This window comes from Methylosinus sp. LW3 (genome assembly GCF_000527115.1).
GTDB lineage: Bacteria > Pseudomonadota > Alphaproteobacteria > Rhizobiales > Beijerinckiaceae > Methylosinus.
Window position 1 is genome coordinate 2,246,556 of the sequence record NZ_AZUO01000001.1, and the last position, 55,353, is coordinate 2,301,908.

General features: G+C 65.9%; 57 protein-coding genes and 1 tRNA gene (2 of these 58 running past the window's edge). 41 read left to right on the top strand and 17 right to left on the bottom strand.

The features are described 5' to 3' along the window. Positions 1-499 carry the 5' portion of a glutathione S-transferase gene (locus METLW3_RS0111385; RefSeq protein ID WP_024880039.1) on the bottom strand. 95 nt of this gene lie to the left of the window's left edge, so the window shows 499 of its 594 coding nt (coding positions 1-499); its start codon is at positions 497-499; its stop codon lies beyond the left edge, outside the window. A 51-nt stretch (positions 500-550) separates the two neighbouring features. On the opposite strand from METLW3_RS0111385, the gene METLW3_RS0111390 reads away from it, so the two are divergent. Further along, positions 551-1,210, top strand: coding sequence for a class I SAM-dependent methyltransferase (locus tag METLW3_RS0111390; RefSeq protein WP_024880040.1), 660 nt, complete (start codon positions 551-553; stop codon positions 1,208-1,210). Between the two features lie 39 nt (positions 1,211-1,249). Here the strand turns inward: METLW3_RS0111390 and METLW3_RS0111395 are convergent, their stop codons facing one another. From METLW3_RS0111395 to METLW3_RS26845, 5 genes are all read right to left on the bottom strand, one after another. Beyond that, positions 1,250-1,585, bottom strand: a complete 336-nt coding sequence (locus tag METLW3_RS0111395; protein WP_024880041.1) for a hypothetical protein — start codon at positions 1,583-1,585, stop codon at positions 1,250-1,252. 107 nt (positions 1,586-1,692) lie between these two features. After that, positions 1,693-2,250 (bottom strand): Uma2 family endonuclease, encoded by a 558-nt coding sequence (locus METLW3_RS0111400; protein WP_024880042.1) that lies wholly within the window; start codon positions 2,248-2,250, stop codon positions 1,693-1,695. Between the two features lie 44 nt (positions 2,251-2,294). After that, the gene (locus METLW3_RS0111405; protein WP_024880043.1) at positions 2,295-2,930 is read right to left on the bottom strand and encodes a glutathione S-transferase; all 636 of its coding nucleotides are present in this window, start codon (positions 2,928-2,930) and stop codon (positions 2,295-2,297) included. 189 nt (positions 2,931-3,119) lie between these two features. Next, complete coding sequence (gene gyrA / locus METLW3_RS0111410; RefSeq protein WP_024880044.1) at positions 3,120-5,882, bottom strand: DNA gyrase subunit A; 2,763 nt, start codon at positions 5,880-5,882, stop codon at positions 3,120-3,122. Positions 5,883-6,255: 373 nt separating this feature from the next. Then, complete coding sequence (locus METLW3_RS26845) at positions 6,256-7,494, bottom strand: hypothetical protein (RefSeq protein ID WP_024880045.1); 1,239 nt, start codon at positions 7,492-7,494, stop codon at positions 6,256-6,258. Between the two features lie 174 nt (positions 7,495-7,668). Here METLW3_RS26845 and METLW3_RS0111420 point away from each other — a divergent pair, with 174 nt between their 5' ends. Then, positions 7,669-8,016: a hypothetical protein gene (locus tag METLW3_RS0111420; RefSeq protein ID WP_024880046.1), complete on the top strand. Its 348-nt coding sequence runs from the start codon at positions 7,669-7,671 to the stop codon at positions 8,014-8,016. Positions 8,017-8,175: 159 nt separating this feature from the next. Then, a tRNA-Cys gene (locus tag METLW3_RS0111425) sits at positions 8,176-8,249 on the top strand. A gap of 106 nt (positions 8,250-8,355) precedes the next feature. Here the strand turns inward: METLW3_RS0111425 and METLW3_RS0111430 are convergent. The 3 genes from METLW3_RS0111430 to nhaA form a co-directional block, all read right to left on the bottom strand. Further along, complete coding sequence (locus tag METLW3_RS0111430) at positions 8,356-8,718, bottom strand: hypothetical protein (RefSeq protein ID WP_024880047.1); 363 nt, start codon at positions 8,716-8,718, stop codon at positions 8,356-8,358. Positions 8,719-8,808: 90 nt separating this feature from the next. Next, positions 8,809-9,147 carry a hypothetical protein gene (locus METLW3_RS0111435; RefSeq protein ID WP_024880048.1) on the bottom strand — a complete coding sequence of 113 codons (339 nt, stop codon included), beginning with the start codon at positions 9,145-9,147 and terminating at the stop codon, positions 8,809-8,811. 49 nt (positions 9,148-9,196) lie between these two features. Continuing rightward, entirely contained in the window at positions 9,197-10,399 is a 1,203-nt protein-coding gene (gene nhaA / locus METLW3_RS0111440) for a Na+/H+ antiporter NhaA (RefSeq protein WP_024880049.1), read from the bottom strand. Between the two features lie 118 nt (positions 10,400-10,517). On the opposite strand from nhaA, the gene METLW3_RS0111445 reads away from it, so the two are divergent. The 3 genes from METLW3_RS0111445 to METLW3_RS0111455 all read left to right on the top strand — a co-directional run bounded on the left by METLW3_RS0111445 (position 10,518) and on the right by METLW3_RS0111455 (position 13,441). After that, positions 10,518-11,645, top strand: a complete 1,128-nt coding sequence (locus tag METLW3_RS0111445) for an anhydro-N-acetylmuramic acid kinase (RefSeq protein WP_024880050.1) — start codon at positions 10,518-10,520, stop codon at positions 11,643-11,645. An 87-nt stretch (positions 11,646-11,732) separates the two neighbouring features. After that, entirely contained in the window at positions 11,733-12,326 is a 594-nt protein-coding gene (locus METLW3_RS0111450) for a redoxin family protein (protein ID WP_024880051.1), read from the top strand. 275 nt (positions 12,327-12,601) lie between these two features. Further along, the gene (locus tag METLW3_RS0111455; RefSeq protein ID WP_024880052.1) at positions 12,602-13,441 is read left to right on the top strand and encodes an outer membrane beta-barrel protein; all 840 of its coding nucleotides are present in this window, start codon (positions 12,602-12,604) and stop codon (positions 13,439-13,441) included. 58 nt (positions 13,442-13,499) lie between these two features. On the opposite strand, the gene METLW3_RS0111460 is transcribed toward METLW3_RS0111455, so the two are convergent. Then, positions 13,500-14,174, bottom strand: coding sequence for an alpha/beta hydrolase (locus METLW3_RS0111460; protein WP_024880053.1), 675 nt, complete (start codon positions 14,172-14,174; stop codon positions 13,500-13,502). 272 nt (positions 14,175-14,446) lie between these two features. Here METLW3_RS0111460 and METLW3_RS0111465 point away from each other — a divergent pair, with 272 nt between their 5' ends. The 12 genes from METLW3_RS0111465 (at position 14,447) to METLW3_RS0111520 (ending at position 25,953) form a co-directional block, all read left to right on the top strand. Further along, entirely contained in the window at positions 14,447-15,544 is a 1,098-nt protein-coding gene (locus tag METLW3_RS0111465; RefSeq protein WP_198022765.1) for an acyltransferase family protein, read from the top strand. A gap of 9 nt (positions 15,545-15,553) precedes the next feature. Then, positions 15,554-16,714 carry a cysteine desulfurase family protein gene (locus METLW3_RS0111470; RefSeq protein ID WP_024880055.1) on the top strand — a complete coding sequence of 387 codons (1,161 nt, stop codon included), beginning with the start codon at positions 15,554-15,556 and terminating at the stop codon, positions 16,712-16,714. A 67-nt stretch (positions 16,715-16,781) separates the two neighbouring features. Continuing rightward, positions 16,782-18,251, top strand: a complete 1,470-nt coding sequence (gene sufB / locus METLW3_RS0111475; RefSeq protein ID WP_024880056.1) for a Fe-S cluster assembly protein SufB — start codon at positions 16,782-16,784, stop codon at positions 18,249-18,251. Between the two features lie 140 nt (positions 18,252-18,391). Next, positions 18,392-19,141 (top strand): Fe-S cluster assembly ATPase SufC, encoded by a 750-nt coding sequence (gene sufC / locus METLW3_RS0111480; protein WP_024880057.1) that lies wholly within the window; start codon positions 18,392-18,394, stop codon positions 19,139-19,141. A 10-nt stretch (positions 19,142-19,151) separates the two neighbouring features. Further along, the gene (sufD, locus tag METLW3_RS0111485; RefSeq protein WP_024880058.1) at positions 19,152-20,456 is read left to right on the top strand and encodes a Fe-S cluster assembly protein SufD; all 1,305 of its coding nucleotides are present in this window, start codon (positions 19,152-19,154) and stop codon (positions 20,454-20,456) included. Continuing rightward, a complete protein-coding gene (locus METLW3_RS0111490; RefSeq protein WP_024880059.1) occupies positions 20,453-21,703 on the top strand; it encodes a cysteine desulfurase in 1,251 nt (416 codons plus the stop codon). The genes sufD and METLW3_RS0111490 overlap by 4 nt, the downstream gene beginning before the upstream one ends. A 15-nt stretch (positions 21,704-21,718) precedes the next feature. Continuing rightward, on the top strand, positions 21,719-22,129 hold the full coding sequence (locus METLW3_RS0111495; protein WP_198022766.1) for an iron-sulfur cluster assembly protein: 411 nt from the start codon (positions 21,719-21,721) through the stop codon (positions 22,127-22,129). Between the two features lie 15 nt (positions 22,130-22,144). Beyond that, positions 22,145-22,570: a VOC family protein gene (locus METLW3_RS0111500; RefSeq protein ID WP_024880061.1), complete on the top strand. Its 426-nt coding sequence runs from the start codon at positions 22,145-22,147 to the stop codon at positions 22,568-22,570. Positions 22,571-22,627: 57 nt separating this feature from the next. Continuing rightward, positions 22,628-22,996 carry an iron-sulfur cluster assembly accessory protein gene (locus METLW3_RS0111505; RefSeq protein ID WP_024880062.1) on the top strand — a complete coding sequence of 123 codons (369 nt, stop codon included), beginning with the start codon at positions 22,628-22,630 and terminating at the stop codon, positions 22,994-22,996. A gap of 165 nt (positions 22,997-23,161) precedes the next feature. Next, positions 23,162-24,226 carry a phosphoribosylformylglycinamidine cyclo-ligase gene (gene purM / locus METLW3_RS0111510; RefSeq protein ID WP_157516555.1) on the top strand — a complete coding sequence of 355 codons (1,065 nt, stop codon included), beginning with the start codon at positions 23,162-23,164 and terminating at the stop codon, positions 24,224-24,226. Next, positions 24,223-24,876, top strand: a complete 654-nt coding sequence (gene purN / locus METLW3_RS0111515; RefSeq protein WP_024880064.1) for a phosphoribosylglycinamide formyltransferase — start codon at positions 24,223-24,225, stop codon at positions 24,874-24,876. Before purM ends, purN begins: the two co-directional genes overlap by 4 nt. Positions 24,877-25,242: 366 nt before the next feature. Further along, the gene (locus tag METLW3_RS0111520; RefSeq protein WP_024880065.1) at positions 25,243-25,953 is read left to right on the top strand and encodes a glutathione S-transferase family protein; all 711 of its coding nucleotides are present in this window, start codon (positions 25,243-25,245) and stop codon (positions 25,951-25,953) included. Between the two features lie 4 nt (positions 25,954-25,957). Here the strand turns inward: METLW3_RS0111520 and ndk are convergent, their stop codons facing one another. Next, positions 25,958-26,380: a nucleoside-diphosphate kinase gene (gene ndk, locus METLW3_RS0111525; protein ID WP_024880066.1), complete on the bottom strand. Its 423-nt coding sequence runs from the start codon at positions 26,378-26,380 to the stop codon at positions 25,958-25,960. A 210-nt stretch (positions 26,381-26,590) separates the two neighbouring features. On the opposite strand from ndk, the gene tpiA reads away from it, so the two are divergent. The 5 genes from tpiA (at position 26,591) to METLW3_RS0111555 (ending at position 29,689) form a co-directional block, all read left to right on the top strand. Beyond that, entirely contained in the window at positions 26,591-27,349 is a 759-nt protein-coding gene (gene tpiA / locus METLW3_RS0111535) for a triose-phosphate isomerase (RefSeq protein ID WP_024880067.1), read from the top strand. A 98-nt stretch (positions 27,350-27,447) separates the two neighbouring features. Further along, a complete protein-coding gene (locus METLW3_RS0111540; protein WP_018265265.1) occupies positions 27,448-27,678 on the top strand; it encodes a hypothetical protein in 231 nt (76 codons plus the stop codon). Positions 27,679-27,890: 212 nt separating this feature from the next. Continuing rightward, complete coding sequence (locus METLW3_RS0111545; protein WP_024880068.1) at positions 27,891-28,979, top strand: 3-deoxy-7-phosphoheptulonate synthase; 1,089 nt, start codon at positions 27,891-27,893, stop codon at positions 28,977-28,979. 107 nt (positions 28,980-29,086) lie between these two features. Next, positions 29,087-29,299, top strand: a complete 213-nt coding sequence (locus METLW3_RS0111550) for a hypothetical protein (protein WP_024880069.1) — start codon at positions 29,087-29,089, stop codon at positions 29,297-29,299. Between the two features lie 81 nt (positions 29,300-29,380). Then, positions 29,381-29,689, top strand: coding sequence for a hypothetical protein (locus tag METLW3_RS0111555; protein ID WP_024880070.1), 309 nt, complete (start codon positions 29,381-29,383; stop codon positions 29,687-29,689). 46 nt (positions 29,690-29,735) lie between these two features. On the opposite strand, the gene METLW3_RS0111560 is transcribed toward METLW3_RS0111555, so the two are convergent. Further along, the gene (locus METLW3_RS0111560; RefSeq protein WP_024880071.1) at positions 29,736-29,966 is read right to left on the bottom strand and encodes a hypothetical protein; all 231 of its coding nucleotides are present in this window, start codon (positions 29,964-29,966) and stop codon (positions 29,736-29,738) included. A gap of 175 nt (positions 29,967-30,141) precedes the next feature. Here METLW3_RS0111560 and METLW3_RS0111565 point away from each other — a divergent pair, with 175 nt between their 5' ends. Beyond that, positions 30,142-30,588 carry a four-helix bundle copper-binding protein gene (locus METLW3_RS0111565; protein ID WP_024880072.1) on the top strand — a complete coding sequence of 149 codons (447 nt, stop codon included), beginning with the start codon at positions 30,142-30,144 and terminating at the stop codon, positions 30,586-30,588. Positions 30,589-30,592: 4 nt separating this feature from the next. Here the strand turns inward: METLW3_RS0111565 and METLW3_RS0111570 are convergent, their stop codons facing one another. The 4 genes from METLW3_RS0111570 to METLW3_RS0111585 all read right to left on the bottom strand — a co-directional run bounded on the left by METLW3_RS0111570 (position 30,593) and on the right by METLW3_RS0111585 (position 34,655). Then, positions 30,593-31,984 (bottom strand): carbohydrate porin, encoded by a 1,392-nt coding sequence (locus METLW3_RS0111570; protein ID WP_024880073.1) that lies wholly within the window; start codon positions 31,982-31,984, stop codon positions 30,593-30,595. Positions 31,985-32,056: 72 nt separating this feature from the next. Continuing rightward, a complete protein-coding gene (locus METLW3_RS0111575; protein WP_024880074.1) occupies positions 32,057-33,493 on the bottom strand; it encodes a pilus assembly protein TadG-related protein in 1,437 nt (478 codons plus the stop codon). 20 nt (positions 33,494-33,513) lie between these two features. Continuing rightward, positions 33,514-33,999, bottom strand: a complete 486-nt coding sequence (locus METLW3_RS0111580) for a pilus assembly protein (protein ID WP_245267316.1) — start codon at positions 33,997-33,999, stop codon at positions 33,514-33,516. Between the two features lie 95 nt (positions 34,000-34,094). Next, positions 34,095-34,655, bottom strand: a complete 561-nt coding sequence (locus tag METLW3_RS0111585) for a TadE/TadG family type IV pilus assembly protein (protein ID WP_024880076.1) — start codon at positions 34,653-34,655, stop codon at positions 34,095-34,097. Between the two features lie 205 nt (positions 34,656-34,860). Here METLW3_RS0111585 and METLW3_RS0111590 point away from each other — a divergent pair, with 205 nt between their 5' ends. The 15 genes from METLW3_RS0111590 (at position 34,861) to METLW3_RS0111660 (ending at position 52,332) form a co-directional block, all read left to right on the top strand. Next, positions 34,861-35,448, top strand: a complete 588-nt coding sequence (locus METLW3_RS0111590) for a polysaccharide biosynthesis/export family protein (protein WP_024880077.1) — start codon at positions 34,861-34,863, stop codon at positions 35,446-35,448. Positions 35,449-35,545: 97 nt separating this feature from the next. Beyond that, a complete protein-coding gene (locus METLW3_RS0111595) occupies positions 35,546-36,904 on the top strand; it encodes an outer membrane beta-barrel protein (RefSeq protein WP_024880078.1) in 1,359 nt (452 codons plus the stop codon). Positions 36,905-37,039: 135 nt separating this feature from the next. Continuing rightward, a complete protein-coding gene (locus METLW3_RS0111600; RefSeq protein WP_024880079.1) occupies positions 37,040-38,530 on the top strand; it encodes an O-antigen ligase family protein in 1,491 nt (496 codons plus the stop codon). A 19-nt stretch (positions 38,531-38,549) separates the two neighbouring features. Further along, positions 38,550-40,787 (top strand): polysaccharide biosynthesis tyrosine autokinase, encoded by a 2,238-nt coding sequence (locus tag METLW3_RS0111605; RefSeq protein WP_024880080.1) that lies wholly within the window; start codon positions 38,550-38,552, stop codon positions 40,785-40,787. Continuing rightward, positions 40,784-41,410 (top strand): hypothetical protein, encoded by a 627-nt coding sequence (locus METLW3_RS0111610; RefSeq protein ID WP_024880081.1) that lies wholly within the window; start codon positions 40,784-40,786, stop codon positions 41,408-41,410. The genes METLW3_RS0111605 and METLW3_RS0111610 overlap by 4 nt, the downstream gene beginning before the upstream one ends. Next, complete coding sequence (locus METLW3_RS0111615; protein ID WP_036290925.1) at positions 41,407-42,273, top strand: ABC transporter permease; 867 nt, start codon at positions 41,407-41,409, stop codon at positions 42,271-42,273. Before METLW3_RS0111610 ends, METLW3_RS0111615 begins: the two co-directional genes overlap by 4 nt. Beyond that, positions 42,270-43,562, top strand: coding sequence for a polysaccharide ABC transporter ATP-binding protein (locus METLW3_RS26850; RefSeq protein WP_051465408.1), 1,293 nt, complete (start codon positions 42,270-42,272; stop codon positions 43,560-43,562). The genes METLW3_RS0111615 and METLW3_RS26850 overlap by 4 nt, the downstream gene beginning before the upstream one ends. After that, positions 43,559-44,728 carry a glycosyltransferase gene (locus tag METLW3_RS0111625; protein ID WP_024880084.1) on the top strand — a complete coding sequence of 390 codons (1,170 nt, stop codon included), beginning with the start codon at positions 43,559-43,561 and terminating at the stop codon, positions 44,726-44,728. The genes METLW3_RS26850 and METLW3_RS0111625 overlap by 4 nt, the downstream gene beginning before the upstream one ends. Beyond that, positions 44,722-45,681 (top strand): glycosyltransferase, encoded by a 960-nt coding sequence (locus METLW3_RS0111630; RefSeq protein ID WP_024880085.1) that lies wholly within the window; start codon positions 44,722-44,724, stop codon positions 45,679-45,681. The genes METLW3_RS0111625 and METLW3_RS0111630 overlap by 7 nt, the downstream gene beginning before the upstream one ends. Continuing rightward, complete coding sequence (locus METLW3_RS0111635) at positions 45,678-46,550, top strand: glycosyltransferase (protein ID WP_036309513.1); 873 nt, start codon at positions 45,678-45,680, stop codon at positions 46,548-46,550. Before METLW3_RS0111630 ends, METLW3_RS0111635 begins: the two co-directional genes overlap by 4 nt. A gap of 13 nt (positions 46,551-46,563) precedes the next feature. After that, the gene (locus METLW3_RS0111640) at positions 46,564-47,790 is read left to right on the top strand and encodes a glycosyltransferase family 4 protein (RefSeq protein ID WP_024880087.1); all 1,227 of its coding nucleotides are present in this window, start codon (positions 46,564-46,566) and stop codon (positions 47,788-47,790) included. 5 nt (positions 47,791-47,795) lie between these two features. After that, positions 47,796-49,250, top strand: coding sequence for an O-antigen polymerase (locus METLW3_RS0111645; protein WP_024880088.1), 1,455 nt, complete (start codon positions 47,796-47,798; stop codon positions 49,248-49,250). After that, a complete protein-coding gene (locus METLW3_RS26855; RefSeq protein ID WP_024880089.1) occupies positions 49,229-50,302 on the top strand; it encodes a glycosyltransferase family 4 protein in 1,074 nt (357 codons plus the stop codon). The genes METLW3_RS0111645 and METLW3_RS26855 overlap by 22 nt, the downstream gene beginning before the upstream one ends. Next, positions 50,211-51,500, top strand: coding sequence for a glycosyltransferase (locus METLW3_RS0111655; RefSeq protein WP_024880090.1), 1,290 nt, complete (start codon positions 50,211-50,213; stop codon positions 51,498-51,500). Before METLW3_RS26855 ends, METLW3_RS0111655 begins: the two co-directional genes overlap by 92 nt. A 1-nt stretch (position 51,501) precedes the next feature. Next, complete coding sequence (locus METLW3_RS0111660; protein WP_051465409.1) at positions 51,502-52,332, top strand: glycosyltransferase family 2 protein; 831 nt, start codon at positions 51,502-51,504, stop codon at positions 52,330-52,332. A 7-nt stretch (positions 52,333-52,339) separates the two neighbouring features. Here the strand turns inward: METLW3_RS0111660 and METLW3_RS0111665 are convergent, their stop codons facing one another. Next, a complete protein-coding gene (locus METLW3_RS0111665; protein ID WP_024880092.1) occupies positions 52,340-53,902 on the bottom strand; it encodes a sugar transferase in 1,563 nt (520 codons plus the stop codon). A gap of 240 nt (positions 53,903-54,142) precedes the next feature. Between METLW3_RS0111665 and METLW3_RS0111670 the strand changes: the two genes are divergently transcribed. Then, complete coding sequence (locus METLW3_RS0111670) at positions 54,143-54,892, top strand: metallophosphoesterase family protein (RefSeq protein WP_024880093.1); 750 nt, start codon at positions 54,143-54,145, stop codon at positions 54,890-54,892. A 14-nt stretch (positions 54,893-54,906) separates the two neighbouring features. After that, positions 54,907-55,353, top strand: partial view of a polysaccharide biosynthesis tyrosine autokinase gene (locus METLW3_RS0111675; RefSeq protein ID WP_024880094.1) — the start only. The gene runs 1,611 nt beyond the window's last position; only the first 447 of its 2,058 coding nucleotides appear in the window; its start codon is at positions 54,907-54,909; its stop codon lies beyond the right edge, outside the window.

A 55,353-nucleotide genomic window follows, 5' to 3' on the forward strand; every position in this document is an offset into this window, starting at 1 on the left:
CGAAGCGCAGATCGAGATAGCCGAGCGCGGCGGCGACGGCCACATGGCCGATCGTCACCGGGCCGGCCGGCGGCGCGGCGTCGAGCGCCGCGAGCGCGCAGTCGAGCTTGCCGGTCTGCAAGGCGATCCAATCGGCGGAGCGCAGAGCCTGCGGCCGCGTCGCCTCATAGCGAATGAGCAGCGCGGCGTCGTTCATGCCGTCGCCGAGCGATTGCAGCGTCAGCGCCGCGATCCGCTCGGCGGGATCATGCGGAATGAGCTTGCCGCCGGCGAGAAGATCGAAATATTCGCAGATCACGCGGCTGTCATAGATCGTCTCGCCGCTGTCGAGGATGAGCGTCGGCACCTTGCCGAGCGGATTTTGCGCGCGCAACGAATCGTCGGGATTTGTCGTGTCGGCGCCGACGAGCTCGACGCTCGCGCCGAGGCCGAGCAGCTCGGCGACGATGCGGCACTTGCGGGCGTAGGGCGAAGCCGCGGAATAGCGTAGAATGGGCATTGGCTCCCTCACGTCGAAAAAAGTGTCGTCGAGCAATAGGACGTAACGAAGATGACCGCCAGTCCCGAAGAGATCGCCGCCGGCCAAGCGGTCTACACGCCCGCGGTTCTGCGGCTCTACGATCTGCTGGTGCTCGGCCTCTCCAACCGCTTCATCTGGAAATGTCCGACGCCGCGCCTACGCGCGCTCTATGACGCGCATGTGTCGGGCAATCATCTCGATGTCGGCGTCGGCACGGGATATTACCTCGACCATTGCCGCTTTCCCGCCGCTGCGCCGCGCGTCGCGCTGATGGATTTGAACGCGGATGCGCTGCGCTTCGCGGCGGCCCGCATCGCGCGCTATTCGCCGGAGAGCTATCGCCGCAATGTGCTGGAGCCGATCACTTTCGACGCGCCGAAATTCGACTCGGTCGGCGTCAATTATCTGCTGCATTGCCTGCCGAGCGCGATAGCGGAAAAGGCGGTCGTTTTCGACCATCTGAAGCCGCTGACGAATGACGGCGCCGTCTTTTTTGGCTCGACCTTGCTGCAAGGCGGCGTCGAGCGTTCCGGCGCGGCGCGGCGGCTGATGGAATTCTACAATCGCAAGGGCGTGTTCTCGAATAGGAGCGATGATCTCGACGAATTGCGCAATGCGCTCGAGCGACGCTTCCGCAATGTCGCGATCGACATTGTCGGCTGCGCCGCCGTGTTCATCGCTCGCGATTGACGGATCGCGCGAGCCTTTCGGCTCGCGCCTCCGATGCGATCACTCGTAGATCGCGCTCAGCACCACATGGAATTTCGCGACCGAATTGCCGATATTCTTGACCTCGTAATGAATCTCGGTCTCGTTCTTGGTCTCGACCGTCTGCGACTGCGGGAACGGCTTGATCTCCGTCACCGTGAAGTGACGCCAAACGCGCGTCACCTCGAGCGAGGTGTCCTGCGCGAAGCCGCTCGTCGTGCTGCCGGTGGCGAAGGGAATGGCCTGCGCGTCCCACACCGCGTTGAAGGGCGAGGCGTTGTTCCACCAGCCATGAACGGTCGCGCCCGGCGCGAGGGTGAGCTCGGTCTTGGTGTCGACGAAAAGCACTTTGGACATTTTCAATCTCCTATCTGAAACCGTCGCCTGAAATCATTGCGATCGGATGCAGAGGAGATTAGGCGCGGCGCGCCTTCGTCGCCGTGCGCGCGAGCACAGAGCACGCTCTAACGCGCTTCGCCATAGAGCGCGGAGAGCGGAAAGACGAGGCCGGGCGGATCGAGCGTGATGTCGCCGTCATGAATGACGCGCGTCAGAATATCGCTCCCCTCCCCGCGACGATGATGAATCACCAGCGGCGAATCGGGATCGACGATGAGATAATGCGCGACGCTCGCGATACGAAAATATCCGACGAGCTTGCCGAGAGCGTCATTGCGTCCCGTGGAGGGTGACAGCACCTCGACGACGATGAGAGGCGCTTCGACGAAAAGCGTGTCCGGCGGAAGCTCGGGTCCGCAATAGAGCTGCGCATCGGGCTCGAAGACGGTCGTCGCATCGACACGCACGGCCATTCCGTCCGGCAGCACATGGCACGGCGCGCCGGCGCGGCGCACAGCGTCCTGCAGAGCGCGAGCGGCCGCGAGCTTCGCCTTCGCATGGGCCATTCGCTCCGCGGCCTGAGCGAAAACCTCGCCGTCGACGAGCTCGTGACGGCCGGGCTGTCCTTCGGCCCAGACCACGAACTCTTCGGCGGTCATTTTCATCTTCGGCAGAGCGCTCATGGGAGCATACTAGCGGAATAGCGCGTCTAGCGCCATTCGGGGCGTCACCCCTTTAGATCGTCGAAGGGCACCATCACATGCTGGCGATAGGCCGGCCGCTCGCAGAGCCGCGCATACCAAGTCTCGACATTGGGGAGCGACGGCCGCTCTATGTCGAGCGAGAAATAGCGATAGAGCGTCGTCCCGGCGGGAATATCGGCGAGCGTCGGCTCGTCGCCGGCGAGGAAAGGACGATCCGCCAGCCAGCTGTCGAGAAATCGATAATGTTGCGCGCAACGCGCGACGGCGGCATTGATCGCCGGCCAGTCGCGCTTTTCCTCCGGCGTGCGGTAGTAGCCCATGAACACGCCGTCGACGAAAGCCGGCTGCAGCGTCGTCTGCGCCCAATCCATCCAGCGATCGGGATAGGAACGGGTCGCCGCGTCCGCCGGCCAAAAAGCCTCGCCGCCATGGCGCGCGGCGAGATAGCGCAATATGGCGTGAGATTCCCACACCACCACGCCCTCGTCGTCGATGACCGGAATGCGGCCATGCGGATTTTTCGCGCGAAATTGTGGATCGTCCAGCCCGCCGAAAGCGCCGCCGAGCGGCACATGGGCGTGATCGAGCGCGAGCTCGCCGACGAGCCACATGACTTTCTGCACATTGAAGGAGTTGCGCCGTCCCCAGATCGTGAGCATGCGTTGGTCTCCTTCTTCGGCAATCTCGGCGTTGCGACAATCTAGCCCGAGGCGCAGGCGCGCGCCATTGACGTGGGGTTGCGTTTATCGAAGCGGCGCAGTTGCGCGCGACGAGAGCAATTCATGAAAACAAATTGCGTTTCGCCGAAAATCCCCCGGCGAAACGCGCTTTTCGGCCGCGACGAAGGCTCAGGCGGTCTCGCCGCCTGCGTCGCCGGACGCCACGTCGCCGGCCGCCTCGTCCTCGCCGGCGTCGGCCAAATGCTCGACCGAGACGACGCGCTCGCCCTCCGCCGTGTCGAAGACGATGACGCCCTGCGTGCCGCGACCCGCTATGCGTATGCCTTCCACCGGGCAGCGGATGAGCTGGCCGCCATCCGTCACCAGCATGATCTCGTCGCCGCGCCCCACGGGGAAGGAGGCGACGAGCTTGCCATTGCGGGCGTTTACCGCCATGGCGACAATGCCTTTGCCGCCGCGTCCGGTGATGCGATATTCGAAGGACGAAGAGCGCTTGCCATAGCCGTTCTCGGAGACGGTCAGGATGATCTGCTCGGCCTGCTCCATTTCGCGATAGCGCGCCTCGGTCAGCTCGATCGCGGTCGAGGCCTCCTCGGTCTCCGCCGCGCCCTCCTCCACGCCTTCCGCTCCCGCATTGCGGCGCTGCGCCGCGGCGCGCTTGAGATAGGCGGCGCGCTCGTCGCCGACGGCCTCGAAATGGCGCAGGATCGACATTGAGATCACGCGATCGTCGCCAGCGAGCGCTATGCCGCGCACGCCCATGGAGGTGCGGCCCTGGAACACGCGCACGTCGCTGACCGGGAAGCGAATGCACTGCCCCTCGCGCGTCGTGAGCAGAATATCCTCCTGCTCCGCCGCTGTGGCGACATCGACGATGGCCTCGCCTTCGTCGAGCTTCATGGCGATGATGCCGGAGCGGCGCACATCGGAGAAGTCCGAGAGCTTGTTGCGCCGCACCGTGCCGCCCGTCGTCGCGAATATGGCGTCGAGCGTCGCCCAGCTCGATTCGTCCTCGGGCAGCGGCATGATGGTGGTGATGCGCTCACCCTGCTCGAGCGGCAGAAGATTGACCAACGCCTTGCCGCGCGCCTGCGGCGCCGCCAGCGGCAGACGCCAGACCTTTTCCTTATAGGCGCGGCCGAGCGAGGAGAAGAACAGCACCGGCGTATGCGTCGAGGCGACGAAGAGGCGCTGAACGAAATCCTCCTCCTTCGTCTGCATTCCCGAGCGGCCCTTGCCGCCGCGCCGCTGCGCGCGATAGGTCGAGAGCGGCACGCGCTTGATGTAGCCGGCATGCGAGACGGTGACGACCATATCCTCTCTCGCGATGAGGTCCTCGTCCTCGACGTCACCGTCGCCATCGACGATCTGCGTGCGGCGAGGCGTCGCATAGGCCTCCTTGACCGCGATCATCTCGTCCTTGACGATCCCGAACAGCCTTTCGCGCGAGCGCAAAATCTCAAGATATTCGGCGATCTCGGCGGCGAGCTTATTCAGCGCCTCGGCGATCTCGTCGCGGCCGAGCGCGGTGAGGCGCTGCAGGCGCAATTCCAGAATGGCGCGCGCCTGCGCCTCGGAAAGGCGGATCGCGCCATCCTCGGTGAGCACATGGCGCGGATCGGCGATCAGCGCGACCAGCGGCGCCATGTCCTTGGCGGGCCACTCGCGCTCCATCAGCGCTTCGCGCGCGGCGGCGGCGTCGGCCGAGGTGCGGATGAGGCGGATCACCTCGTCGATATTGGCGACGGCGATGGCGAGGCCGACCTGCAAATGCGCCGCGTCGCGCGCCTTGGCGAGGCGGAATTTGGTGCGCCTGGTGACGACGCTCTCGCGGAAGTCGACGAAGGCGAGCAGCACGTCCTTCAGCGTCAGCAGCTCGGGCCGGCCGCCGTTCAGCGCGATCATATTGACGGGGAAGCTCGACTGTAGCGCGGTATGGCGCCAGAGCTGGTTGAGCACCACATCCGCCACCGCGTCGCGCTTCAGCTCGATGACGATGCGCATGCCGTCGCGGTCGGATTCGTCGCGCAGATCGGAGATGCCTTCGAGCTTCTTCTCGCGGACGAGGTCGGCGATGCGCTCGATCAGCGCCGCCTTGTTCACCTGATAGGGGATCTCGGTGAAGATGAGCGCCTCGCGCTCCTTGCGCAAAGTCTCGACCTCGGCCTTGGCGCGCATGATGATCGAGCCGCGCCCGGTCGTATAGGCGTTGCGTATTCCGCCCCGCCCTAGAATCGTCGCCGCCGTCGGGAAGTCCGGGCCGGGCACGATCTCCATCAGCTCGGCGACGGACATATCCGGCCGGTCGATTAGCGCTATGGCGGCGTCGATCACCTCGCCGAGATTATGCGGCGGAATATTCGTCGCCATGCCGACGGCGATGCCGCCGGCGCCATTGACGAGGAGATTGGGGAAGCGCGCCGGAAGGACGGTCGGCTCCATCTCCTTGTCGTCATAGTTCGGCTTGAAGTCGACTGTGCCTTCGTCGATATCCTCGAGCAGCGCCAGCGCCGGCTTGGCGAGCCGCGACTCGGTGTAGCGCATGGCCGCCGGCGGATCATTGTCGACGGAGCCGAAATTGCCCTGCCCGTCGATGAGCGGCAGCCGCATGGAAAAGGGCTGCGCCATGCGCACCAGCGCGTCATAGATCGCGGCGTCGCCATGCGGGTGATATTTACCCATGACGTCGCCGACGATGCGCGCCGATTTCACGTACGACTTATCGGGCGTATGGCCGTTCTCGTGCATGGAGAACATGATGCGCCGATGCACGGGTTTCAGACCGTCGCGAACATCCGGCAGCGCGCGGCTCACGATCACGCTCATCGCGTAATCGAGATAGCTGCGCTTCATCTCGTCGGCGATCGAAACCGGGCGAATGTCTGAGCCGGGCGTCGGAGGCTTTGTGTCGTCTGTGTCGTTCTCGGCCAATGGCTCGCCAATCCGCTTCGATCGTCCCGCGCTCCGCGGCGAAATCCTGCCGCGGCAATGTCGCGCCGGCTCTGGGAAAGAGCGCTTCTCGTCGTCGTCCCGTCTCGCCGACGAAGGCGAGGCGGCTGCAGAGTCCGCTGCTCGGGAGAGCGGCGGGACGTGGAGATCGCGCTCGCAGGACGTTTCGAGCGAAGCGCGCCGAGGCGAGCCTAGCGGCAGCCGTCGGCGACGCTCGAAACCGCCGTTTTTCTATAGGCGATTCTCGGCGGCGACGCCAGTTCGCCCCGGCGCGCCGCGCCGCAGTTCTGCTCGAAGAAACACAGGTTTAGAAAAGCTCTTCAAATCTCTTTCGATTCATTTTCGGATTCTGGCGTCAGCTCTGCGCCGAGCGCAGCCTGCGTCGCGCGTTCATGACGATCGTCCGCGCGCTGGCGTCGCCCGGCTCCAGCAGTTCCAGCCCGTCATCCTCGTTCGAGTCCCAGGAATCGGACGCCCGCCCCCGGCCCTCCGAATCGACCAGGGCGATCACGCGATTGGACTGCGCCGCAGTCGGCCCTCCTGCAGTCTTGCCGCCTCCGGCGAAACGAGCGCGCAGAGCGGCCGCGACCTCGGTCCAATCCATCGTCTTCGGCTTTTTGGGCGCTTCCTTCTTGGGTGCTTCCTGCGGTGCAGCTTCGGCCTGGGGCGCGGTTTCCGCAGCCTTCTTGCCGCGCAGCGCGGCGAATTTGGCGAGGATCGGCTCGAATTTCGCGCGCGCGGCTGCGAGCGCAATGGCCAAACGGCCCGCCGGCGCCGCTTCGCCCTCCTGCGGGGCGGCGGCTTTCGACGCGCCCGGCTCGGCCGCCTTGGCGACGGGGGGACCGCGCCGCAGATATTTCGTCACGAGCAGGCCGGCGAGCGCGGCAGCGGCGACCAGCGCCTGCCAGAGAGCCATCGGCGATTCGCTTTCCTCCTGGGCCGGCGGCATAGCCTCGGCGCTCGGAGCCGGAGCGGCTTCCGCCGCCGGCGCCTCGCCCTTCGGCGCGTCGGCTTCGGCCTCGGGCGTCGCGGTTCGCTCGACCGGGGCCTCCGCCTTCGCCTCGACAGCGGCGGCCTCTGGCGCGGCAGGCGACGCGATTTGGGCAGTCGGCGCGGCCGCCTGCGGAGCGCTCTCAGCCTGGGGCGGCGCGATCGGGGCCGGCTCGGCCGACGTTGCGACGACAGCCTGCTCCGGCGCCTTGGCGAGATCGGCGACTGGCGCATTCTCGAAGGCCGGAAGCGGCTCGCGCAGGAAGACCGGCAGTGCAGGCGTCGGCTTCACCGATTCGGCCGGGGGCGGAGCCGCGACGGCGACCTTGGGGGCCTCGGCGGCGAGCGCGGGAGCGGGAGGACGCTCGGCCGGACGCGCCTCCTTCTCCGGCTTCGCCGCGACGAGCGGCGCGAGCTTCACGATAATATCGTCATAGCCTTTGCCATTGGGAGAGCCGAGCTCCTCGATTCGCATGGCTCCGGCCACATGAAGCGCATGCGAGCGGCGCGGCTCGGCGGCGGCGCATCCGATATCGGCGGCTGCGGCCGCCAGCATCAGGCCGCCGGCCGAAAGGCGCGTGAACGGCGTGAAATTCGACCTCATCTGCGAGCTCCGCTGGAATGACGAGGCTCCAGCTTGCCTCGCGGAGTTGAACAAAGCCTTAGCATCGCGATGAACGAAGCGTTAATGCGCTCATTCTGTGATTCGTTCACGACTGGTTCACTGGCTTTAGCCAATGCTCGTGTCCCCGCTTCGCATTCCAATAGGAGGAAACAAATGAAGCTGAAGCTCGCTTTCGTCGCCATTCTGGCGTTCGCCGGCCTCACCGCGCCGGCCGCCATGGCCATGCCGCTCGCGCCGCTGCAGGAGGGCGCCGTCGCCCCGCTGACGCATGAAATCGGCGGCCGCTGCGGCCCCGGCTGGCACATAGATCCTTGGGGCCGTTGCGTGCCGCATCGTCGTCCGCCGCCGCCCGTCTATGGCCCGCGTCCCGGATACTATCCGCCAGCCTATGGTCCGCGTCCCGGATACCATCCCCCGGCCTATGGGCCGCGTCCGGGATTCCGATGCGGCCCCGGCGCGCATCCCAATCAATGGGGCCGCTGCGTTCCGAACCGCTGGTGATCCGCCGCGGCGCGCGGAGCTGAGGATAAATTCACCGAGCTCTTGCCGCGCGCCGCGCGAAGTCTTCCCGTCTCTCGCGCAAAGTCTTGCCGTCCGCCGGCAAGTCCTGTATGAGCGGCCTTCTCACGTCGACGTCGAGCTTTCGGCGCCGACGTTCGGGGCCTCGTGGCGGAGTGGCTACGCAGAGGACTGCAAATCCTTGTACGGGGGTTCGATTCCCTCCGAGGCCTCCAGCCCCCTTCCCCTCGCTCTTTTCGGCCGCTAGAGCATTTTCCGATCGAACGGTATCGATCGATCGGAATCGCTCCGACGTTAGAATGCCGTTGGATCGGATAGGCCCTAGAGACGCTCGACCATCAGCGATTTCTCGAGAGCGCCGAGCTTCTCCGGCAGATCGGCGACCGTGTCGGCGAGAGCGGCGGCCAGCAGGCTCTCCGCCACCTCATGCTTATATTCGTCGAACACCAATTCCAGCGCGTCATAGGAATCGTCCTGAATCGGCCGCACCAGCGCGATGCTGGCGTGATCGTCGACCGATTGCGCGAGGCGATCGAAACGCGCGCGCGTCGTCTCCGGCAGCATGGATAAGACGGCCCGCTCATAAGCGCCGTCGAACATATCGCGCAACGCGAGCAGCTCGCGCATCAGTCGATAGAGCTCGATGACCTCGGGGCTGTTGGATGTTCGGAAAAGTTGATCCATAGGAAATCCTACTCTCTCGAATTCAATAATTTCGAGTTCAACCCGGTTCGGAACGCTTGTCAAGGTTGCGTTTGGGCCGGCGCACGCGCATCACGGCGCCGTTACCGTCCGATGATGCCGACGCTTGATCGCATCGATCTCCTCCAGCATCGCCTTCAGCGCGTCGATCGCCTCGCGCTCCTGCGCGGTGAGCTCGCATTGCGGATGAAAATGCGCGAGCAGCACGGCCATTGCGTCGCCGATGCGGCCGAGCTGCTTGCCATAGCTGCCGACGTCGGCGAGCACGTCCTCTTCCACCTGCGGCGCGCTCGAGCGCCCGAGATTTATGTTGATGAGGCCGAATTGCCCGCCATAAGGGCTGAAAACGGCGGTCCAGGGGTTGATGGTCTGGGCGACATCGCCCGAAAGCGGAAGCTTGAAATTGGCCATGAGAACGGCGCCTCGTGAAAAGGAAACGAAGGCCGAGCTTAACCCTTTTTCACGAATCGGCCAGCGGATGCGCGAGCGGCTCGGCGCGCCGACGCGACGCGATCCACAGAACCAGCGAGCCCAGCAGAATAGAGGCGGCCGAGCCCGCCAACACGCCGATCTTGGTGGCGCGCATCGCCGCCTCGTCCGCCTCGAAGGCGATCTGGCCGATGAAGAGGCTCATGGTGAAGCCGACCCCGCAGAGCACGGACACGCCATAGAGCTGGACCCAGCCGGTCTTGGGCGGCCGCGAGGCGATTCGCGTCGCCAGCGCCAGGGCGACGGCCACGAAGACTCCGAGCTGCTTGCCGAGAAAAAGGCCGAGCGCGACGCCCAGAAGAATGGGCGCGCCGGCCGCCCCGAGATCGCCGCCGCCGAGCGCCACCCCCGCATTGGCGAAGCCGAACAGCGGCAGCACGATAAAGGCGACGAACGGCCCGAGCGCATTCTCGAGCCGGTGCAGCGGCGTATGCTCCTCCGGGTCCGGCCCGGAGAGGCGCAGCGGAATCATGGCCGCCAGCAGCACGCCGGCGAGCGTCGCATGGACGCCGCTGAGCTGCACGAAATGCCAGAGCGCCACGCCGAGCAGGAGATAAGGCGCGAGAATCGTGACCTCGAAGAGATTGAGGCCGAGCAGCAGGAACAAGGTCACGCCCGCGCCCAGCATGGCAGGAGCCGACGGATCGCCGGCGTAGAACACCGCTATGATGACGATGGCGCCGAGATCGTCGAGAATGGCGAGCGCAGTGAGAAAGACTTTCAACGCGCCGGGCACGCGGTCCCCCAGCAGCGCCAGCACGCCGAGCGCGAAGGCGATGTCGGTCGCCGAAGGAATCGCCCAGCCGCGCGCCGCCGGGGAGTCGGCGTTGAAATAGGCGTAGATCAGCGCCGGCGCGGCCATGCCTCCGAGCGCCCCCACGCCGGGCAGCACGCGGGCGGACCAATGGCGCAAATGGCCGTCGAGCAGCTCGCGCTTGATCTCGAGGCCGACCAGCAGGAAAAACACCGCCATCAGCCCGTCATTGATCCAATGCAGCAGCGAATGGCCGGAGATCGGAGTCTCCAGCAGGCTGTGATAGGATTCGGCAAAAGGCGAGTTGGCGAGCGCGAGCGCCACTGCAGCGCTCGCCATCAGCACGACGCCGCCCGCCGCCTCGCTCGCAAGGAAGCGACGGAGAGTCGACGGCGCGGCGTGATGCAGGCGTTGTTTCATGGCGGGCGCCGCCCAAGGTGAGAAAGACGCGCCACACTTGAGCGATTTGCATCGCTCTGGCAAGAAAATCCGGCTCGGCGCACGAGTCGCCCGAATATGCGCAGGCAGGAGACGCAACATGACCCTCTTTCGCGCCATCGGCCTCATGTCCGGCACTTCCATGGACGGCGTGGACGTCGCGCTGCTCGATACCGACGGCGAAGCACGGCTCGCCTTCGGCCCGACCGGCTTCTTCCCTTATTCGGATGCAGATCGCGAGCTGCTTCGCTCGGCCCTCGCCGAGGCGACGCGCCTCGCGGACCGCGCCGCTCGGCCCGGGGCGGTCGGGGCGGCCGAGCGCCTCATCACCGAGCGCCACGCTCAGGCGGTCGAAGCCTTTTTGCGCGCCGAGAGGCTCGATCCGGCGAGCGTCGACATTTTGGGGTTTCACGGGCAGACCGTGCTGCATCGGCCACAGAGCCGGCTCACCGTCCAGATCGGCGACGCGCCGGCGCTGGCCGAGCGGCTCGGCGTCGATGTCGCCTATGATTTTCGCGGCGCCGATGTCGCCGCCGGCGGCGAGGGCGCGCCGCTCGTGCCGGCCTATCATCGCGCTCTGGTTGCATCCAGCGGGATCGAGGGGCCGGTCGCCGTCATCAATATAGGCGGCGTCGGTAATGTCACTTTCGTCGATGGCGACGCCGAGCCCCTCGCCTTCGACACAGGTCCCGGCAATGCGCTGATCGACGATCTGATGCTCGCCCGCACCGGCTCGCCGGTCGACCGCGACGGCGCGACCGCCGCCGAGGGCCGCGTCGACGAGGCGATTCTGCAATCCATGCTGAGTCATCCATATTTTCAGAAACTGCCGCCGAAGTCTTTAGACCGAAATGATTTTTCATTTCGTGCGACAGATGAGCTTTCGCTGGAGGACGCGGCCGCGACGCTCACCGCCTTCACCGCGGCCTCCCTCGCCCTCGCCTTTTCGCAGACGCCCTCGGCGCCGCGCCGCGCGATCGTCTGCGGCGGCGGCGCGCATAATCCGACGCTGATGCGCGCGCTCGCCGACCGCCTCCCCTGCCCGGTCGCCACGGCGGCGGAGGTCGGCTGGATGGGCGACGCCATAGAGGCGCAGGCTTTCGCCTTTCTCGCTGTGCGTGTGCTGAAAGGCCTGCCGCTGACCTTCCCCGGAACCACCGGGGTGAGCGCGCCGACCAAGGGCGGCGAGATCACCGCCGCGCAGCGCGGCCGCCGCGCCATCGGCTGAGCGAAGAGATCGCTCTAGCTTTCGCCGCCTCTTTCATTCCGCATTGAGGGTTTCGTCTTCAAATGCGCGACGCGAGAAGGAGGAAGCGTGACCGAGACGATTCAGCGTGACGAGGACGCCCACGCTTGGCCGAGCCGGCGCAATCTTCTGCTCGGCGCGCTCGGGGCGGTCTCGGCCGGCGTCGGAGCGGCGGTCGTCGAGCAGGTCTGGAAGCGCAAGGACCTCTCCGCCCGCTTCTTCAACACAATGTCGATCGAGGCCTTCGATCTGCCGCCGACGCCGGGGCTGACCTTCGCGGACGGACGTCCCATGCCGGGCTTCGGCGCCGGCGATCTCGCAGGCAAGCGCTCGCTCCTCTATCTCTGGGCCTCCTATTGCCCCAGCTGCCGCGCCGAGCATCACCTCTTGATGGCGCTGGCGCAAAAGGGCGTCGCCATCTACGGCGCCGATGTGAAGGACGATCCGGCCCATGCCCGCAGCTTTCTGGCCGAGCATGGCAATCCTTTCGTCGCCGTCGGGCAGGACCAGCGCGCCTTTCTGCAGCGGGCGCTGGGCGCGCGCGGGGTTCCGGCGAGCTTCGTCGTCGCGCCCGGCCCCAAGATCGATGTCTCGATCCTCGGCCCCATAGACGAGACCGCGATCGCGACTCGAATTTTGCCGGCGCTGGCGAAAAGCGCCTGACTCGGAACCGGGCCTGCGCGAGTCGAGCGAAGGCTCTGAGCACATTACCAAAAATTTGTAATATTAAATTTTGTTAACAAGTAGATTCCCGCCTCGCCCCAAATATTGCGAAAAATTAACTTGAGATCGGACCGCATAGAGCAGAGCCTCAGCTCGCTCCCGCCGGTTTGCGGCTCGCGTTTTCGAGACCGCCCCCGCCATCCGGCCCGCCCCGGCCCCGTCTCAGCGGATCGTGGGGACGGCGGGAGCGCTATCGAAACCGAGGTCCTGTCCCCATGACGAAATCCATCGTCGTGGCGAGCGCGCTCGCGCTCGCCTGCACTCTTGGTCCGGCGCTGGCCGCCGACCTTCCCTCCACCAAATCCGCGCCCGCCTTCATCCCGCCGGTCGCGCCGCCACCGATCTGGACCGGCTTCTACGCCGGTCTCAACGCCGGCTATACATGGTCCAATAGCGACACTGTCGCCCAAACCTATTGGGATACAGACGCCGCCGGCCTCGGCGCCAGCGCGCTCATCGGCAATTTTCCCGCCTCGATCAACGCCAATGTCTCCGGCTTCATCGGCGGCGGCCAGATCGGCTATAATTCCCAGGTCTCGGACAAATTCCTCTGGGGCGTGGAGGCCGATATTCAGGGCCTCGCCTCGAGTGGCTCCGCCGCCACGCTCACCGGCGCCTCCGCCTACACCACGCTCTCGCGCGGGATCGATTATATCGGCACGGCGCGCGGGCGGCTCGGCTATCTCATCACGCCGACACTTCTCGCCTATGCGACGGGCGGTCTCGCCTATGGCCAGACCAATCTCTCCGCGAGCTATCTCGGCGCGCCGACGATCGTCGCATCCGACTCCTATTCCGATCTTCGAATCGGCTATGCGGTCGGCGGCGGCCTCGAATGGCTGTTCGCGCCGCGATGGAGCGCCAAGGTCGAATATCTCTATTACGACCTCGGAACCGCCTCGACGCCCGGCGCCGTCTACGCCTACACATCGGCGCTCGGCTCGCAAATCTCGGGCGCACAATCCTCGACGCGCTTCGACGGCCATATCGCCCGCGCCGGGCTGAACTATCATTTCGACTGGTTCAAACCGGCGCCGATCGCCGCCAAATTCTGAGCATAAAAAAAGCGCGGCGCCCGGCGCCGCGCTCCCCGCGCCTGAATTCTGCTCGAGCTCAATCGCCCCGCGCAGGAATGGCGATGCGCGGCGGATTGCCGAGACGCTTGTCGAGATAGGCGTCGACATGAGCGATCAGCGGCTCGATGCGGTTCTCGAAGAAGTGGTTGGCGCCCTGCACAACCGCATGCTCGATGACGATGCCCTTCTGCGTCTTCAGCTTCTCGATGAGGCCGGTCACTTCCTTCAGCGGCGCGACGCGATCGATGTCGCCATGAATGAAGAGGCCCGAGGACGGGCACGGCGCCAGAAACGAGAAATCGAAGCGATTGGCCGGCGGCGCGACCGAGACGAAGCCCTCGATCTCCGGCCGGCGCATCAGCAATTGCATGCCGATCCAGGAGCCGAATGAGACGCCGGCGATCCAGCAGGCGCGCGCCTCGGGATTGACGGCCTGCGCCCAATCGAGCGCCGCGGCCGCGTCGGAGAGCTCGCCCGCGCCATGATCGAAAGAGCCCTGGCTGCGGCCGACGCCGCGAAAATTGAAGCGCAGGACGGAAAAGCCGCGCTCGGCGAAAGCATAATAGAGGTTGTAGACGATCTGATTGTTCATCGTGCCGCCGAACTGTGGATGCGGATGCAGCACGATGGCGATCGGCGCGCCGCGCTGCGCCGATTGATGAAAGCGGCCTTCGAGCCGGCCGGCGGGGCCGGTGAAAATGACCTCGGGCATGAAGTTCCTCGTCTCCCCCGCGCGAAAAACGCGCTTTTTTCGGCGGGCGGTTTTCGCCAGCGCCGAAAATGCGTTATGCTCCAGCCGGAGCGCCCTTTGCCGGGCGTCCGCGCGTCCGGCGCGCACCGAACCCGCGGCTCGTTTTCGGCCGAGCGGGCCTTCTAGCATGTGTGACGGCGCTAGATGCAAGAGTTTTGAAGGGTCGTGGCGCATTCTCGGCCGCCGATCTTCAGCTCGGCGGCGGCAGACGTTTCGCGAAGGGACGAGTTTTCTTGGTCGATATCGTCCGGCGTCCTGCTCCGCTCGAGGCAACGGCTCCGCTGGAGACATCGCAGGCGGCGACCAAAGGCGGCCGAGATCTCGGTCTCGACTTCATCAAGGGAATTTTGATCCTCCTCGTCGTTTTCGGCCATTCGATCCAATGGATCGTCCATGCGCGAACGGAAGACTATTGGGAAAACGGGCTGTTCAGGGCCATTTATCTCTTTCATATGCCGGCCTTCATCGCTGTCTCCGGCTATCTCGCGGCGAGCAGGATCGACGCCGCGACGAGTCTTCGCGAATTCCTCTTCCGCCGCACGCTGCCTATGCTCCTCGCAATGGCGGTCTGGGCGGGAATTTTGGCCTGGCCGAACCTCGCGCGCGCCTACGTCGGCCTCGAGACCCATGTCCGTTCGGACGTGTGGAGGGACTTTCTCGGTTCCTTTTGGTTCTTATGGGCTGTCGTCGTCGGCTCCGCCGGAGCCTTCGCCGCGACGCGCTTCGGCGCCTATGAGCGAGCGGCGCTGCTGCTGATCGCGGCCGCGCTGCTGCTGGCGCCGCTGCCCGATTTTCCACGCTCGGTCATTCGCTACACGGCCGCCTTCTATCTCATCGCCTTTCTCGCCGGGCGCGCCGGCGTGACGATCCGCTCCATCCCGCCCCGCATCGCCGTCGCCGCCGGGGCGGCGGCCGCGGTCGGATGGCTATTCTGGACGCAGGACACTTATATCTACAACAATGGCTTCGCCTATTGGCGGCCAGGCGTCGCCAGCCAACTGGCGCTGATGCTGCCGGTCTCCGTCGCGGCGACGCTGGCCTTTCTGCGAGCGGCGGTCGCTCTACACGACAGGATCGCACATTCGGCGGCGGCGTGGACAATGGTCTCCCTCGGCGGAATGACGCTGGAAATCTATCTGACGCAAACATTGGCGTTTCGCGCGACCTCGCTGCTGCCGGAATTCGCCGCCGGCTATCTCGACGCGGCGACGGCGACCGCGGCGATCGTCGCGGGGACGACCGCGCTCGTCGCCCTCTCCCGCCGTCTGCCCGGCGGGGGATTGCTCTGGGGCCGGCTGCCGGCCCTCCCATTCCGCGCACGGAACGATTAGCTTCGCGATATGTCCGCTCCCCGCGCCTATCTCGACCATAACGCCACCACGCCTCTGCGGCCGCAGGCGCGCGACGCCATGCTCGCGGCGCTGGAGACGCTCGGCAATCCCTCATCCATCCATGCCGAAGGCCGCGCCGCCCGCGCGCTGATCGAGGCGGCGCGCTGTGAAATCGGCGCGGGACTTGGGACGAAATCACGCAATGTCGTCTTCACGTCCGGCTCGACCGAGGCCGCCAATCTGATTTTGACGCCTTTCTTACAACGAGACCAAACTACGGCGGAGATCGATCTGCTGCTCCTCGGCGCCGGCGAGCATCCGGCCGTTCTCGCCGGCCATCGCTTCCCCGCCGAGCGCGCCGAGACCATCGGGCTCGACCCGGAGGGCGGCCTGTCGCTCGATGCGCTGGCCGATACGCTGCAGCGCAACAAAGGTAAACGAATTCTGCTCGCCCTGCAGGCCGCCAACAATGAGACCGGCGCCATTCAGCCGGTCGCCGCGGCGGCCGATCTCGTCCATGCGGCAGGGGGTCTCCTCATCTGCGACGCCACCCAGGCGGTCGGCCGGCTGGAGACCACATTCGCGGCCCTGCGGGTCGATGCATTGTTCTTTTCCTCACATAAGATCGGGGGACCTATGGGCGCCGGGGCACTGGCGTTCGCGGAGGAGCGCATCCATATCAGAGAGGCGCTTTTGCGCGGCGGCGGACAGGAGAGCGGACGCCGCGCCGGCACCGAGAATGTGGCCGCCATCGCCGGTTTCGCCGCGGCTTTCGCAGTCGCAAAAAAAAGCATGGCTGCGGAGGCCGAGAGGCTCGGCGCGCTGCGCGATCGGCTGGAGGCGAAAGTCGCAGAAATCTGGCCGGAAGCCATGTTTCTCGGCGCGAAAGGCCCAAGGCTCGCCAATACCTCGGCGTTTCTGACGCCGGGGCAGAAGACGCAGACTCTGCTGATGGCGCTCGATGTCGAAGGCGTGGCTCTCTCGTCGGGATCGGCCTGCTCCTCGGGCAAGGTGAAAGCGTCCCATGTGCTCGCCGCAATGGGCCTCGAGGAAAAGGCCGCGCTCAGGGCGAGCTTGGGTTGGAGTTCGACCGAGGAGCATGTAGATTTGTTTGGTATCGCTTTTGCAGGGGTCGCAAAGAGGATCAGGGCGCGGCGGACGGCCGCCTGAAGGGCGGCTCCGGCGGCTCTAATTTCGGCCGGCGGGCCTTGAACCCGTCGAGACGAGGAGAGGACACATGGCGGCTCGCCAGGAGACGGTGGCGCGCGTCGAAGAGATCGACGTCGACGCATATAAATACGGCTTCACCACCGATATCGAATCCGAAAAGGCCCCAAAGGGTCTCAGCGAGGATATCGTCCGCTTCATTTCGGCAAAGAAGAACGAGCCCGAATGGCTGACCGAGTGGCGGCTCGAGGCCTATCGGCGCTGGCTGACGATGGAGGAGCCCAAATGGGCTCGCGTCGACTATCCCGCGATCGACTATCAGGACCTCTATTACTATTCCGCGCCGAAATCGACGCCCGGACCCAAGTCGCTGGACGAGGTCGATCCGGAGCTGCTGCGCACCTATGAGAAGCTCGGCATTCCGCTGCGCGAGCAGGAAGCGCTGGCCGGCGTCGAGCAGCGCAAGGTCGCTGTGGACGCGGTGTTCGACTCGGTCTCGGTGGCGACGACCTTCCGCGAGGAGCTGTCCAAGGTCGGCGTGATCTTCTGCCCGATCTCGGAAGCGGTGCGCGAGCATCCCGAGCTCGTCCGCAAATATCTCGGTTCTGTCGTGCCGGTGACGGATAATTTCTACGCCACGCTGAACTCCGCCGTCTTCTCGGACGGGTCCTTCGTCTACATCCCGCCGGGCGTACGCTGCCCGATGGAGTTGTCGACCTATTTCCGCATCAATGAGAAGAACACGGGACAGTTCGAGCGCACGCTGATCATCGCCGACGCCGGCTCCTATGTCAGCTATCTCGAAGGCTGCACGGCTCCCAAGCGCGACGAGAACCAGCTGCACGCCGCCGTGGTCGAGCTCGTCGCTCTCGACGACGCCGAGATCAAATATTCGACGGTGCAGAACTGGTATCCCGGCGACAGCGAGGGCAAGGGCGGCATCTACAACTTCGTGACGAAGCGCGGCGATTGCCGCGGCAAGAACTCGCATATCTCCTGGACGCAGGTGGAGACGGGCTCCGCGGTGACGTGGAAATATCCGTCCTGCATTCTGCGCGGCGACAATTCGCAAGGCGAGTTCTATTCGATCGCAGTGTCGAACGGCTATCAGCAGGTCGACAGCGGCACGAAGATGATCCATCTCGGCAAGAACACCAAGAGCCGCATCATCTCCAAGGGCATCTCCGCAGGCCATTCGCAGAACACCTATCGTGGACAGGTGTCGGCGCATCGCAAGGCGGAAGGCGCGCGCAATTTCACAAATTGCGACAGCCTGCTCATCGGCGACAAATGCGGCGCGCATACGGTGCCCTACCTCGAGTCGAAGAACGCCTCCGCCGTGTTCGAGCATGAGGCGACGACGTCGAAAATCTCCGAGGACCAGCTGTTCTACTGCATGCAGCGCGGCCTCTCCGAAGAAGAGGCGACGGCGCTCATCGTCAATGGTTTCGTGCGCGACGTTCTGCAGAAGCTGCCCATGGAATTCGCAGTGGAAGCGCAGAAACTGATCGCAGTGAGCCTCGAAGGCAGCGTCGGTTGACGTATCGATGAGCAAAGAGGCGCTCTGCGTTTATTGAGCGCCTCTTTACGAGGCAGGCGAGCGACGAAACGGCCCCAATAGAGCGGCCCCCGAATTGCAACGTCCCTCGCACGACAGCGAACAGCCAACAGGACGACACCATGATCGAAATCAAGAATCTCCACGTCTCCATCGGCGAGCGTAAAATTCTCGACGGGCTGAACCTCACGGTGAAGGACGGCGAAGTGGCGGCCATCATGGGGCCGAACGGCACCGGCAAATCCACGCTCTCCTATGTCATCTCCGGCCGCGACGGCTATGACGTCACCGAGGGCGAGGTGCTGCTCGACGGCGAGAATATTCTGGGCCTCGAGCCGCATGAGCGCGCCGCCAAGGGCGTGTTCCTCGCCTTCCAATATCCGGTCGAGATTCCGGGCGTCGCGACGATGACCTTCCTCAAGGCCGCCGTAAACGCGCAGCGCCGCTCGCGCGGCGAGGAAGAGCTGCAGACTCCGGACTTCATGAAGCTGATCCGCGAGGCTTCCACAAAGCTCGGCATCAATATGGACATGCTGAAGCGCGCGCTCAACGTCGGCTTCTCCGGCGGCGAGAAGAAGCGCATGGACATTCTGCAGATGAGCCTGCTGCAGCCGAAATTCGGCATTCTCGACGAGACCGACTCCGGCCTCGACATCGACGCGCTGCGCATCGTCTCCGAAGGCGTGAACGCGCTGCGCTCGCCGAACCGCAGCTTCCTCGTCATCACCCATTATCAGCGCCTGCTCGATTACATCAAGCCGGACACTGTGCATGTGATGGCCAAGGGCAAGATTCAGAAGACCGGCGGGCCGGAGCTCGCGCTCGAGCTCGAGAAGAGCGGCTATCGCGATTATGTCGGCGAAGCGGCGTGAGGATAAGATCATGACCGTGCAGGCGATCGACAAGAAGAGCGAGGCCGAGACGGCCTTCGCCGGCGCCTTCGAGGCGATGAAAGGCAAGGGCGCGTCGTCGTTGCGCCAGGCCTCGTGGGAGTTCTTCACGCGCAAAGGGCTTCCGACGCGTCGCGTCGAGGCGTGGCACTACACTGATCTGCGCGCCTCGCTGCGCACAGTGGCTCCGCTCGGCGCGCCGGGAGCGATCACGCTGCCGCCGACGACCCTCGGCCGTGTGCGTCTCGTCGTCGCCGACGGCGCCTTCCGGCCGGAGCTGTCCGATGTCGCGGCTCTGCCGGCCGGCGTCGAGCTCTCCTCTCTCGCCGATGTCCTCGCCAAGGAGGACGGCGCCGTCCTCACGGCGCTGGGCCTGCCGGAGAATGCGGGCGCCGACGCAGTCGTCGCTCTCAATGCGGCGCTGATGCAGGACGGCGTGGTTCTGCGCATCGCTCCGGCGACGGACGTCGCCAAGACGATCGAGATCCTGCTGCTCTCCACCGGCGGCGAGGCGCTCTCCTCCTTCACGCGCTCGCTCGTCATCGTCGGCGACGGCGCCAAGGCGAAGATCGTCGAGACGTCGCTCGCCCTCGCGCCCTCCGGCGCGCAGGAGAACCACGTTCTCGCTTTCGCGATCGGCGCGGGCGCCGAGGTCGAGCATATCGCCGACATCGGTCCGCAATCGGAATCCGCCATCCGCCTGTTCAGCCTGCTGATCACGGCGCAGGCGAAAGCCGCGTTCAAATCGCTCGGCTTCGTCGAAGGCGGCGGCCTCGTGCGTCGGCAAATCTTCGCGCGGCTCGCCGGCGAGGAGGCGAGCGTCTCGCTCGACGGAATCTCTCTGCTCGGCGGCAAGGATCACGCGGATACGACGCTCGTCGTCGAGCATGCCGCGCCGCATTGCAAGAGCCGCGAGCGCTTCCGCAACGTGCTCGATGGTCAATCGACGGGCGTGTTCCAAGGCAAGGTGGTGGTGCGCCCGGGCGCGCAGAAGACCGACGGCTCCATGCAGTCGCGTGCTCTGCTGCTCAGCGAGAACGCCACAATGAACAATAAGCCGGAGCTGGAGATTTTCGCCGACGACGTCGTTTGCGGCCATGGCGCCACTTGCGGACGTCTCGACGCCGACCAGCTCTTCTATCTGGTGGCGCGCGGCCTGCCCAAGCATGAGGCCGAGGCGCTGCTGATCGAAGGCTTCGCCGGCGAGATCGTCGAGGCGCTCGGCGAAGAAGCGGCGCGCGACGCCTATTTCGAGCGCATCCGCAGCTGGCTCGGCAAGCGAGGGGGAGCGAAGTGAACCAGCCGCTCTTGGCCGAGGCCACGCCAGCCTATGATGTCGAGGCGATCCGCCGCGACTTCCCGATCCTGGCGGAAAAGCCCTATGGCAAGGATCTCGTCTATCTCGACAACGCCGCCTCGGCGCAGAAGCCGCGGCAGGTGATCGAGCGCATCTCCCAGGTCTACGAGCACGAATACGCCAATGTGCATCGCGGCCTGCATTATCTCGCCAATGCGGCGACCGACGCCTATGAGGGCGCGCGCGAATCCTTGCGCCGCTTCCTCAACGCCGGCGATCGCGAGGAGATCATCTTCACGCGCGGCGCGACGGAGGCGATCAATCTCGTCGCCTCCTCCTTCGGCCTCGCCAATATCGGCGAGGGCGACGAGATCATCCTCTCGATCATGGAGCATCACTCCAATATCGTGCCCTGGCATTTCCTCCGCGAGCGCAAGGGCGCGGTGCTGAAATGGATCGAGACCGACGATAATGGCGTCTTCTCGCTCGAGGATTTCGAGAAACTGATCACGCCGAAGACGAAGATCGTCGCGCTGACGCATATGTCCAATGTGCTGGCGGCGCCGACGCCGATCGCCGACGTCGTGCGCATCGCCCACGCCCATGGCGTGCCGGTTCTCGTCGACGGCTCGCAAGGCGCGGTGCATCTCGATGTCGACGTGCGCGCGCTGGACGTCGATTTCTACATCATCACCGGCCATAAGCTCTATGGGCCGACCGGCATAGGCGCTCTCTATGGCAAGCGCGAGTGGCTCGAGAAGCTGCCGCCTTTCGCCGGCGGCGGCGAGATGATCGAGACCGTCACGCGCGACTATGTGACTTACAATACGCCGCCGCATCGCTTCGAGGCCGGCACCCCGCCCATCGTGCAGGCGGCGGGGCTCGGCGCGGCGCTCGAATATATGCAGAAGATCGGCCGCCCGGCGATCCGCGCCCATGAGGCCGATCTCACCGCCTATGCGCATGAACGCCTCTCCGTTATACCGGGGCTTCGAATCTTCGGTCACGCTAAAGACAAGGGACCGATCGTCGCTTTCGATATGCCGGAGGCCCATGCCCACGACATAGCGACCGTTATCGACCGCTCGGGCGTCGCCGTGCGCGCCGGAACCCATTGCGCCATGCCGCTATTGCAGCGCTTCAACGTCACCTCCACCTGTCGCGCCTCTTTCGCAATGTATAATACGCGCGACGAGGTCGATCGTTTGGCGGAAGCGCTACTGAAAGCGAAGGCGCTGTTTTCTTGATAAGGAGACAGAATCATGACCAAGACCGATGACGCGGCGGAGCCGCAGGAAGTCGTGACCGGTCGGGAGCTGACTCGGGATGAGCAGCAGTCCCTGCCCGCGGGCCGATCGAAGGAAGAAGTCGAACGGCTGACGCAAGGCATTGTCGCCGCGCTGAAGACCGTCCAGGATCCCGAGATTCCCGCCGATATTTTCGAGCTGGGCCTGATTTACAATATCGACATCACGCCCGAGGACGTCGTCTATATCGACATGACCTTGACCGCGCCGGGCTGTCCCGTCGCCGGCCAGATCGTCGAGCAGGTGCAGAGCTCGGTGAGCCTCGTGCCGGGCGTGATGGCTGTCATCGTCAAGCTCGTCTTCGAGCCGCCATGGGATCAGAGCCGCATGTCGGACGAAGCCCGCATGACGCTCGACATGTGGTGAGCGTGAGGAGAGCCGATGGACACGCCCGCGCCGAAAATCGACGGGTGTCTCGAGACGGCTCTCTATGTCGAGGATTTGACGCGCGCCTCGCGTTTCTATGAGGATGCGCTCGGCCTCGAGCCCATGTTCGCCGATCAGCGGCTCATAGCCTATGATTGCGGCCCGCGCAGCGTGCTTCTACTATTTGCGCGGGAAACAATGGGCGAAACGGTGGTTCTGCCGGGGGGCGAGATACCGCCGCACGAAGGCCGCGGGCGTCTGCATTTCGCGCTCGCGATCCGGCCCGAGGATCTCGGCCTGTGGGAGCGGCGGCTCGCGGAGAAGAATGTGCCGATCGAGGCGCGGATGGAGTGGCCGCGTGGCGGGCGGAGCCTCTATTTCCGCGATCCCGACGGCAATCTCGTCGAGCTGGCGACTCCGGGCATATGGAAGAATTATTGATCGCGACGTCTGGCCGCGCATCCACGCGGAAGACGAAGGGATGTAGGGAGCGAACAGATGAACGTCATGAGCCTCAGCGACTCCGCGGCGGAGCGCGTGCGCGGCCTGCTCGCCGGCGCCGAGAACGCCAATATCGGCCTGCGCATTTCGGTGGAGAAGAGCGGCTGCGCCGGCATGGCCTATAAGATGGAACTGGCCGAGCCCTCGCCCGGCGACGAGGTGATCGAGGAAAAAGGCGCGCGCGTGATCGTCGCCGGCCAGGCGGTCATCTATCTGCTCGGCACGCGCATGGATCTCGATGTGCAGCAATTCTCGTCGAGCTTCGTCTTCCAGAACCCGAACCAGACCTCGGCCTGCGGCTGCGGCGAGAGCGTCGAATTGAACCCTGTCGATCCGAGCGCGGTCGAGAAGCATGTGAGCGGCTGAGTCCGGGAGTAAAGATGCGAGCCTGAAGGCTCGCGGTCCAACGCACGCCCTGGACCGCGAGCCTTCAGGCTCGCTCTACCTGTTGGTCGGTCCATCGAAACGGGATTGCACCCGGCCGCGTAAGGCGCTAGGCCGCAGGCTCGAAACCGAGCGCGGGATATCGCAATGGCGGAAGGCAAAGGCCTTACTTATGCGCAGGCTGGCGTCGACATAGACGCGGGCAATCGATTGGTGGACATGATCCGCCCCGCCGTGCGCTCGACGCGCCGGCCGGGCGCGGATGGCGAGATCGGCGGCTTCGGCGGCCTCTTCGATCTCAAGGCGGCCGGCTTTTCCGATCCGGTTCTCGTCGCCGCCAATGACGGCGTCGGCACCAAGATCAAGATCGCGATCGAATCGGGCCTCCATGGCGCGATCGGCGTCGATCTCGTCGCAATGTGCGTCAACGATCTCGTCGTGCAGGGCGCCGAGCCTCTGTTTTTCCTAGACTATTACGCGAGCGGCAAGCTCGAGCCGGATGCGGCGGCCTCCGTCGTCTCGGGGATCGCCGCCGGCTGCGTCGAGGCCGGCTGCGCGCTGCTGGGCGGCGAGACCGCGGAAATGCCGGGCCTCTATTCCAAGGGCGATTATGATCTCGCGGGCTTCGCCGTCGGCGCGGCCGAGCGCTCCCGCCTGCTGCCGCGCGCCGAGGTGAGGGAAGGCGATCTTCTGTTCGGTCTGCCCTCCTCCGGCGCCCATTCCAACGGCTTTTCGCTCATTCGCCGCATCGTCGCCGAGTCGGGCCTCGCCTGGGACGCGCCCGCGCCCTTCGCCGCCGAGCGGACGCTGGCCGAGGCGCTGCTCACGCCGACGCGCATCTATGTGAAGCCGCTGCTCGCGGCGCTGAAGCGCAGCGAGAAAATTCTCGCCCTCGCCCATATCACCGGCGGCGGCTTTCCGGACAATCTGCCGCGCGTGTTGCCGAAGGGGCTGGGCGCGTCGCTCGATCTCGGCGCATTTCGCCCGCCGCCGGTCTTCTCCTGGCTCGCGCTGACGGGCGGCGTCGCGGAAGCCGAAATGCTGCGCACCTTCAACTGCGGAATCGGCATGGTCGTGGTCGTCGCCAAAGACGGCGCGGACGAAGCGGTGGCGGCGCTGCGCGAAGCGGGCGAGACGCCGATCGCCATAGGCGAGATTGCAGCGGCGGGCGACGGGCCGCGCGTCGTCACGCGCGGGACCCTGCCGCTGTGAGCCGGCGGCTGCGCACGGCGATCCTCATTTCCGGGCGCGGCTCCAATATGGACGCGCTGATCGAGGCGGCCCACGCGCCGGATTTTCCGGCCGAGATCGCGCTGGTCGTCTCCAATCGCCCGGAGGCCGCGGGCCTCGCCAAGGCCAAGACGGCCGGAATCGCCGTCGCCGCGGTCGATCACAAAATCTACGCCGGCCGGGAGGAGTTCGAGCGCTCGCTGCAGATCGTGCTGGAGACGCACCGAATCGACTTTCTCTGCCTCGCCGGCTTCATGCGGCTGCTGACGCCCTGGTTCATCGGCCAATGGCGCGGGCGCATGCTCAATATCCATCCGGCGCTGCTGCCCGCCTTTCGCGGCCTGCACACGCATGAGCGGGCGCTCGCCGATGGCGTGAAAATCCACGGCTGCACCGTCCATTTCGTGGTTCCGGAAATGGACGAAGGGCCGATCGTCGCCCAATCCGCCGTCGCCGTGCTCGATTCCGACACGCCGGACAGTCTCGCGGCGCGCGTGCTCGAGCAGGAGCATCTGCTCTATCCGCGGGCGTTGCGGCTCGTCGCTTCCGGCGCCGTCAGGGTGGATGGCAATCGCGTGCTCGGCGCGAGCCCGTCGCCGCTGCCGGCGCTCGCCGTCCCCTCCTCCGGCTGATCCTGCCGCGGGCATCCGGCGCCGTTGCGAAAGCCATGGCGGAAAGGATAGGACGCGCCGCCCTTGCACGGACTCGGTAGCGCGAAAACGCAGAGATAGACGCCGAACGCCAAAAGCTTTGCGAGGCCGAGCGCGCCGTCGAAGGGCGTCGCTATGAGCAGAATCGTGAGCGCCAGCAAACCTGTGGCCCTCACCCCCCAATAAACCCAGCGTTTCGTCATCATATCGCCCTTGCCGCCGTCGCGCGGACCGGCCCCAATGTTAACGCAAAGATACGAGACTTACTTAACTTTGTCGGCCACCAATATGATCTTTGTAGTTTCTCGATCATATTCTCGAAGCGGCTTCCGCAAAGAGGTTTTGATAATGATCAAATTATACTCGTTCGGTCCCTATTTCGGTCTTCCAGACGCAAGTCCCTTTGTACTCAAGACTATGACGCTGCTGAAATTCGCCGGCCTTCGCTATGTCGAGGATCATTCCGGCTTCTGCCGCGCACCCAAGGGCAAGCTGCCCTATATCGACGACGATGGAAAGATCGTCGCCGATTCGACCTTCATCCGCCTCTATCTCGAAAAAACCTATGGAATAGATTTCGACGCCGGCCTCACGGCGGAGCAACGCGCCGCCGGCTGGGCGATCGAGAAAATGCTGGAGGAGCATTATTATTGGCTGATGGTGCAGGCGCGCTGGATCGACGACGGCAATTTCGCGCGCGGCCCGGCGCAGTTTTTCGCGCGCGCTCCAGCTCTGATCCGCCCGCTCATAAAGGCGTTGATCCGGAAGAAGATCGCGCGCAGTCTTACGGCCCAGGGCCTCGGGCGGCATTCGAACGACGAGCTCGCCGTGCTGGCGCGGCGCGACATAGAGGCGCTCGCCGTGCTGCTCGGCGATAAGCCCTATCTATTCGGCGAGGCGCCCAGCGCCGCCGACGCCACGGCTTTCGCCATGGTGGCGGAATCGCTCATTGTCGAGCTTCGATCGCCCCTGAGCGAGGCAGTAGCGAGCAGACCCAATCTCGTGGCTTATCGAGACCGGGTGCTCGCCGCTTATTTTCCGAGCTATGTCGTCGCCTGAAAAATCAGCCGACGATCTCATTGCCCGAGAAGAACTGCGGGATCTCGATCGCCGCCGTCTCCGGGGCGTCGGAGCCATGCACGGAATTCTCGCCGATTGAGACGGCGAACTCCTTGCGGATCGTGCCCGGATCGGCGCTCGCCGGATTGGTCGCGCCCATGACGGTGCGATATTTGGCGATGGCGCCCTCGCCTTCCAGAACCTGGACTACAACCGGGCCGGAGGTGATCGATTCGATCAGCTCGCCGAAGAAGGGGCGTTCCTTATGGACGCCATAGAAGGTCTCGGCCTGCGCGCGCGTCAGTTGGATGCGCTTCTGCGCCACGATGCGGAGCCCAGCGTCCTCGATGAGGGCGTTGATCTTGCCGGTCAGATTACGCTTGGTGGCGTCCGGCTTGATGATGGAGAATGTGCGTTCGATCGCCATGGGCGCGTCGTCTCGTCGAGTTCGAGGATGGGATTTAAGATCGGGGCGCTTATAGCCGTCGGCCGGACGCCCGGCAACCCGGCCCGAGCGGCGACAATTTTCCTTTTGACCGCAACCGCGCGGCGTCGCGGCGAATTGCCCATGGCGGCGAGCGCTGATATGGCCAGAATTGCTCGCTTCATCGCTTGTATTTGAGAGGAACGCCCGGACATGTCTTTCACGCCGCGCCCGCTCGTCGCCGGAAATTGGAAAATGAACGGGCTTTCGGCGTCGCTCGGCGAGATCGAGACCATCGCCGCGCGCTATGACGCCGCCTTGCTGGAAAAGGTCGAGCTGGCGATCTGCCCGCCCGTCACTCTTCTGGAACGCGCGGCGCGCATTCTCGCCGGCGCGAAAATCGCGCTCGGCGGGCAGGACTGCCACGAAAAGCCGAGCGGCGCGCATACGGGCGATATTTCCGCCGAAATGCTGGCCGACGCCGGCGCGTCTTACGTGATCGTCGGCCATAGCGAGCGGCGCGCCGATCATGGCGAGAGCGATGCGATCATCCGCGCCAAAGCGGAGGCTGGCCTGCGCGCCGGGCTCACGCCCATCGTCTGCGTCGGCGAGACGCGCGCCGAGCGCGACGCCGGTCGCGCATCGGCGATCGTCGAAGCGCAGCTCGACGGCTCGCTGCCGCGCAGCGTCGCGCCGGATCATCTCGTCGTCGCCTATGAGCCCGTATGGGCGATCGGCACCGGCCTCACGCCGACGCCTCTCGACGTCGCGCAAATGCACGCCGCCATCCGCGCCCGGCTCGTCGCCCTCTTCGGCGCCGGCGCCGAGGCGACCCGCATTCTCTATGGCGGCTCGGTGAAGCCCGCCAACGCCGCCGAGCTGCTGCGCGTGAAAAATGTCAATGGCGCGCTCGTCGGCGGCGCCTCTTTGACCGCGAAGGAATTTCTGGAAATCGCCGAAATCTATCGCTGAGCAATGATATTCTCGCAATCGTTTCGCGATAGAGTCGCAGCGCGTAAGGGCGTCTTCGCCGTTTTCATTCGCTTTCATTGCTCGCGAGGAGATTTTCAATGTCCTACACGCTCATCGTCGCGACCTTTGTCGTCACCACCTCCCAGGCCGCCGGCGCAGTGGCGACCAACGCCATTCCCGGCTACGCCACCGAGGAGAAATGCGTCGAGGCGGCGCGCAAGCTGCAGCCGCGCGCCTCTCTCGGCATAGCCGCGGAAGGCAAGGAGAACGGCACGCCGCTGAACACGCGCATGACCGGATATTCGGGCCTCTGCGTGCCGGCGCCTTGACTCGCCTCCCCTGCTCCGCTTTAACTCTGCGGCCATGACCCTCGTCCGCTCCGCGCGCTACTATTGGTATTTTAGCTATCCTGCGCCGGCGGCGACGGGAGGCGAGCGCGTGTGAGCAAAAGACGCGAAGCCTGAAAACCCCGAGAGCCGCCAGTCCCGCTGGCGGCTTTTTTGTTCCGCGGCGCGACGCAAAATTGAAAAAGGAGCCCGCCGTGCCGACCGAGACCGACGACCTTCGCATCGTCAAGATCACCGAATTGAGCCCGCCCGCCGAGATCATGCGCGAGCTTCCGCGCAGCGAGAAGGCCAGCGCCACCGTGCTCGGCGCGCGCGCCGCCCTGCGCGAGATTTTGCGCGGGCGCGACGATCGCCTCGCCGTCGTCATCGGCCCCTGCTCGGTCCATGACCCAGACGCCGCGATCGAATACGCCCGCCTGCTCGCCGAGGCCAAGCGCGAGCTCGGCGACCGGCTCGAGATCATCATGCGCGTCTATTTCGAGAAGCCGCGCACCACGGTGGGCTGGAAGGGCCTCATCAATGATCCGCGCCTCGACGGCAGCTTCGACATAGAAGCCGGGCTGCGCCTCGCGCGGCGGCTGCTGCTCGAGGTCAATGAGCTCGGCCTGCCGGCCGGCTGCGAGTTCCTCGATATGACGACGCCGCAATATATCGCCGATCTCGTCGGCTGGGGCGCGATCGGCGCGCGCACCACGGAGAGCCAGGCGCATCGCGAGCTCGCCTCCGGCCTCTCCTGCCCGGTCGGCTTCAAGAACGGCACCGACGGCAATGTGCGCATCGCGCTCGACGCCGTGCTCTCCGCCTCGCAGCCGCATCATTTCCTCGCCGTCACCAAGGACGGCCGCTCGGCCATCGCCTCCACCAGCGGCAATGAGGATTGCCACATTATTCTGCGCGGCGGAAAGACGCCCAATTACGACGCCGCCAGCGTCGACGCCGCGGCCAAGGAAGCGGAGAAGTCCCGCGTCTCCCCCTTTCTGATGATCGACGCCTCGCACGCCAACAGCAGCAAGAAGCCCGAGAATCAGCCCGCCGTCGTCGAGGATGTGGCCCGGCAGATCGAGGCCGGCGAGCGACGCATCATCGGCCTGATGATCGAGAGCCATCTCGTCGCCGGACGGCAGGACATCGTTCCCGGCAAGCCGCTGGTCTATGGCCAGAGCGTCACCGACGGCTGCATCGACTGGACGACCTCGCTCGCCGCGCTGCGCCGCCTCGCCGCGGCCGTCGAGCGGCGGCGCGCCTCCGGCGGAGCGTCGGCGGGGCTGGTCTCGAGCGCCTGAGCCCCGCGACGATCCGCCGCAGAGCCCCCGTGACGCCTCCTATGCGACACCATATGAACACAAAGGCGGGAAACGGGGCTCGGCCGCCTGCGAGAGGAGTTGACGTCATGGAGATTTCTCTAGAACAGGCCGTCGAGATTCATGCGCGCGCGCTCACCCGCCGGCTGCGGCGGGACGCGCCCACCAATGCGCGTGAGCGGGCCGTCGATCTGCAGAGGGCCGGCGACAGCGAAGGCCATGGCGTCTGGCTTCGCGTCGCCGAGAGCGCCGAGCGGCTGCTGGGCGAAAAGGCCCGCGCCGAGGCCGCGCTGAATAGGTAGACTCCACGATAGGAACTGTCACAAAAGGTCATCGTCGTCGGTTTAGCGCTCTGCGGCAGAAACGAGTCGTGGAGCCGACCGATGATGCAGATCGCCGAAATGCTGGCGCCGAGCGGCCTCGATCCAATGCCGCTAGCCGGCGTCGCCCCCTCGAAGGCGCATGAGCGGACGCTGGCCAGCTATCTCCTCAACCGCCATCGCGGAGCCGCCGCCGTGCGCGATATTCTCATCGCGGACATTCGCGGCTTTGTCGATCTCGGCCAGTCGCGCGCCGCCGCCGATCTCCTGGTCGTGCTGACCATGCTGCTGGCGCGTTGGCCGGAGACGCGCCGGCGCGCGCCGCGGCCGCTGGCCTGGGACGCGACGGGGCCTACGCCATGCGACGCGTGAATCGGCGTCTCTGATCGATCGAACGCGCCGTTCGATCGGCGGCGCTCTAATGACGAGGTTCCGATTCGAGCGCGCGCGTCAGCTCGCCGATGATGCGCTCGACCAGCGCATTCTCGGCGTCGAAATAGGCGCGCTCCTCGCGCTCCAGCTCATCGAACTCCTCCGGCTCGCAAATCTCCTTGCGAATGTCGCAGAGCCGCTCGAAGCGTCGGCGCAGGCTGCCGACCAGCGCTTCGGCGTCGCTGCGCGCCAGCGTGAGCATGATATTCGGCTCCATCTCCTCCTCCCCTTTCGTCGCTCCCGCCCTCTCGCCAGAAATGGCGTGCGAAACCCGCGCGCGCAATGAAACGACGGTCCCGCTCGCGGAAAATGGATTGAAGCTTCTGCGTGATGTGCCAGTTAGAGCAAAACTTTCTCGACCCCTCTCGACCGAAGCGAAAGGAAGGCTCTCCATGGAACGTCGTGAATTCGTCGCCGCCGCCGTCGGCGCGGCCGCCACCCTCTCCGCCACGCGCGCGCTGGCCGAGGATCAGACCGCCAATCCGCATGCCGAGCACATGATGCATGGACCGAAATTTCAGGCGCTGATGAAGACCAGCGCCGAATGCGTCTCCACCGGCAATGAATGCCTGCGCCATTGCTTCGGCATGTTGTCGATGAACGACACCAGCATGGCCGGCTGCACCAAGGCCGCCTATGATCTCGTCGCCGCCTGCGCCGCGCTCGAATCGCTGGCGGCGGTGAACTCGACCTTCACGCCGACCCTGGCGAAGGCAGTGGGCGACATATGCATGGCCTGCAAGAAGGAATGCGACCGCTTTCCGCAATATTCGGAATGCAAAGCCTGCGGCGACTCCTGCAAGGCCTGCGCGGAGGAATGCCGCAAGGTCTCCGTCTAAAGTCTCAATAGCGAATGAGCGTGCGCAGACCGACGACGAAGGCGCTGCGCAGGCTCCTGACTCCATTCGGGTCGCGCGGGTCTGCGATATTGCCGCCGGGGCGGCGGATATATTGCAGATCCGGCTGCAGCGTCCAGCCGGGAACGAGGCTCGCTATATAGGTCGCCTCGACCAGCGCCTCGCCGGAACGAATGGGCGCGAATTGATTGCCGAAAGCCGCCGTATCGCGATCGAGCCCACGCGCGCCATTGGAAACGCGCGCATAGCCGACGGCGACGCCGAAGAGATCATCCGGCCGCGCCGGCGCGCCGCGGAAGGAGACGCCGGCGTCGGCGTAGAAATTCACCAGATTGCGATCATTGGGCGCGGCCTCGGCGCGCGCGAAAGCGCCGGCGCCGCCTTCGTCCGATCGGAAGATCTGCTGATCGACCAGCGCATAGACACCGAAATTTCCGCGACGGCGAAGCGGAACGCCGGCGCTCGCGGGATCGGCGAGCGAAAGTCCGTCGGCGCCGAAACGCTCATCGGCAAAGACGCCGAAATGCCGCCAGCCGCCGATCTTGGCGACGCCCGGCAGATCGTCGACCGCATATTTCCATTGCCCCTCGCCGATGACGAAAGGCGCGTCCTTCAGACGAAAGCGCACGCCATCCGCATTGCGGCGCTGCGGATCGGGAGACTCGAACGCGCCTTGGGGACCGGCCGGATCGCCGTCGAAGACAGCAGCGAGAATGGCGAAGCGCTCCGTCTCCCATTTCGCGCGCGCGCCGAGATTGGACAGTGGAAAAGCGGCGCCGCCGGCGGGCAGATCGGCGATGGCCAGCGCCGGCCAGCCGAAGCTGTTGTTGACGAAAATCTTCGCCGATGCGCGCGTCATGAATTCCTGATCCGCGCCCATCTGGCCGAGGCGAATGGAGGCGACCTCGGCGACGCTCTGCTCGAACCAGGCCTCGAAGAGACGGGTCGTCGGCGTCGCCTCTATATTGCTGACGGGCATCAGCGCGCCCGTATAAAATTGATCTATGCCGCGCCCATGCAACTGCGAGGCGTTGGCGTGGAAGACGAGGCCCGTGAAGCCGAAGGCCTTGTCGAGATCGGCGTCCAAGGAAACGCGCAGCTTGCCGTCATAGATCGTTCCGCGCCGCAGGCCGCCGGAGACATCCGAAAAAGTCTCGCCGATATATTTGAGGCCGAATTCGAAGCCGCGCGCCGCGAGCGCGTCGCGCGCCGCCGCGGGCTGCGCCAGAGATTCGGGAAGGCTCGTCGCGATCGTCGGCGGATTATCGTTCTGGGGCGCGGGATCATGATGATCGCCGCCTCGCGCCGACGCCGCCTCGGCGAAAACCAGCGCCGCGGCGGCCGCGCCGAGGCCGATGATGATCTGGAGCGCTCGCATTCTCGTCCTTCGCACATTCTCCGCGTCGCAGCGTAAAGGCCGCGACACGGGAAATCAACGCGAACGCGGCCGTTACTGCGTGAGACGCGAGGCGGAGGAAACGGCGTTCAAGAACAGGGTCGACAGCGCCGAGCTGATGTCGCCGCCCGTGTTCACCTCGAAGAAGAGATCGGGGGAAGAGGCGCAGCTCTTCATATTGTCGGCGATCTGCGATGCGAAGGTGGCGACGGTCCCCTGGTAGAAGCCATTGCTCGGCACGGGATAATAGGTCGTGTAGAGAACCGCGATCCGAATTCCGCGGTTCTTGATCGTCGTGCAGAAGGAGGTGTCGACCGGCTGCAAGCAACGATAAAACGAGCCATAGGCGTTCGAATAGTTCCAATTCAGCGAAGTCGTACAGGTTCCGCTGGAATAATAGCTCGCATCGATAACGCCATCGGTCACGAGCATCAGCACTTCCTGCGGCTTGTCGCCGGCGACGCGGGCGCCGCTGCCGGGCGCCGGCATGGTCGAGTTCAATCTGGTGAGCGCCTGATTGAGATCGGTCATCGCGTCATTGGTGTTCAACGCGCCGCCGGTCGTGACCGTATCGTAGGTCGAGCTGCTGGTCGGATAGGTGTACGACATATTGGCCGCGAGCACATTGTTCGAATCCATCAGCGGCGGCGTCATCGTCCCGATATTGGACTGGATGACGCTCACATTGCCGCGCGTCGTCGGGACGAGATTCTGCATCATCGTCACGCCGTAATTGAAGCTATAGGCCGCGAGGCGATAGGTCGCGCCATTGGAGGCCATCGTCGATTGCGCGGTCGTCGCGAGGCTCTTCGCCGCGTCCCGAACATTGTCGATGCGCAGCTTTATCCCGTTGTTCTCTGCGTAGGCATAGCTGTCGATCGTCCCCCAGCCGGGATAAGGCGTCGAATATTCATTGTCGCTGACATTCTTCTCATGGCAGGCGAAGGCGCATCCGAAGGCGTTCATCGCTGTCACGCCCGCCTGTGTGGCGGGCAGCTCCATAGACGGCGAATTGTCGAGCAGCAGATAAAAATCGATATTGCGCGCCGTCGTCGCGGTCGCCGAGGCGGTCACCGTTATGTTCGATGTCCGCAAGCCGTAGAAGCCGCCGAAAGAGTTCTGCACGTTCGTCGTATAAGTGACCTTCACGCTGCGTGTCATGGAGCCGGGCGCAGGATCGTCGCCGCCGTCGACCTTGAGACTGGCGGCGTCATAGGTCACTCGCGTGATCTGCGTCATCTGAGCGGCGAACATCGTCCTTGCCGCCGCCTGGGCGACGGTCCAAGACTTCAGCATCATTGGCGGCGTCGTCGCCGCGAGCGCGGCGGCGTCGGCCGCGGCGTAGAGCTGCGTCTTGATGCGCCCGGCGTTCGCATAATCGATGGCGCCGCCGGCGGCGATCATCAGAGGAATCGCCGTCAGCGCGAATATGATCGCGACATTGCCTCCTCGATGAGCAAAGAATTTGCCGAGAGTCCGAAACATCATCATGCGTCGCGCGGCCATTTCGTTCAATTCACCCGGGGCACGGATGAGGTGATGCGGGGGTTGATGTAGAATGTGTAGCGGATCGGCACCGCCGGGATCATCTTGGCGCCGAAAGGCGGCGTATAGTCATAGCGCACATAGGCGTAGATCAGCGATGTGCCCAGCTGCGCCATGCCCGCGGGAAGAACGAACGGCGATCCATCGACGAGCTTGGTGGTGTGGAAGGGCTCGTTCCAATCGACCTTCGTGCCGCTCCCATCGGTCGAGACCTCGGCGAGAACGATCGTCAGATTGGCGGTCGAGAAAGGCGCGATAATCTGCGTCGAGGCGTTCAATATCGTCGTGAGATCGGCGGTGGACACGCTCGCGCGACGTGCGACGAGATCGGTCAGCGTGCGGCCGGTGATCGCCACCTTGCGACTGATGCTGATCGCCTCGCCGAGCGTGAACTCGCTGACGAGGATCAGCACGGCGATCGGGATCATCAGCGCGAATTCGACCGCGATCATGCCACGCTCGTCGCGCCGAAGCGCGCCGGCGCGACGGCCGGCGTTCGACGTCAAGCGACTGAGACAGCGCATTCGCAATGGGCCTGCTCCGATGTTTACGAGTAGGGCTCGACCTGGAATACGGCGGTCGACATCAATAAACGCCGGCCATTCGGCAGATTGGCGAGATTGAATCCGAGCGGTCCACCGACGACGGGGAATTGATAGATCACGCGCAGCACGAGAACGCTGCCGACGCCGCCGGTCTGGAATTTCCAGCTATTGGTGACATTGCCACTGGAATCATAGGTGAGGACGGGCGCCGATGTGTCAACGGAGGAGAAGGCGCTCGCCGTCTGCAGATCGACGATCAGCTGTGTGCAGGTAAAGAGCGCCGTCAGTCCGCCGCAGACCGTGTTCTTGAATTGCGTCTGGTCGAGCTTGCCCTTCTGCACCTCGCCGGTAAGAAGCTTGCGCGCCGATTTCTCGACGGCGGATTCCAGCTCCTGCTGCGCGAGAAACACCACGCCGACCTGGCAGATCGCGATCAGAATCGCAAACAGCGGAGCCGCGATGAAGGCGAATTCGACGATCGCGGCGCCCCGCCGACAGGCGAGCAGCCCCGCGCCGCGGGCGCGCGGCTTCGCCGCTCCTTCGTCGATGTCCTCGCTGCGCATGCCGATTCTCGCTCCCCGCCGCAGCATGACCGTAGCCGACAAACAAAGAGTTACCAGAGCTCCGCTGATACGCCCGCGTCGGGCCACACGCTCCGCGCTCGCGTCCGAAGAGCGAGCGCTCTGAGCCTTCGTATTGACGCGCCGCGCACAGGGCACTTATCTACTGCGGCTTCGCGCCATCTCAGGACGAGGACATACGAGATCGATGTCGTTTTTCCGTTCCGCCGGCCTCTGCCTCTCGCTCTCTCTCCTGCTCATGGGGTGCGACGGCGGCTCCAATCTCGGTCCTGTGTCGGCGGAAGAGCGCGAGGCGCTGATTCGCACTGCGGCGACCACCGCGCCGAATCTGCAGCCCGGCGAGAAAATCCGCGTCACCGTCTTCGGCGAGGATCGGCTGTCCGGCGAATATGAGATCGACCCCGCCGGCTTTATTTCGTTGCCGCTGGCCGGCACGGTGAAAGCGGCCGGCTTCAGCAAGCCGCAGCTCGAACAGGAATTGGCGAAAAAATTCCGCGGCGAGTATCTGCGCAATCCCAAGGTGACAGTCGATGTCGCGAGCTTTCGCCCCTTCTACATTATGGGCGAGGTCGGCAAGCCCGGCGAATACTCGTTCAAGAGCGGACTCAATGTGATGAGCGCGATCGCGCTCGCCGGCGGCTCGACCTACAGGGCCAGCCGATCGACCATTCTCATCCAGCATGTGGGCGAGCAGGGCTTCAAGGAATATCCGCTGGCGCCCACCATCCCCGTGCTGCCCGGCGATCTCGTGCGCGTGCCGGAGCGCTATTTTTGACGGCCCCGGCCCCGCGTCTCGCCCTGAGAGACTAAGGGGCGCAGGCTTGACTGCGGGCGCGTTTCACTTACAAGCTGAACGCCTTCGAGAGGGCGTTATGAAGAGCAATTTGCTGCCGAATGGCGTCGCGGCGGGGATCGCGCTCATAATTTCCGCCGGTTCCGTCGCCCGCGGCGAGGAGATTGCAGCCGGCGTCACGGCCATGGGCCCCAGTCCCGAGGAAGGCCTCGCGATCGACGGCTGGATCGTCTATCCGTCCCTCTTCATCGGCTCCGTCTTCAACGATAATATCTATTCGACCGCCACCGATCGGCGCGCAGCCGTCGGCGTGCGCGTGCGCCCGTCGGTCCAGGCGGGCCTCGACAACGGCCTGCACAAATCCACCGCCTATGTGAGCGCCGACGCGCAATTCTATCCAGGGTTGGGCACGCAATTTCGGCTGTCGCCGACGCCGACGACCGATGTCGACCCCACCAATGTGACCGGCCGCGCCGGGATAAATCACATTTGGTCGCCATTCAGCGACCTCAACGTGCATGTTTCCGCCGATTACACGCGGCAGAGCGGTCTGTTCGGCTCCAATTTCGGAGCCACGGCGCCCAATGTCACCGTTCCGACCGGCTATACAGTGTCGGCCTCGCAGCAATTCTCCAATCAGTTCTCCGGCTCTGTCGCCGTCGAGAAGAAAATTTCCGATTGGTTCGTGCGCGCGACGACCGGCGTCCAATATGTCTCCTATGACAGCCGGCCGATCGGCTCGCTCGCCGCCAGCGGCGATGCGCAGAATGGATTGAGCTACAGGGCCACGCTGCGCGGCGGCCTGTGGCTCTCGCCGATGTTCTACGGCTTCGTCGAGCCGACGCTCGATCTGCGCCGCTATGAGAGCTCGATCTCCGACACCAATGGCTATCGCATCGTCGGCGGTCTCGGCTCGGAGCTGATCAGCCTGTTCCGCGGCGAGGTCTATGGCGGCTATCAGAGCCAGTCCAGCGTGCAGAATTTTTCCGGCGGCGAGGCCGCCAAACCCGCCTTTGGCGCAAGGCTGCACTATTATCCGACGCCCTATCTGACATTGACCGCGACGGTCGATCAAATGCTCGCCGCCGCCGCCGCGCCGACAGCCCTCGCGGGCCGTCTCGGCCAATGGTCGCCGGCGACGCTCAACACGCAATCCAAGCTGCAGATCGATTACGCCATCTCTCCCTTCTGGACCGCATATGCGCGCGGCGGCTATGGCGAGACGCGCTGGACCAATTCGCCGCGCGCCGACACCGTGTGGGCGGCGGGCGGCGGCCTCAGCTACACATTCTGGCGCAACATAGCGATCTCGCTGGACTATCAGCTTCAGAAGACCAGCTCCAATGTCAGCGGCGTCTTCGGCGCCATCGGCTATTCCACGGCGAGCTGGGGATTTACGCAGAATGTCGTGTCGGCCGGCGTGACCTATCGCTATTGAGCGCGCCGCGCCAAAGAGCCGGCCGCGCGTGAATCGCCCCGGCCTCGACCCGCCCTCATTCGTGACGATATGATCTCCCCTCCGCAACCGCGCCTTTGGGGTGAAAAGCGCCGCATTCACCCCGATGGCGGCAGCATGGACAAGCGCCTCTTGCAAAAGCTCGCGCCCTTTTCGCGGGAGTCCTCGCTCCCGACCGAAAGCTCACGCGAGCCGGCGCGCGGATTTTGCGCCGATTTGTGGGCGGAGGGCGGCTTCGAGGCGCTTCTCCTCCTCGGCCTCGTGACCGGATTGGGCGTCGCGCCCTTTTGGCTCGGCGGCAATCGCCTGCCGGCCTGGGGCGTGAACGGGCTGTATTTTCCGTCGCTGGTCCTTCTCTTCGAGCTCGGCGTCCTGCTCGCCGGCCGCCGCCACGCCGTATCGATAACGACCGTCGCCGGCCCGGCGGCGCTCTTCGGCGCGGCGCTGCTGTGGATTTGCGTGCAGGCCCTCCCGCTCGCCTCTGGAGCGCTCGCGCATCCGATCTGGAGCATGGCGAGCGAGGCGCTGGAGCGTCCGCTCGACGGCGCGATCTCGGTCGATCGTGGCCAGACGCTCGTCTTTCTGCTCCGCCTCGTGACGGCCGCCAGCGTCTTCTGGCTCGCGCTCCAATTGTCGCGCCGCTCGCATCGCGCGCATTTTCTGCTGCGGGCGATCGCGGTCATCGTGGCGGCCTATTCCGCCTATGGCCTCTGTCTGTCGGCCTTCTTCTCGGCGACGATTCCGTTTTTCGACGCCCCCGCGCAAGGCCTTTTCGTGCGCTCCACCTTCGTCAACCGCAACAATTTCGCTACCTATGCGGGCATAGGGCTGGTGACGACGCTCGCGCTCGTCATTCCGCTCGCCGACCGCGACGCTCCGCGCGAAACGGGCGCGCTCGCCGCTCGGCTGGCGCGGCGGCTGCAGGGGGCCGGCCTCGGCGGCTGGCTCCTCATAGCGGCGGCTTTCGTGATCTTCGTCGCTCTGCTCGGCACAGTGTCGCGCGGCGGCATTCTCGCGACGATTCTCGGCGCGGGCGCCCTGCTCGCCCTCGCCTATTCGCGCGGCCGGCGCGGCGGAGAAAACGCTGGAGCCGTCGCGCTCGTCGTCGCTGGGCTCTCGGCGACGATTTTCTATTTCGGCGATCTCATCGTCCGTCGCACGCTCGACTCCGGCCTCGACGATGGCGGGCGCCTCGCCGTCTTCTCCATCACCCTTCGCGCCATTCTCGACACGCCGCTGCTGGGTTATGGCTATGGCGCCTTCGCCACGCTGTTTCCGCTCTATCGCGACCGTTCGATTCCGACGGCCGATATATGGGACAAGGCGCATAACGCCTATTTGGAGGTGTTCTTGGGGCTCGGTCTCGTCTTCGGCGCAGCGCTCGTCGGCGCGCTCTTCTGGCTCGCGGCGAAATGCGTCATCGGCGCGGCGACGCGGCGGCGGGCCTCGGCTCCGGCGGTTGCAGCCGCCGCCTGCTCGCTGCTCGTCGGCGTCCATGCTCTCGTCGATTTCGGCATTCAGATAGAGGCCGTGGCGCTCACCTACATGGCCATTCTCGGCGCCGGCGTCGCCCAGGCCGAGAGCTCGCGCCTCTCCCTCTCCGACTAGCCCCCTGGAAAGCGCATTGATGCTGAAACGTCTCGAGACACAAAGGGAGGCGCCCGCGCCGGCCGAAGCGGAAACGGGCTTCGACATCCATGGCTATGTCAATTTCGTCTGGCGTCAGTGGAAGCTGATCGCCGGGGTGACGGCGCTGTTCCTGCTCGTCGCCGCCGTCGAAACGGCGCGCACGACGCCGCTCTACACCGCCTCGGCGCAGCTGCTGCTCGATCCGCATAAGGAGAAGGCCGGCGGGCAGGACGCGATCATGACCGACGCCGCGCTCGATCTGCCGACGATCGAGAGCCAGATCGCCATCATCAAATCCAGTGCGCTGCTCCGCCGCGTCGTGGAGAAGGAGCGGCTCGTCGAGGATGCGGAGTTCGGCGCGCGGACCCGCGTCGGCGGCGGCGGTCTCCTCGACCGCCTGCGCGAGCTGCTCTCCCGCAATACGCCGCAGACACCCGCCAGAACGGTCGCCTCCGCGCTCGGCGGCTCTCCCGAGACGGTCGCCACCGTCGAGAACGTCAAGCAGGCGGTGGCCGTGGCGCGCGCCGGCCAGGCCTATGTGATCAACGTCTCCTTCACCTCCGCGGACAAGGAGAAGGCCGCAAATCTCGCCAATGCGATCGCGGACGCCTATGTGGTCGACAAGCTGGACGCGCGTTTCGAGGCGGCGCGGCGCGCCTCCGCCTGGCTGTCCGATCGCCTCGTCGAGCTGCGTCAGCAGCTGCGCGAATCCGAGGAGGCGGTGGCGCGCTTTCGCGCCGAGAATAATCTCAGCGGCTCCACGCCCGGCGCGACGCTCAATCAGGATCAGCTCGCCCAGCTCAACGGTCGTCTCGTGCAGGCGCGGGCGGAGACTGCCGAGAAGAAGGCGCGGCTCGACATGCTGCAAAAGCTCGACGCGCGCGGCGGCGGCATAGCGCAGCTGCCGGACGTCTCCAGCGGCGCCAGCGCGGAGCTGCGCCGACAGGCGAGCGATCTCTCGCGCCAGGAGGCGGAGCTGCTCGCGCGCTACAATCCGAGCCATCCCTCCGTCGTCAATCTGCGCGCGCAGATCGCCGACGTCCATCGCGCCATCGCCGCCGAGTCGCAGCGCCTCGCCGCCAATATTCGCAATGAGCACGAGCTGGCCAAGGCGCGGCAGGAGGCGATCGAGAAGACGCTGCGGGAAGTGACCGGCGCCAATGATCTCGACAATACGAAAGCCATAACGCTGCGCGAGCTGGAGCGCACCGCCGCCGTCAACAAGAGCCTGTTCGAGGATTTTCTGCAGCGCGAGCGCGTGACGCAGGAGCAATCGACCTTCGAGGCGCGCGACGCCCGCATCATCACGCCGGCTCTGGCGCCGGTCACGCCGACCTCGCCCAAGCCGCTTCAATCCATGCTCGTCGCTCTCGTCCTCGGCCTGATGGCGGGCACGCTCGGCGCCTATGCGCTGGAGATGTTCAACGCCGGCTTCGCGACGCCGCGCGAGATCGAGGATTTTCTCGCTCTGCCGCTGCTCGCCTCCATCTCGCGCATGGATCAGCGCGAGCTGTCGGTGAACGGCTCCGTCGTCTCCATTCCCGAATATCCGCTCGCCAAGCCGCTGTCGCGTCTCAGCGAGGCGCTGCGCTCGCTGCGCAGCGCCATACAGATGAGCGATGTCGACAATCCGCCCAAGGTTTTGCAATTCACCTCGACCATCCCTGGCGAGGGCAAATCCACGCTCGCCATAGCGCTCGCCGGCTCGGCGGCGCAATCGGGACAAAAAGTGCTCGTCATCGACGGCGATCTGCGCCGTCCCTCGGCGTCACGCTATTTCGGCGCCGATAAGAAGCTCGGCCTCGTCGATTGTCTCATCGGCGCGGCGGAACTGCATTCGGCGCTCGTCTACAATGAAACATTGAAGCTCTGGTTTCTCCCGGCCGGCGGCAAGACGCAGAACCCGCCCGATCTGCTCTTGTCCGAGCGGCTGCGGACGCTGGTCGCGAGCCTGCGCGAGCAATTCGATCTCATCGTCATAGACACCCCGCCCATAGGGCCGGTCGTCGATCCGCTCATCATCTCCAATCTCGTCGACAAGGTGATCTTCATCGTGCGCTGGTCATCGACGGCGCGCGAGATGGTGGCGCATTCGATCGAGCGTCTGTCCGGTCATAAGAAGGTCGCCGGAGTGGTGTTCAATCAAGTGATCGACTCCAAGGCGCAGAAATACGGCAAGCACGCCTATTCCTATTATTACGGCGGCCGCTACTACAAGAAATACTACGCCGAATGAGCCGCATCGTGACCGCCGTCGTCATCATCGCGATCTGTGTAGCCGCCATGGCGGGGGCCGCGCGGCTGCTTTCCTTCGGCCTCGCTGATCTTTCCGCCGAGGCGAAGACCGCGCGAAAGACTCTCGCGCCTTTCCTCGGCGATCCATTGGTCGGAACATTGGCGCAGGCGCGGCTGCTCGAGCTCGACGCCGGCGCGAGCGATGAGGAGCGGCGCGAGCGATCGCGCAATCTGCTGACGCGCGCCCCACTCTCCGGCGGCGCCTGGCTCGCTTTCGCGCAGGCCGGATTAGAGACCGAGGAGCCGATGGCGAAGGTCGAGCGCGCGCTTCTCATGTCGGCGCTCGTCGGTCGCAATGAAGGCTGGCTGATGGCGCGGCGCGCCGGTTTCGCCGTTCCGCTCTGGCCGCAGCTCTCCGCCGCCGCGCGCCGCAGCATCGTCGATGATCTGCTCGGCGGATGGGAGGGCGCGGCCGGCGCCGATCGCGAGGCGCTCGTCTCCATCGTCTATCTCTCGCCGGAGCAGACAAAGACCGAGATACGCGAGGCGCTGCTGCGCGCCGGCGCCGCGGGCGAGACGATCAGCGCCGAGATCGGCCTCGCGCCCACGCCGAGGGAGAGATGAGCCCTATGGACGAGCGCGCCTCGGCCTCGATGCGCGACGACGCGCGCAGGCCGATCACGATCATAGAAGCGCGCCCCGGCTGGCGCCTCTATGATTTTCGCGAGGCCTTCGCCTATCGCGAGCTGCTCTATGTGCTGGCCGCGCGCGATCTCAAATTGCGCTACAAGCAGACCGCGCTCGGCGCCGCCTGGGCGCTGCTGCAGCCGCTGACGATGATGATCGTGCTCTCCATCGTCTTCGGACGTCTCGCCGGCCTACCGTCCGATGGCGCGCCCTACCCCGTCTTCGCGCTGGCGGGCCTATTGCCCTGGACCTTCTTCGCCAATGTCGCGCCGACGGCGGGCGCTTCGCTCGTCGCCTCGTCCAACATCGTCACCAAGGTCTATTTCCCGCGCCTGTTGATCCCGCTGTCGACGGCTGGCGCGCCGCTCGTCGATCTCGCGATCTCCGCTCTGCTGCTCTTCGCCGTCATGGCGTGGAACGGCGTCGGCCTGCGCTGGAGCCAGCTCGCAGCGCCTTTCTTCGTGCTCGGCGTCGTCATCACGGCGCTCGGCGTCGGCGTGCTGCTGTCGGCGCTCACTGTCGCCTATCGCGACTTTCGCCATGTCGTGCCCTTTCTCATCCAATTCTGGATGTTCGCCTCGCCGGTCGCCTATCCGGTCTCCCTCGTTCCCACAGAATGGCGCTGGCTCTATTTCCTCAATCCCATGGCCGGCATGATCGACGGCTTCCGCCACGCGCTCATCGGATCGCCGCCGGATATCAGCGGCGTCGTCATCTCCGGCGCCTCGGCGCTCGCGATCTTCTGCCTCGGCGTCGCCTATTTCGCGCGCGTCGAGCGCGGCTTCGCGGATATCGTATGATGCGTAGAGGCGGAATCGCCATCCGCGCCGAAGGCGTGTCGAAGCTCTATCGCATCGGCGCGCCGGCGCGCGCCTATCGCACGCTGCGCGAGGCGCTAGTGGACGCCGCCGCGGCGCCTTTCGAGCGGCTGCGCGGCCGCGCGCGCGCGGCGGAGGCGGACACGCGTTTCTGGGCGCTGCGCGACGTCTCCTTCGAAATCGCCGAGGGCGAAATCGTCGGCGTCGTCGGCCGCAACGGCGCCGGCAAATCCACTTTGCTGAAGATCCTCTCGCGCATCACCGATCCGACGGAAGGCCGCGCGACGCTCGAGGGCCGCGTCGCCAGCCTGCTGGAGGTGGGCACGGGATTTCACCCCGAGCTCACCGGCCGCGAAAACATTTTTCTCAACGGCGCCATTCTCGGAATGCGCCGCGCCGACATTGCGAAGCGCTTCGACGCCATCGTCGATTTCGCCGAGATCGAGCGCTTCATCGACACGCCGGTGAAGCATTATTCGAGCGGAATGTATGTGCGCCTCGCCTTCGCCGTGGCCGCCCATCTCGAGCCGGACATTCTCGTCGTCGACGAGGTGCTCGCCGTCGGCGATGCGCGCTTTCAGCAAAAATGCCTCGGCAAGATCGACGAGGTCTCGCGCAAAGGCGGGCGCACGGTTCTGCTCGTCAGCCATAATCTCGCGGCGGTGAAGAGTCTCGCGACGAGCGGCCTCGTCTTCGATCGCGGACGGCTCGTGCTGCAAGGCAGTGTGGACGAGGCCATCGCCGCCTATGGAAGGCTGCAGCAGGACGGCGGCGCCGACGAGGCCGAGCATGATTGGGGCGCCGGCGCGCATACGCGCATACGCTCGGTCGAGATGATCGGCGACGACGGCCCGACGCGCGTCTATCTGCCGGGGACGCCGCTGCGGCTGCGCATTATTCTCGACACGGATGGAACGCCGGGCCTCTCCGTCGATGTGTTTCTCGCCAATGCGCAGCGCGCGCGCATCGCGCTCTGGTCATTGAGCCATTTCGACGCCATGTCGCTGCCCGCCGAGCCCGGCTGCTATGAGCTGACGATAGAGGCGGCGCCGATCCATCTCGCCTCGGGACAATATTGCATCGATGTCGCCACCGCGGTGACGATGGTGAATTGGGATCATCAGGTCTATGAGGCGCTCGCCTTCGAGACGCCGTTCTCCAACGTCGGCGGCGGCAGCTGGGACTTCAAGCAATCCTTCGGCTTCGGCTTCGTCGCCCTGCCCTCGACGACGCCGCCCAAGCTCGCACGGCTCGACGAGAGACGCGCATGAATCTCCTCTATTGCGGCTGCGCGCCGGTCGAGCGCTCCTGTCACGGCTCGCTGTTTCTGTATCGGCTCTTGGAGTCGTGGCCCGCCGAAAATCTGCGGATCGTCGAGGGCTATCTCGGCCCCTCGGACCCTGCCCGCCGCCTGCCGGGCGTGCGCTATGCGGGATTGACGCGCAAGCCGCCGCGCCTGCAATTCACGCGCTTTGCGTCCTATTTCGAGGCGGCGGTCGAGCGCTTCGCCGCCTATGACGCGCCGCGCGTGCAGCGGCGCGTCGGCGATTGGCGCGTGGACGCCATCGTCACAGTGGGGCAGCATCATTCCTGGCGCGCGGCGGCGGCCTTCGCGGCGCGGCGCGGCCTGCCGCTGCATCTCATCATGCATGACGATTGGCCGCGCACCGCTCTGCGCAGCCCGGCGCATGAGCGCACGCGCGATCGCTATTTCGGCGCCGTCTATCGCGGCGCGGCGTCGCGGCTCTGCATCTCTGCGCGAATGGCGGAGGAATACGCCGCTCGCTATGGCGCGCCGGGCGATGTGCTGCCGCCATTCCGTGCGCGCGAGGCGACGGCGATGGCGCCACAAGCGCGGCCGGATCGTCCCTTCACGCTCGCTTTCGCGGGCAGCGTCCATTGGCCGGGCCTCGCGGCGGCGCTGCGCGACGCCGCCGCAGCCATGGCCGCCATCGGCGGGCGCATGCTGATCTTCGGCCCGCTTACCGCGGCGGCGGCTCGATCCATCGGCCTTTGCCACGCCTCGACGATCATCGGCGGCATGGTCGCGGGGCAAGATTTTCTCGCCGAGCTGACGGCGCGCGCCGACGCTCTGTTTCTTCCCTTCTCTTTTTTCGAGGATGAGCGGCCCGCTATGCGCCTCTCCTTTCCGAGCAAGCTCGTCGATTACACGCTCACGCGCCTGCCCATTGTTCTCTACGGCCCGCCCGATTGCACGGCGACGGAATGGTCGCGCGCCAATGACGACGCGCTGATGCATGTCGAGACGCCCAACGTGGCGGCGCTCGCCGCGGCGCTCGCCGCATTGGCGCACGATCCGCTGCTGCGCCAACGCCTCGGCGCGACGGCCGGCGCGGCCGGCGACCGCGATTTCTCTTATCGAGACGCGCAGGCAAAATTCGCGGCGGCGCTCGGGCTCGAGGACGCCCGATGCTAGAGGATCGCGAGACCGCGCCGCGCATAAGCGCAATCGTGCCGACCTATGGCCGCGCGCAATCGCTGCGACGGCTTCTCGAATCCCTCGCGACGCAGACGCTCGGCGTTTTTGAGATTGTCATCGCCGATGGCGGCGGAGACGCGGAGACGCGCGCGGTCGCCGAAGACCCGCTCTGGCGCGCGCGAGGCCTCGCAATCCGCTTCCTCGCCGTCTCGCCGCCCAATGCGGTGCGGCAGCGCCGCGCCGCGATCGACGCGTCGCGGGGAGCGTTGTTGCTGCTGCTCGACGACGATGTCGCGCTCGAGAAAGATTGCGTCGCGGAGCTCGCCCACGCGCTCGCGTCGCGGGCCGACAGCGTCGGCGTGATGGCGAATATGAGCAATGACGGCTGGCCGCCGCCGACCCGCGTTTGGCGTTTCGTGCTGCGCCGCCTGCTCGGCTTTGGCGAGGGCGAATGGCAAGGGCGCGTCATCGGCCCGCTGCTGCGCTACGGCTTCTCGCCGGCGCCGGCGGACATCGCCGAGAGCGAATGGATCGGTGGCGCAACAGCGATGATCCGCCGCTCGGCCTATGTCGCTACCGGCGGATTCTCGGATTTCTTCCTGCATCGCTGCACGATGAGCGAGGATGTCGATCTCTCCTTGAAGCTGCGCCGCTTCGGCGCGCTCTATTTCGCGCCGCGCGCGCGCATCGCGCATTTTCATGCGGCGGGCGGGCGCGTCTCGGCGCGGATCGCCGCCGAGGACGACATATTCAATCGCTATATGATCCTTCGCCGCACGCTCGGGCGCTCGCGCGCGCATGCGCTCTCGCTCATCGTCGCCTACGCAATTCTCGAATCTTTCGGCTCGACGCTGCGGCTGCTCGGCGCCGCAGGGCCGCTCTCGCGCGAGATTTTGCGCGGGCGCGCGAAAGGCCTCGCCCGCATCGTCGCCGGATGGGCGGAACGATGAGCGAGCCGCCACAGATCACCGCGACAGTGGCCGCCTTCGCGCGCATCGCGCAGACATTGGACACGCTGCGGCGCCTCGAGGCCTGCCGTCCGCCGCCGGCCGAGATCATCGTTCACGTCGACGCTGCGCGGCATGATTGCGCCGATGCGGTGCGCGCAGCTTTTCCAGCGGCGCGCGTCATCGTCAGCGAGACGAGCGTCGGACCGGGCGGCGGACGCAACCGGATGACAGCGGCCGCGCGCCACGAGCTCGTCGCCGCTTTCGACGATGATTCCTATCCGATGGACGCGGACTTCTTCGCCCGCGCCGGCGAGATTTTCGCGCGTTTCCCCGATCTCTCTCTGGCGACGTCGCAGATCGTCCATCCCGGCGAAGCGCCGGCGCCGGATCGGCGGGCGCTGCGCGAGACCAGCGGCTTCAATGGCGGCGGCGTTGTGTTTCGGCACAGCCATCTCCTCGAGGCGGGCGGCTATCTGCCATTGCCGCTCGCCTATGGCGTCGAGGAGGAGGATATGGCGCTACGCCTCATCGAGCGCGGGCGCCGGCTCGTCTTCACGCCCTATCTGCGTGTGTTCCACAATTCCGATCTCGCGCATCACGCCGAGCCGCGCATCAATGCGGCGAGCATCGCCAATATCGCGCTGCTCGCCTTTCTGCGCTATCCGCCGCGCTTCTATCCGCTGGCGGCGCTGCAGATCGCCAATCGCGTCGTCTTCTGCCTGCAGATGGGACGCAGGCGCGGCGTCGTCGCCGGGCTGGCGATGATCCCGCATCATCTTTGGCGGATGCGCGCGCACAGGCGCCTCGTGTCGAAGGCTGCGGTCGCCGCCAAGCTCGCCTTGCGCAAAGGAGGCTGGAGCGATTTCTGACGCGCATGACCCCATGGATTGGATCGTCTGCCAGATCGGCGCGCGCGAGCATTACGCCCTGCCCGCCGCTCTGCACGAGCGCGGCCTGCTGCGCGCGCTCATCACCGATATCTGGCTGCCGCCCGATCGTCCATGGAGCCGCGCGCTGCGCGCCGTGAGCCCGCGTCTCGCCGCGCGCTATACGGCGCGGCTCGCGGGCGCGCGCGTCTTCGCCGACACGTTCCCTTCCATTATGTCGCGGAGCGTCGCTCGGCTGGCGCCGGGCGCGAACTGGTCCGGCCTCCTCGCCGATAATCTGCGCTTCGACCGTTTCGCTGCGGCGCGGCTGCAAAGCATACGCGCGCCAGCGGGCGGCGTCGCGCTCTGCTACAGCTACGCCGCCTCGCAGACGCTGCGCGTGGCGCGCAGCCGCGGCTTCGCCACCATACTGAACCAGATCGACGGCGGCCCGCAGGAGGCGCGGCTGATCTCGGCGCTGGCGCAGAACGAGGGCGCGCGAGCGGATGCGCCGCCCGAGACCTATTGGCGCCGCTGGCGCGAGGAATGCGAGACAGCGGATATGATCCTCGTCAATTCCGTCTGGGCGCGGGACTGTCTCATCGCCGAAGGCGTCCCGCGCGGGAAGCTCGCCATTGCGCCGCTGATGTATCGCCCGGAGCGCCCGAGCGCGGCGCTGCATTACCCGGAGCGTTTCGACGCGGATCATCCGCTCACAGTGCTTTTTCTGGGGGCCTTCTCGCTGCGCAAGGGCGCGCGGACGTTGCTGGAGGCGGCCGCCATGCTGCGCGGCGAGCCGATCCGATTTCTCGTCGTCGGACGCGACGAGCTGGGCGCCGCCGCGCAAAAGGATTATGCCGATATTCGCTTCCTCGGCGAGGTTCCGCGCGACGAGACCTCCGACTTCTATCGAAAGGCGCATGTGTTCGTCCTGCCGACGCATTCCGACGGCTTCGCGCTCACCCAGCTCGAGGCGCAGGCGCATGGGCTGCCGGCGATCGTCTCGCGGCGCTGCGGCGACGTCGTGCTCGACGGCGCGAGCGGCCTGCTGCTGCCGGATCAGAGCGCCGCATCTCTGCGCGACGCGCTGCTCTGGGCGCTGCGCCATCCGCAGCGCCTCGCCGCAATGTCGGCGCGCGCGATCTCCCGCGCCGCCGATTTTAGGCCCGAGGCGGTGATCGGGCAGCTGCGCGAGATCGGGCGTGAAGCGCTGCGCCGGCGCGACGCGGCCGCGGGAGCCTAGCGGGCATGCGCCCGCTTCCCGGCGACGCCGGCGTCGCGCTCGCCGGCTCGGCCATCATCGGCGCCGGCGCCGTCCTCGCCGTCGCGCTGACGCCGATCGACTACGCGCCGCAGGGCGCCATGTTCCTGCCGGCGGCGGCATTGGCGGCGAGCCTGCTCGCAATCCCGCTGATGCGCGGTCTGGCCGAGGGGCTGCACGGCTTGTTGCATGCCGAGAATCTTCTCCTCGTCGCGATCATCTATTGGATCCTGCTCGATCTGCTGCAGGGCGCCTATCCGCTGGACGAGCTCGGCCGCGACGATGTGATCGCCGCGCTGGAGACGATCGCCGTCTTCGCCATATTCATCCCGCTCGGGCGGCTCATTCCGGCGATCGGCGCGCCGAGGCCGATCGCACGCGCAGCGCGGGCGGATCTGCCGGCGCAAAACGCCTTCATCGCCGTCTGCCTCTGCTTTGCTCTGTGCATCTCCTCCTATGGCATACCGGCGAGATTCGATCCGGCGCGGATGATCGACGGGCTGTTTCAGCCGCGCTTCAGCGCGCCCTGGTCGCGCGGCGATCTCGGCGGCTGGGACGCCTTCATCGATCATCTCGCCTATTTCGGCTATGTGCTGCCGGCGGCGACGGTGCTGGTGGCGACGCGCGCCAAGGCGCGCTGGGCCGATCCGCGCGTCTGGATTTCCGTTCTGCTCACCGCCATCGTCTGCGCCTTCATCGCGCAGAGCGGCGGCCGCCGGATCATCGGCATGATGCTCGGCTCCGGCCTTCTGCTGTGGATGATATTGAAGGAGCGTTTCTCCATCGTGCGAACTGTGGTCGTCGCCGGCGGCGCGGTCGGCGTGCTGAGCCTGCTGCAATTCATCCTGCTGATCCGCAATGTCGGGCTCGACGGCTTTCTGAGCGGCGACGTCGGCCTCGAGGATTTCGAGTTCGCCGGCCAGTTTCATGTCGACGATAATTTCCTGCGGCTCGCCCAGATCATTCATTATTTCCCGGATGTCGTCGAATATGTCGGCTGGAAGCAGATCTATTACGTGCTGGTGCGGCCCATTCCGCGCGCGCTATGGCCGGACAAGCCGATCGACGCCGGCTTCAGCCTGCCGGGGCTGGTCGGCAAATCCGACGTCTCGCTGTCCAGCTCGATCATCGGCGAGCTCTACGCCTCCTATGGGATCGCCGCCGTCATCCTCGGCGCGCTGCTGCTCGGCTGGGCGGCGGCCTCCTGGACGGCGCTGCTGCGCGAGCGCAGCGAGAACGCCCGCGTTCTCTACTGCCTCGGCCTGATGGTGTTCTTCGTCGGCATGCGCTCGATGCAGGAGATCATTCTGATGACCTACGCCGTGCTCGCATGGACGGTCGTCAGCCTCGTCACCTCCAAGAAATCCAGCGGCCAATCCGGCGCAACGACGCCGCCCGCCCGAGACGATAGCGAGCAGAAATGCGAACCGTCGTCATCGTGACCAACATGCCCTCGCCCTATCAGGCGCGCCTGTTCGATCTCCTCGCCGCGGAGGGGCGGATCGCGCTGCGGGTGATCTATGAGCGCATGCGCGCGCCGGATCGCGAATGGCGCGCGCCGACGCTGGCGCATGAGCACGCCTGTTGCAGCGAGACGCCTTTCGAGCAATTGGCGCAATGGATGCGCGACAGCGATCTCTGCGTGTTCGTCGGCTATCGCCATCCAGTCGTGCGGCGGCTGCTGAAGCTGCGCTTCGCCTCCGGCCATCCTTTCGCATTTTGGGGCGAGCGCTTCGGCTATCAGGCGCCGCCAGTCTTGGGCGCGCTCTATAGGCGCTGGGCCATGCGCGCCTTTCATGCGAGCGCCGCCGAAATGTGGGGCATGGGCGAGATGGCCGTCGCCTCCTATCGGCGCGAGTTCGGCCCGCGCCGACGCTATCGAAACCTCCCCTATACGTCCGATCTCTCGGGCTTTCTGGCGATCGAGCGCGGCGACGCCGAGCCGCGCGCGCCCCGCCTCTTGTTCTCCGGGGCGCTGATCGCGCGCAAAGGCGTCGATCTCCTCCTCGCCGCTCTCGAGCGAATGCTCACTGAGGGCGTCGCGCTCGACGCGGTCTTCGTCGGCGACGGGCCGCTGCGCGAGGATGTGGAGCGGCTGGCGCGGCGCTTTCCAAATCGGATCGAGCGCATCGGCTTCACGCAGATGGACGCGCTGCCAGAAGTCTACGCCCGCGCCGATGTGCTGGTCGCGCCCTCGCGCCACGACGGCTGGGGGCTCGTCGTCATCGAGGGCATGGCCGCCGGCATGCCCGTTCTGGCGAGCGATCGGACCGGCGCCGCGGTCGAGCGCGTCACCGCGGAAAATGGATGGCTGATCCCCGCCAGCGACGGCGCGGCGCTCGAGCGGGTGCTGCGCGAGATCGCGGGCACGCCGATCGCGCGGCTGCGCGCCATGGGCGCAAATGGCCGCGCGCAGAGCCGCGACTATCGCGTCGAGGCCGGATGCGAGCGCCTGCTCGAGGCGATGCTCGACTGCCTCGCCGAGGCGCGCTGACGGAGGCACGAGACTGCGCATTCTCCATGTCACGCCGACCTATCTGCCGGCGGTCCGCTATGGCGGCACGATCCACGCCGTGCATGGGCTCGCCAAGGCGCAAGCGGCGCTCGGCCATGCGGTCGAGGTCTATACGACCAATGTCGATGGTCCCGGCGTCACGCCGACGCCGCTCGGCGCGCGCGTCGATCTCGACGGCGTCGGCGTCACCTATTTCGCCACCGGCATCGGACGACGTATCTACCGATCCCCCGCCATGGGCGTGGCGCTGCGACGCCATGCGGCGGATTTCGATATTCTGCATCTCCATTCCGTCTATCTGTGGCCGCCATTGGCGGCGGCGCGCATAGCGAGGCGCCACGGCGCGCCCTATGTGCTCTCGCCGCATGGAATGCTGGTCGCCTCGCTGGTGCGGGCCAAGAGCGCGCTCATCAAATCCGCCTGGATCGCACTGTTCGAGCGCCGCACCATTCGCGAGGCGGCGGCGCTCCATCTCGCCTCGTGGCGCGAGGCCGACGATCTGCGCGCCTTCCGCTTCGATCTGCCGCCTCTGGCCGTCATCGGCCACGGCGTCGACGCCGCAGACCTGCGAGCAGAGCAGAATATCACCGGCGATGTCGCCGCGGCCATCACCGGCGGTCCTTTTGTCCTCGCCTTCGGACGCATCGACTGGAAGAAAAATCTCGAGGCGCTGATCGAGGCCGTCGCTCTGACGCCCGATCTGCGCTGCGTCATCGCCGGCAATGACGAGCATGGTCGCGCGGCGGAGCTGGCGCGTCTTTGCGCGCGGCTCGGCGTCAGCGCGCGCGTGACGATCATCGCGCGGCAGATCGGCGAGCCGGACCGATCGGCGCTCTATCGCGCCTGCGCCTGTCTCGCGCTCGTCTCGCTCAATGAGAATTTCGGCAATGTCGCTCTCGAGGCGATGTCGCATGGCCGGCCGGTCGTCGTTTCCCATACGGCCGGCGTCGCCGAGGCGGTCACGGGCGAGCGCGCGGGCGTCGTCGTCGCGCCGGAGGCCGGCTCTATCGCGCGCGGCCTCGCGATCATCGCGGCCGATGCGTGCGCAGCCGAGGAGATGGGCGCGCGCGGGCGCGTCGCCGTCGAGAAGCGATGGAGCTGGACCGCCGTCGCCGCGGAAATGGTCGCGCATTACGAAGATGTGCTAAAGCAATCTTCCATGCGAGGCGTCCCGTAATATGACCCGCCCTTCCCTGCTGGATCGGATCACCCCGGTTCTCCTCACCTATGACGAGGAGCCGAACATCGCCCGCACTTTGTCGCGGCTGCGCTGGGCGAGGTCCATTGTCGTCGTCGACAGCGGCAGCGCCGATCGAACGCTGGCGATCCTGCGCGCCGATGCGCGCGTGCGCGTCTTCTCGCGGCCTTTCGACACGCATGCGAGCCAATGGCGCTTCGCCATGACGGAGACCGGCGTCGCCACCGAATGGATATTGCGTCTCGACGCCGATTATCGCCTCGGCGACGCGCTCATCGAGGAATTGCGCGCGCTGCGGCCGGGGCCGGATGTCGCGGCCTATGAGATCGCCTTCGATTATGAGATTTTCGGCCGGCCGCTGAGCGGCTCGCTCTATCCGCCGAAAGCCGTGCTTTTGCGCCAGGGGCGCTTCCGTGTCTATGATCGCGGCCATGCCGAGGGCTGGCGCGTCGATGGCCCGGTCGAGACGCTCGCGGGCAAAATCACCCATGACGATCGCAAATCCACGGCGCGCTTCGTCGCCTCGCAAATCCGCTATATGTCGCGCGAGGTGGAGCGGCTCGACGCGGACGAGCCGCCCTCGCTGATCCGCCGTCTGCGCAGCCTTCCGCCGCTGGCGCCGATCGTCGTCTTCCTCTACGCCTATTTCGCCAAGGGCCTGTTTCTCGACGGCCGCGCCGGCCTCTATTACGCGCTGCAGCGGCTCGTCGCGGAGTCGATCCTCGCATTGATGGCGTTGGAGAAGCGGCTGACTTCTACGACGAAGATCGCGCCAACGCCGCAGAAGGCCGAGCGAGAGGAAGTCCGGTAGCGCCGCCTCAGATCGATCGCCCCGGCGCCAGCGTCGGCGATTTCGCTCGGCCCTGCGGCCGCAGGCCGACCGTCTCCGCCCTTCCGCGCGCGCCTTCGAACTCGCGGCGATACCAGCCGGTGGCGTGATCGACCGCGGCCCGATTCAGTCTTTCCCCGGTGAAGGCGATGGCGAGCGTGCCGAAGACGATGGCCAGATCGAGCCGCCACGAGGCGTGGCGAATATACCAGACATCGAGCGCGTTCTTCTCCTCGGGCGTGACCAGCGTTCCGCCCTTGATCTGCGCCCATCCGGTGACGCCCGGCCGCACGCTGAGCCGCCGCCGCGGATCGGCCGGCTGATCCACCGGCAGCAGAGGGCGCGGGCCAATCAACGACATATGGCCGATAATCACATTGTAGAGCTGCGGAATCTCGTCCAGCCGGGCGGCGCGAATGGCGCGGCCGATCCTCGACAAGCGGCGCTCCTTGGGCACGCGGCGGCCATGGCGGTCGAAGGGCGGCCGAAAGGTGCGGAACTTATAGACGAAGAAGCGCTCGCCATTGCGTCCCACCCGCTGCTGCCAGAAAACGATGGGCGCGCCGACGTCGATGAGGATGGCGCAAGCCACGATCAGCGCCGTCGGCACGGCGATGACGAGCAGCAGGCTCGTCGCCAGAAGATCGATCACGCGCTTGGAGCCGAAATAATCCGGCGTGTCGAAACGCCCGTCCGGCGGCCCTCCGAGCGGCGTCTCCGGCCGCGCCGGCCGCGCCTGCCGCGGGGCGAGATTGAGCGCTTCCGCAATGGGGACGCAATCGCGGCCGCGCGCGTCGCATTGCGCGGCGACATCCTTCAGCAGCTCGGCCGGCAAGGCCTCCTTATCGTCGGCGAGCCACACTTCGTCGATCTCGACGCCATGCTCGGCATATTCGTCGAGCACCGCGCCAATGTCCTGCGGTAGAGCGACGATCGAGACGCCGCCGACCTTGCGCCCCACGAAGGAAGGCCGCGCGTCCAACGCGGCGACGATCTGCGTCGTCCGCGGCAGCTGATAGTCGATGAGCTTGATCGCCACAGAGGCGAAGCGATCGACGCCGATCAGGATCACGCGCCGCAACGCCACCGACGGATCGGCGATGTCGGTCTCGAGCTCCCTGCGCCAGACCTCCCGGTGATGCAGGCGCGTCATCCCCCGGATCGCGATGAGGCCGGCGGCGAGCACGAGGACATAGATCAGCGGCGTGGAGCGCGGCACGCCCTCGAGCCGCGTGAGCGTGAACAGAACGACGCTGCTCGAGGCGACCGCGCAGGCCGAGGCGACGCAGACATCGACAGCGTCGCGCAGCGAGAAAAACTGCCCCATGCGGTCGCTGAGGCGGAAACCCCACATGACCAGCAGCGTGCAGGCGATGGATAGGAAGGCGTAGCGATAAGGCGCGGGCAGGTCGTGCGCGAGATCGCCGGCCTCGAGCAGCTGAGGGTCGCGCAGGGCGAGGGCGATGAAAGGCGCAGCCGTCGTCCAGCCGATGTCGGCCAGCTGGAGACGAAAGGCAATTCGATCCCTAGATGCCGGCGACGCTACCCTCATATTGAAAATATTCCCAGCGCAAACAGTGATTTACCACTAAAAGCGGGATGCTCGATCTTGAGCATAGGCGAGATAATATGTCAACAATGGGGCTCGCTCGATTCCGCGCGCGCATAAAAGCGCGACGAAACGCGGCCTCTCGCGATTTCGTCGGCGGGCGATATGCTCTAGACTTGCGATCCGTCACGTCAAAACTCGGGGCGCGACGGGGACCGGGCCAGTGAGATGACGATTTCGAGATTGACGCAATTTCAGGCTTTGCAGACCGGGCTTCCGACCGTCCTTCCTCCCAATTTGCGCATCTATGCGGTCGGCGACATTCACGGCCGCGCCGATCTGCTCGACACGCTCGCGCGGCGGATCGAGGCGGAGCTCGACACTGCGCCGGCGGAGACGCTGACGATCTTCCTCGGCGACTATGTCGATCGCGGGCTGCAATCCTCGACCGTGGTCGAATGGCTGAGCCGACGCGATTTTCCGACGCCCTTCATCGCGCTGCGCGGCAATCACGAGGAGATATTTCTGCGCTTCCTCGAGGACGAATCCGTGCTCGAGGGCTGGCGCAAGTTCGGAGGCGTGGAGACGCTGCATTCCTATGGGGTGGACGTCTCCTCCGTCATGCGCGGCCGCAATTACGAGGACGCGCGCCGCGCGCTGACGGCGCGGCTTCCGGATCACCATCTGCAATTCATGCTGGAGACGACGCTGACGGCGAGCTTCGGAGATTATTTCTTCTGCCATGCGGGCGTGAAGCCCGGCGTGCCGCTCGCCCAGCAGAAGGCCGAAGATCTGCTCTGGATCCGCGAGGAGTTTCTGAGCTTCGAGGGCGGATGGGGGAAAGTGATCGTCCACGGCCATACGCCCGTCTCCGAGCCGGACATTCAGCCCAATCGCATCAATGTCGACACGGGAGCTTTCGCGACCTCGGTGCTCACCGCTCTCGTGCTCGAGGGCGACAGCCGCCGCATGCTGTTCGCGGACCGCTTCTGACCGCGCCGCGAGCGATGCGCGAGCGCTCGACGACGGCGTTCTGGCTCGACGCGCGCAGCCGCAAGCTCCGCGCCGCTGCGCAATTCCTCCGCCGGCGCTGGCCGCCGCTGCTCGGCGCGACAATGCTCGCCCTGCTCGCCGGCGCGGCCTTCCTGGTCATGGCGACGCCGCGCTACACCGCCTCCGCGCAATTGCTGATCGAGATGCGGCCGGATCGTTCGATCGGCGCCGATGCGATCTTGGCGCATGCGCCGATCAACCGGCAGACGATGAAGAGCGACATAGCGGTCATAAGATCGGCGGCGCTGCTGCGGCGCGTCGTGGAGCGGGAAAGGCTGGCCGACGATCTCGAATTCGGCGCCGCGGCGCTCGACCGCTTGCGGAATGCTCTCTCCGTCGCCCAGCTGCGCTACTCGCCGGTGATAAAGATCGTCGTCACCTCGACCGATCCGGCGAAAGCG

What these genes read in the sequence shown, in the direction of transcription:
- METLW3_RS0111580 (WP_245267316.1), bottom strand. Translation starts at nt 33,999, where the DNA reads ATGATCGCGGTCGAATTCGCGCTGATGATCCCGATCGCCGTGCTGATC.
- METLW3_RS0111460 (WP_024880053.1), bottom strand. Translation starts at nt 14,174, where the DNA reads ATGCCCGAGGTCATTTTCACCGGCCCCGCCGGCCGGCTCGAAGGCCGC.
- METLW3_RS0111565 (WP_024880072.1), top strand. Translation starts at nt 30,142, where the DNA reads ATGGAACGTCGTGAATTCGTCGCCGCCGCCGTCGGCGCGGCCGCCACC.
- METLW3_RS0111395 (WP_024880041.1), bottom strand. Translation starts at nt 1,585, where the DNA reads ATGTCCAAAGTGCTTTTCGTCGACACCAAGACCGAGCTCACCCTCGCG.
- METLW3_RS0111555 (WP_024880070.1), top strand. Translation starts at nt 29,381, where the DNA reads ATGATGCAGATCGCCGAAATGCTGGCGCCGAGCGGCCTCGATCCAATG.
- METLW3_RS0111445 (WP_024880050.1), top strand. Translation starts at nt 10,518, where the DNA reads ATGACCCTCTTTCGCGCCATCGGCCTCATGTCCGGCACTTCCATGGAC.
- METLW3_RS0111420 (WP_024880046.1), top strand. Translation starts at nt 7,669, where the DNA reads ATGAAGCTGAAGCTCGCTTTCGTCGCCATTCTGGCGTTCGCCGGCCTC.
- METLW3_RS0111435 (WP_024880048.1), bottom strand. Translation starts at nt 9,147, where the DNA reads ATGGCCAATTTCAAGCTTCCGCTTTCGGGCGATGTCGCCCAGACCATC.
- tpiA (WP_024880067.1), top strand. Translation starts at nt 26,591, where the DNA reads ATGTCTTTCACGCCGCGCCCGCTCGTCGCCGGAAATTGGAAAATGAAC.
- METLW3_RS0111595 (WP_024880078.1), top strand. Translation starts at nt 35,546, where the DNA reads ATGAAGAGCAATTTGCTGCCGAATGGCGTCGCGGCGGGGATCGCGCTC.
- METLW3_RS0111605 (WP_024880080.1), top strand. Translation starts at nt 38,550, where the DNA reads ATGCTGAAACGTCTCGAGACACAAAGGGAGGCGCCCGCGCCGGCCGAA.
- METLW3_RS0111575 (WP_024880074.1), bottom strand. Translation starts at nt 33,493, where the DNA reads ATGATGATGTTTCGGACTCTCGGCAAATTCTTTGCTCATCGAGGAGGC.
- METLW3_RS0111610 (WP_024880081.1), top strand. Translation starts at nt 40,784, where the DNA reads ATGAGCCGCATCGTGACCGCCGTCGTCATCATCGCGATCTGTGTAGCC.
- METLW3_RS0111400 (WP_024880042.1), bottom strand. Translation starts at nt 2,250, where the DNA reads ATGAGCGCTCTGCCGAAGATGAAAATGACCGCCGAAGAGTTCGTGGTC.
- METLW3_RS0111500 (WP_024880061.1), top strand. Translation starts at nt 22,145, where the DNA reads ATGGACACGCCCGCGCCGAAAATCGACGGGTGTCTCGAGACGGCTCTC.
- METLW3_RS0111630 (WP_024880085.1), top strand. Translation starts at nt 44,722, where the DNA reads ATGCTAGAGGATCGCGAGACCGCGCCGCGCATAAGCGCAATCGTGCCG.
- METLW3_RS0111615 (WP_036290925.1), top strand. Translation starts at nt 41,407, where the DNA reads ATGAGCCCTATGGACGAGCGCGCCTCGGCCTCGATGCGCGACGACGCG.
- ndk (WP_024880066.1), bottom strand. Translation starts at nt 26,380, where the DNA reads ATGGCGATCGAACGCACATTCTCCATCATCAAGCCGGACGCCACCAAG.
- nhaA (WP_024880049.1), bottom strand. Translation starts at nt 10,399, where the DNA reads ATGAAACAACGCCTGCATCACGCCGCGCCGTCGACTCTCCGTCGCTTC.
- METLW3_RS0111495 (WP_198022766.1), top strand. Translation starts at nt 21,719, where the DNA reads ATGACCAAGACCGATGACGCGGCGGAGCCGCAGGAAGTCGTGACCGGT.
- METLW3_RS0111505 (WP_024880062.1), top strand. Translation starts at nt 22,628, where the DNA reads ATGAACGTCATGAGCCTCAGCGACTCCGCGGCGGAGCGCGTGCGCGGC.
- METLW3_RS0111405 (WP_024880043.1), bottom strand. Translation starts at nt 2,930, where the DNA reads ATGCTCACGATCTGGGGACGGCGCAACTCCTTCAATGTGCAGAAAGTC.
- METLW3_RS0111540 (WP_018265265.1), top strand. Translation starts at nt 27,448, where the DNA reads ATGTCCTACACGCTCATCGTCGCGACCTTTGTCGTCACCACCTCCCAG.
- METLW3_RS0111645 (WP_024880088.1), top strand. Translation starts at nt 47,796, where the DNA reads ATGCGCCCGCTTCCCGGCGACGCCGGCGTCGCGCTCGCCGGCTCGGCC.
- METLW3_RS26855 (WP_024880089.1), top strand. Translation starts at nt 49,229, where the DNA reads ATGCGAACCGTCGTCATCGTGACCAACATGCCCTCGCCCTATCAGGCG.
- METLW3_RS0111560 (WP_024880071.1), bottom strand. Translation starts at nt 29,966, where the DNA reads ATGGAGCCGAATATCATGCTCACGCTGGCGCGCAGCGACGCCGAAGCG.
- METLW3_RS0111590 (WP_024880077.1), top strand. Translation starts at nt 34,861, where the DNA reads ATGTCGTTTTTCCGTTCCGCCGGCCTCTGCCTCTCGCTCTCTCTCCTG.
- METLW3_RS26850 (WP_051465408.1), top strand. Translation starts at nt 42,270, where the DNA reads ATGATGCGTAGAGGCGGAATCGCCATCCGCGCCGAAGGCGTGTCGAAG.
- sufC (WP_024880057.1), top strand. Translation starts at nt 18,392, where the DNA reads ATGATCGAAATCAAGAATCTCCACGTCTCCATCGGCGAGCGTAAAATT.
- METLW3_RS0111570 (WP_024880073.1), bottom strand. Translation starts at nt 31,984, where the DNA reads ATGCGAGCGCTCCAGATCATCATCGGCCTCGGCGCGGCCGCCGCGGCG.
- METLW3_RS0111585 (WP_024880076.1), bottom strand. Translation starts at nt 34,655, where the DNA reads ATGCGCAGCGAGGACATCGACGAAGGAGCGGCGAAGCCGCGCGCCCGC.
- METLW3_RS0111660 (WP_051465409.1), top strand. Translation starts at nt 51,502, where the DNA reads ATGACCCGCCCTTCCCTGCTGGATCGGATCACCCCGGTTCTCCTCACC.
- METLW3_RS0111625 (WP_024880084.1), top strand. Translation starts at nt 43,559, where the DNA reads ATGAATCTCCTCTATTGCGGCTGCGCGCCGGTCGAGCGCTCCTGTCAC.
- METLW3_RS0111520 (WP_024880065.1), top strand. Translation starts at nt 25,243, where the DNA reads ATGATCAAATTATACTCGTTCGGTCCCTATTTCGGTCTTCCAGACGCA.
- METLW3_RS26845 (WP_024880045.1), bottom strand. Translation starts at nt 7,494, where the DNA reads ATGAGGTCGAATTTCACGCCGTTCACGCGCCTTTCGGCCGGCGGCCTG.
- METLW3_RS0111600 (WP_024880079.1), top strand. Translation starts at nt 37,040, where the DNA reads ATGGACAAGCGCCTCTTGCAAAAGCTCGCGCCCTTTTCGCGGGAGTCC.
- METLW3_RS0111455 (WP_024880052.1), top strand. Translation starts at nt 12,602, where the DNA reads ATGACGAAATCCATCGTCGTGGCGAGCGCGCTCGCGCTCGCCTGCACT.
- METLW3_RS0111430 (WP_024880047.1), bottom strand. Translation starts at nt 8,718, where the DNA reads ATGGATCAACTTTTCCGAACATCCAACAGCCCCGAGGTCATCGAGCTC.
- METLW3_RS0111550 (WP_024880069.1), top strand. Translation starts at nt 29,087, where the DNA reads ATGGAGATTTCTCTAGAACAGGCCGTCGAGATTCATGCGCGCGCGCTC.
- METLW3_RS0111640 (WP_024880087.1), top strand. Translation starts at nt 46,564, where the DNA reads ATGGATTGGATCGTCTGCCAGATCGGCGCGCGCGAGCATTACGCCCTG.
- sufD (WP_024880058.1), top strand. Translation starts at nt 19,152, where the DNA reads ATGACCGTGCAGGCGATCGACAAGAAGAGCGAGGCCGAGACGGCCTTC.
- METLW3_RS0111665 (WP_024880092.1), bottom strand. Translation starts at nt 53,902, where the DNA reads ATGAGGGTAGCGTCGCCGGCATCTAGGGATCGAATTGCCTTTCGTCTC.
- METLW3_RS0111635 (WP_036309513.1), top strand. Translation starts at nt 45,678, where the DNA reads ATGAGCGAGCCGCCACAGATCACCGCGACAGTGGCCGCCTTCGCGCGC.
- METLW3_RS0111655 (WP_024880090.1), top strand. Translation starts at nt 50,211, where the DNA reads ATGGCCGCGCGCAGAGCCGCGACTATCGCGTCGAGGCCGGATGCGAGC.
- purM (WP_157516555.1), top strand. Translation starts at nt 23,162, where the DNA reads ATGGCGGAAGGCAAAGGCCTTACTTATGCGCAGGCTGGCGTCGACATA.
- sufB (WP_024880056.1), top strand. Translation starts at nt 16,782, where the DNA reads ATGGCGGCTCGCCAGGAGACGGTGGCGCGCGTCGAAGAGATCGACGTC.
- METLW3_RS0111390 (WP_024880040.1), top strand. Translation starts at nt 551, where the DNA reads ATGACCGCCAGTCCCGAAGAGATCGCCGCCGGCCAAGCGGTCTACACG.
- METLW3_RS0111470 (WP_024880055.1), top strand. Translation starts at nt 15,554, where the DNA reads ATGTCCGCTCCCCGCGCCTATCTCGACCATAACGCCACCACGCCTCTG.